Genomic DNA, 57,671 nt, shown 5'->3' with positions numbered 1-57,671 from the left:
GGTCGTGCGGTTTTGGTGAGAATCTCACCGCCGATGGTGGAAAGCACGGTGGCGCTGCCGCGCTGCCGGCGGGGATCGGGCCGCGCCGGGCGTGGCGGGCGGCGCGTGCAGGGAGGTGCGGGGCAGCGTGAGCGGCGCCGGGCGAGAGCAACCTGAGGAGCCGAGGGCCTCGCGTGGCTCCGGAGCGTCCGTGGCGGAGCGCCACAGCCACGGTCCCTGCGCCGTACGTTCAGTGAGGAGCAGACGCTTGTCCAGGTCAATACCATACCGTATGGTATGGTTTGAAAGTGAGGCCCCGATGGATCCACGTCTCTCGAGCGCGGCGGTCGTCGCCGCGCTCATCGTGCTGGTCGCCGGCGTGTCCCGGCTCGGAGCGCCGCGCGGGGTGTCTCCGTGGACGCTGCTTGGCCTGCTCGCGATCCTGTGCGCTGCAGGGGCGCTGGGCGTCGGGGTCCCACGGCGGGACGTGCTTGCCCTGGCATCGGGCGGCGCCCTCGGGGTGCTCGCGGCGATCCACGTCTACTGGGGCCTGGGAGGCGCGTGGCCCGGGGATGCTCGGCACGAGAAGGTGGAGATGGTGGTCGGCTTGCCGAAGGGGAGCCCCTTTCCTTCCCTGAGCGCGTGTCTCGTCGTGGCGTGTCTCCTCGCGTCGTCTGCCGCGCTGGTGCTGGCGCAGCGGTACGGCGGCGGCGGTTCGCCGGCCCTGCTCCGGCTCGGCGCGTGGGCTGTCGCGCTGGTGCTCGGGGCGCGGGGCGTCGGCGGCTACTTCGACGCTCGCCTGCGGCCCGGCACGCGCGCGCTGCCGTATCACCGGCTGAACCGCCTCGTGTACTCGCCGCTCTCGCTCACCCTCGCGGCCGCTGTCGCGGGCGCCACGCTCGACTGACCCGCATGGCGCGCACCTCGAGGAACGACTGGCTCGACCAGGGGCTCGACGCGCTCCGCGACGGCGGCGAGGGCGCGCTGACGATCGACGGGCTCTGCGCGAGGCTCGGGCGAACGAAGGGCTCGTTCTATCACCACTTCGAGGACATCGCGGCGTTCCTCGCGGCGCTCCTCGCTCGCTGGGAGGAGCGGCAGACGTCGGCGCCGATCCACCACGCCGAGGCCGGCGGGAGCCCTGAGCAGAAGCGGCAGCGGCTCTCCGCGGTCGTGCGCTCGCTCGACGGCCGCCTCGAGCTCGCCGTGCGGGCGTGGGCGCTCCGCGACGAGCGCGCCGCGGCCGTGCTCCGGCGGGTCGACGCGCGCCGCGTCGAGTACCTCGCGTCCCTGTACGCCTCCGAGGGGCGCGCGCGCGGCGCCGCCTTGCTGCTCGCGCGGCTGGAGTACGCGGCCTTCGTCGGCGCGCAGATGCTCTTCTCCGACCTCTCGGTCGAGGGCGCGCGCTCGCTGGGGGTCGCGCTCGATCGCGCGCTCGAGCTCCTGGCCAAGGACGAGCGTGTCACGCGTCCGCCGGGCGCGACACGGAGGCGGCGAGCGACGTGAGGCCTGGCGCGGGCGCGCCTATCGCTGCGACCGCTCGAACGCGTCCACGGCGTCGAGCTGGGGCCGGAGCTGGGCGCGCTCCTCGTCGGAGAGCGGCGCCTCGTCGATCTCCTCGCGCAGGGCGCTGGCGCGCGCCTGTTCGCCCAAGGCGACAGCGAGCTCTAGCCGGGCTGCGAGGGCGAGGGCGCGCTCGAACGGGTCGTCCGGCCCCTTCCGGGCGAGCGCCACGTCGAGGACCTTGGCGGCCGCGGCGTCGTCGTTCTTGAAGTCGCGCAGCCGCGCAGCCGCGCGCAGGGCCTTACCTAGCCTCGAGTCCGAACGCGATCCGGCGGCCCCGTCGTCGTCGTCCGGCGCGTCCCGCCGGATGAAGATCACCGAGTTGCCCGCGACATCGACCACCGTGAAGCGGCTCTGCCCCTTCTTCATGCGCGATATCCGGGGCAGGCCGGAGATCGGCAGCTTGCCGTACGCCCGCCGCAGCCCCTCCGCGAAGGTCTCGTGGAGCCGCTCGACCTCGGGGACGATCACCAGGCACGCGCTGTACGCTTGTCTGGGATCCAGCCCCTTGAGGCCCATGAAGTGCAGGTGGACCTCCCCGCGGCGCGTCGCCGCATACACGTTCGGCGCCGTCTGCTGGTGGGTCACCTCGAAGCCAAGGGCGCCGTAGAACGCCAGGGTCTCGGGCAGCGACACACACGGAAGCACGGGAATCGTCATCGCTCCGCTCATGGGATCACGCCTTTCGAGCGGGTCGCGCAGGCGACGCCGCGTCCTCTTCGAGCACACGTCGGGCCTGTCGCAGCACATCGATGGCCGCGTGCAGGCTCGACAGATCGAGCCGCTTGCCGATCCGGTCCGCCCACGCGGCGTGGCGCGCTTCTACCTGCCGCAGGGCCTCGCGCCCTGCCGCCGTCATCGCGATGAGCTTGGCCGTGCGGTGGTGCGGGTTCTCCACATACTCGACGAACCCCTCGCGCTCGAGGGCATCCGCTATCTGCTGCACGCCCTGGCGAGTCAGCCCCATCGTCCGAGCGACGTTCGAGACCGGCGCCGGGCCGTGGTCCACGACGCCGAGCACCTGCCAGCGCGCGCTCGTGAGCCCCGCCGGCCTGGCCAGGGCGTCCCCGGCCTCGAGCGCCAGACCATTCAAGCGGAACACCTCGACAACCAGCTCGCTGAGCGCGGTCGCCTCCGCGGTGAGCCTCGTCATTGGAAGTAACCTGTCACATTGACAATTACTTGTCAATATGAGCACCGTGCCGGCGTCTTCGGCCTGGCTCGCAACTCAGGGAGCTCGCGCGGCAGGGAGGCCTGGCGGGATGTTCCAAGGCGCGGATCTCATGCCAGGTTTGAAAGCAGAGATCTCAGAATCGAAAGGCGTCGGGGGTGCCCTTAAGGGTAACCCCAGGAACGTAGAGGGGAGGAGCCTTGGCCCGTGTCCTGCTAAACACGGACATCAGAGCGCCCGTGACGGCTTCCCCCCCGCCGTCGAATGGGCGCTCTGTTTTTTGTGCTCCCGGATCGGGGAAGGGGACGCGCCGCCGATCGTGGCTGGCGCCTGGTGAGCGCGGGGATGCGCGTCCAGGGCGCATCGGTGGTTGAGCGTCCATGGACTCCCTGGCTTCCGCCGAGCCGCTGGATTTGATAATCCCGGGGCGCCACGGGGGAGGTTCTCCCGGCTGCCCGGCGGCGCATTTACGACATTCGCGTGAGATCCCCAGGCGCACTCTTCTCCCTCGCGCTCGCCGCTGCCGCCACCTTGCATGCGGGCGAGGCGCGCCCTCAGCCGGCAGGTCGCCCGGCCGGTGAGCCGGCAGGAACCGAGGCGGCGCCGGCGCCCGGCGCACCCCCGGCCGAGCCGCCGGCTCCCGTGGTCCCCGACGGACCGGCCGCCGCGCCCGCCGGGATCGAGGTCACCGTCGAAGGCAACCGGGCTCCGCCGGGCTCCGTCTCGCTCACGCGGCGCGACGTCCGCGAGCTGCCCGGCGCCCTCGGCGACCCCTACCGCGCCATCGAGATCCAGCCCGGCGTGACCTCCATCGCGAGCGGCATGCCGTACTACTACATCCGCGGCGCGCCGCCGGGGAACATCGGCTACTTCTTCAACGGCATCCAGGTCCCGCTCCTCTTTCACGTGGGCGCCGGCCCCAGCGTCATCCCGGCCGCGATGGTCCAGCGCGTCGAGATGCACCTCGGCCCCTATCCCGCGGACATCGGGCGGCTCGCGGGCGCGGCGATCGAGGCCGAGAGCGCGCCGCCGTCCGACGTCTGGCGCGGGGAGGGGAGCCTCCGGTTCGTCGACCTCGGCGGCGTCGTGGAGGGGCCGATGGACAGGGACACCCACGTCCTCGTGGGAGGGCGCTACGCCGCCGGCGCGGCGCTCACCTCGGCGCTCGTCCCGAGCGTCGACGTGGGCTACGCCGACTACCAGGGCCGGATGACGTACCGGCTCGGGCCGGAGGAGCGCTTCACCGTGTTCGCCTTCGGCGCGTACGACTACCTCGCCAGCATCGGCGAGGAGGACGGCGCCGAGGAGACCGATGTCCTCCTCGACAGCGACTTCCACCGCCTGGACCTGCGCTACGACCGCGACGACGCCGCCTCGGGCGCGCGCGTCAGGTCGGCGCTCACCCTCGGGCTCGACCGGTCGCGCGGGGTCGGCGTGGAGAGCGCCGAGGCCTGGAAGCTCAACGCGCGGATGAGCCTGGCCCGGCCCCTCCTCGGGGGGCGCGCGCTCCTGCGGGTGGGCGTCGACGCCGCGGTCGACCGCTACGTGGTGACGCCGCGCCCCAGCGCATCGGACGGCGAGGCCGAAGGCGGCGCGTCCACCGAGGAGGACACGCCCGCCGAGGGGACGGCCCAGCTCGACGAGAGCTTCCCCGAGCTCTTCCGCAGCCGGCTCGACCTCGCGCTGGGCGCGTGGGCGGACGCCCTGCTCGTGCTCGACGAGCGGTCGACCCTCACGCCCGGCGTGCGCGTGGACCACTACACCTCGCTCGGCAAGAGCGCGCTCGCCGTCGATCCGAGGATCGTCGGCCGCTTCGGCGTCGGCGACCACGTGCGGCTCATCCCGGCGTTCGGCCTCGCCTCGCAGCTTCCCGGCCTCGCCCCGCTACCGGCGCTCCAGATCGGCGGCATCCCGGGGGGTCTGCAGCGCAGCCTGCAGTCGAGCTTCGGCGTCGAGGCCGACGCGGGCCCGGTCAACTTCAGCGCCACGGTGTTTCGACAGGCGACCTTCGGCCTGAGCGATCCGATCGGGACGGGCCGCGGCACGAACCTCAGCACGGAGCGCTTCCTCACGCGGAGCCTCGGCGACACGTACGGTCTGGAGCTCGGGGCGCGCGGGGCGCTCCGCCGCGACATGTTCTTCCTGGCGTCGTACACGCTGTCGCGCTCCACGCGCACGCGGGGCAGGTCGACGATCCCCTCCGCCTACGACCGGACGCACGTGGCGCACGTCGCGCTGCTCTACGACCTCGGCAGCGGCTGGCGCGGCGGGATCCGCCACGTCTTTTACACCGGCTTTCCCGCCGACGAGGCCGCCCCGGGCCGCCCCCCGCGCGAGCACCCGGATCGCATCGCGCCGTTCTACCGGCTCGACATGCGCCTGTCGAAGCGCTGGGCGCTGGGCACGCGGAGGTACCTCGGGCTCGTGCTCGACGTGCAGAACGCGACGCTGGCGAAGGAGGTGTTCGACGTGAGCTGCGATGACAGCGGGTGCACGCCGCGGAAGATCGGGCCTATCACGATGCCCGGGCTCGCGATCGAGGGCGGTTTCTGAGGGCAAAGCGGCCGGCGACTCCGTGGTAGACCGGCTGATCCGGCGGCTCGCAAGCTACCGGTGAAGCACCTCGAAGAGCTGCTTCAACATGAGGTACGTCAGCCCCCAGACGACCCGCTCGTCCACGAGCAGGCATGGGAGCTGGAGGACGTTGCCCTCGTGCGTGTACGCATAACGCGAGGTGCGCTCGCCGCGCGCGAGCGGCCCGAGCGGCGTCCAGACCGCCTCGGCCACCTCGCCGCTCAGGGTGAGCTCCGGCGTGGAGCGGAGCGCGAAGACGAACGGGGCGACGATCATCCCGGCGCGCCGCCCGCGCGCGACCGCCGGGACCTCGGGCAGGCGCGCGAGCAGGGTCCCGTGCGCCGCGAGGTCGATCCCCACCTCCTCCCGCGTCTCGCGGATCGCGGTGGCGAGCAGGCTCTCGTCCGCCGGTTCGCGCCGCCCGCCCGGGAGCGCCATGTGCCCCGACCAGGGATCGGCCGGGTGCTCGGCCCGGCGGATCAGGAGGAGCTCGGCCTCCCCGGGCTCCCGGCCCCCCGCAGGCTCGAGCGCCGTGCCCAGAGGCCCCGCCGGCGCCCGCAAGATCGCGGCGACCGCGGCCTGGCGCTCCTGCGTGAGCAGGTCGAGCGCGGCCTCGCGCCCGTCGAGGCGGGCCATGATGGCGGAGAGGTCGTAGGAGGAGAGCACCGTGATCAGGATAGCATAATATCTACCGGTATTTAGAGCGCAGCGGCCGGCGGCGCTCAGGGATCGCGCTCGCGGCGGGCCCGGATGCAAGGCGCGCAGGCCGCTCGTCGGGCCTCGGCCATGGCGCGGCGCACCGCGGCCCGCCGTGCGAGCACCGTCAGGGAGCCGCCGTGGCGAAGGTGTCCCACGCGTCGCAGAGCTCTCCCTTCAGGCCGGCCTGCGGAGCGAACTCGAGATCGAGGGCGAGGCTCTCGTCCCCCTCCGCTTCATACCTCGGCCACGCGACGGCGCCCTCGCCGTTGGGGTCCCCGCTCGCCGCGTGGCGCGACCAGTACCCCATGATTTCCTGCGACATTCCGAGCTCGTCCTCGGTCAGCGGTTCCGGCAACACCAAGGTCGGGTTGCCGAACACGAACTTGATCTCGGACGAATGGAAGGAGCCGAGATCGCCGAGCAGCGAGCTCTCGGGCGCATAGGTGAAATGATAGAGATACGTCGCTGCGCCGCCGCCCGCGATCGCGCGCGCCGCCCGCCGCGTCGGGCACACGAACATCGAATCGCCCAGCGCCGCGATCGCCGCCGCCTGCGCCGAGCCGTAGGTCTCGCTCGGGTAGAGCGCCACCACCTCCTCGCCATGGCCTGGGGCGAGCGTCTCGGCGAACGCCTCGAACGCGGCGTCGTCGGCGACCGTCGCGGACTCGCCCCAGAGCGTGACGAAGAGCGTGCCCTCATCCGCGTTGCTGCCGAGGATCGTCGGCACCTTCTCGAAGCTCCCGGCCTCGAGGAGCTTGCCCGGCGCGTCGGGGAGGTTCCATCCGTCGACGACCGGGAACCACGTCGGGCCGGCGCCCTCGAGGAAGGCCGCGCCCCGCGGCAGCGCGCTCATGATCTCCTCGGCCGACTTGCCGCGAAGGCACTCGAGGACGGAAGGCGCGTCGGTGCAGCCCAGCGCCTCGACGAACTCTTGCCCCTGCGCGCTGGCCGTCGCCTCGTCCGCGGCGGAGTCGCACGGTCCGCTCTCGATGATGGCGCGCTGGAACAGGCCTTTGCTCCTGGGCGACACCAGGTGCATGCAGACGCTGATGCCGCCCGCGGACTCGCCGAACAGGGTGACCCCGCCCGGATCCCCGCCGAACGCGGCGATGTTGGCCTTGACCCACTCGAGCGCGGCGCGCTGGTCCTCGAGGCCGTACCCGCCCGTCGAGGGGTGATCGGGATCCTCCGACTTGAGCTCCGGGAGGGCGAGGAACCCGAGCGGGCCGAGGCGGTAGTTGAAGGTGACCACCACCGAGCCGGTCGCTTCGGAGAGCGCCCGGCCGTCGTAATCGGCCTCTCCGCCGCTGCCGAGCTCGAAGCCGCCGCCGTGAATCCAGACGAGGACGGGCAGCGGCGAGGACGCCGGGCGCTCGGGCGTCCAGACGTTGAGGGTGAGGCAGTCCTCTCCCGAGCTCTCATTGAAGCCCGGGGTGAGCAGGTTCAGCTGCGAGCAGGGGATACCCACCTCGACGGCAGCCCGCGGCTCGGTCCACGGCTCGTGCGGCGCGGGCGATCTCCAGCGCAGGTCCCCGACCGGCGGCGCGGCGTACGGGATGCCCAGGAAGGTGCGCGTCGCGCCGACGCGCGCGCCCTCCACCGGACCCGCCTCCGTCTCGACGAGCAGCGCAGCCTCCTCGCCGCCGCCGGACCCACCGGCGCCGCCCGAGCCACCTGCGCCGCCCGAGCCGCCGGTGCCGCCCGAGCCGCCGGCGCCCTCCAGAGCCGGTTCGCTCGAGCTGCAGGCGGCAGCGAGCAAGCCAAGAAGAATGGTGTGCGACAATGAAGGTCGAATGGGCATGATCTTCTCCGTCATGAGCAAACCCTGAACGCAGAACCGTGGGAAGAGGAGAGCGCGGCGCCGAGGACGCAGGGGGCGATGAAGGCCGCCAGTCGGCGGAGCAACGTTCTGTGCACGCGGAATTCAACCATGAAGCGCGAGCGGTGGTACTGGAATTTGACGCCGTTGCCTGAGGAGCTCCCCCTGTGACAGCTTCGTGCAGCGGGGCAGGGCAGTCTTGACATGGCGGATGGCGCGAACTCCTTCTGTGCGCATGGCAACTCATCGGAAAGACGGGATCGAGGGCGGCGCCGGGCGTCGAGGGGCTCCGGCGCATAGGTACCAGGGCCGCGCGGCCCGCATCGGGAGATCAGGCTGGTCCGGGCTGCTGACGTGCATGGTCATGGCCGGCGCCCTGGCCGAGAGCGCGTGCGGCTCGGATCCGGACCCCGGGGGGGCCGGAGGAACCGGCGGCATGGCCGCGTCCAGCGGGAGCGCGGGCGGCGAGGGCGCGACCACGGCGACGGGCGCGGGGGGAGAGGGGGGTGGAGGCGAGATCACGCCGGTCATGCCCGATATCCACCCCGAGGTGTTCGGCACGTTCGACACGTCGGAGCTGACGGTGTTCGCGTTCAGCCAGGTCGAGGTACACGAGGCGGATCCCCAGGTGATCGAGCTCGCCCCGGACATGGTGCCAAGAGCGTGGCAGCGCTGGCGCGACACCGGGATCCAGGCCGACGATTATGACGCCGAGTACCTGGCGAGCTGCCGCGAGCGTGGAATCCGTTTTGTCGCGGGCAGCACCGCATCCATCGTCTTCGACGACGAGGTCGACAGCGAGGAGCAGTTTCTGGAGCAGACAACGCGCAACGCCGCGGGCGAGCTCGTCGCCCACGACCAGATCGTGCCAGGCGCCCACCGGTCGAGCATGGCGTCCCCGAGCTACCGGGCGCGGCTCGTCGAGATCGGCAAGCTCCAGATCGACCTCGGCGTCGACGGGCTGAACTTCGACGAGATCAACGGCGGCTACGGGGGCGCGGAGTACGACGGCAACGAGGGGTTCGACGATCACCATGTCGCGGACTTCGGCAACTACCTCTGTCGCAAGCACGGCCGCCGTCCGGACGGCTGGCAGCAGGGGTTCGATCTCCTCCCGGAGGACGGGCTCGACTGCGGAGGAGCGCCCGAGACCGCCGGGAGAGGCTTCGATTTCCGCGGCTACCTCCAGCGCGTGAACGCCACGGTGAAGCCCTTCGACAGCGGGAACAAGCTGCTCGTCGAGGAGTGGGGCCGGACCGTGGGAAACCGGCCAGACCCGCAGCTCGGGACCTTCGTCGAGGTCTATCCGGCGCTCGTCTACTGGCAGGAGGTCGTGCTCGAGCTCCGCCGCTACGCGCGCGAGCAGCACGGCCGCGAGATCTTCATCTCGTCGAACGGCATCGTGCCGTTCGTCGACCTGCAGAGCGTGGGTCTGTACGACTGGAACATCGACGGCGATGGCCCGCGCGGCATGAACTGGGTGCCTGTCGTGGAGGGACACCTCGACGGGACCGTGTCATTCCAGGCAGCCCTGCGGGGGCTCAAGGCGCGCTCGAAGCGCGTTCAGGAGCTCGTCGGCGGCAAGGAAGTCCCGCTGATGCTGTTCCTGGACTGGCCCAACGACATGATGAACCGCTACTACGGGCTCCCGCTGGAGGAGCGGAAGGACTACTTCCGCATCTTCGCCGCAGAGGTCTATGCGAACGGCCTGTACTTCGCCCTGCCGCTGCACACGACAACGGACGAGAGCACGGCGACCGCGCTCGAGATGATGGAGTTCTTCGCGCGCTTCCGCGACTTCTACAAGTCCCACGAGGATCTGTACCACGGAGCGACCGACCTCCCAGGGCCGGCGACCCTCTCCTTCGAGGAGTGCGCGTCCGCCGAGCAGCCCGAGACCTGCGCGGGCGAGAAGAAGATGAGCCACAACCTCGTGCGGCTCGCGGACGGCCGCACGGTGCTCCACGTGATCAACCACGAGTACAGCGCAGGCGTGGTGGAGCAGGAGGGGGTGACGGTGAGCTTCCCCGCCGACGCGAGCCCGACGCAGGTCACTGTCGCGTCGATCGACTTCGAGGAAGATCGCGTGGTGCCCTTCTCGTACGAGGACGGCGTGGTCACGGCGGAGATCGGGGCGCTCCCGGCCTCCGTCGCGATCGTCGCCGAGTGAGCTGGGCAGCGCCGCAAGCTCAGCTGTCCACCCGGGGCGCATCGCCGACCTTCTCCGGGCCAGGCCCGCAGCCCAGCGCGACGAGCCTGAGGTGGGTCTGGCCGCGCGCCATGCCGCTCAGCAGCGCTATGGCGCAAGCGGCGGCGCGTGCTCGCCTGTGCGGGTGGCACCGGAGCGCGGCTCGACCGACATCTCGCCGGTGAGCACCGTCAGCGCGACCTTGATGGCGATCGTGAGCACCATGAAACCGACGGCCCAGATGCCTGCCGTGATCTTCCACTCGGCCATCGAGGGCACGTACTCGACGAGCTCGTGAAGGGTGCTCGGCACGAAGCCGGGGATGATGAGGCCCATGCCCTTCTCGATCCAGACGCCAGTGAAGGCGGCGACGCAGGCCGCGTTGAGGTAGGCACGGCTCCCGCGGCTCGCCGGCAGGTGCAGGAGCGCCGCGGAGGTCATGTTCAGCGCGACGGCCGACCAGATCCACGGCACGAGCGCGCTCTTGCCGTGCAGGCCGAAGAACAGGTAGGTCACCGCAGTGCTGTGCGTGCCCCCGGTGTAGAGCGACGTGAAGAGCTCCGAGCCCAGCATGAACAGGTTGAGCAGGACGGTCACGCGGAGCACGGAGGTGAGCGTGCGGATCGGCCCGTCGCCCACGTGCAGCCGGGTCAGCCGGGCGACGAGCTGCAGCAGCAGGATCACGAAGGCCGGGCCCGTGATGAAGGCAGAGGCGATGAAGCGGGGGGCGAGCAGCGCCGAGTTCCAGAAGGGGCGCCCGCCGAGGCCCGAGTAGAGGAACGCCGTCACCGTGTGGATCGAGACCGCCCAGCCGATGGACAGGAACACGAACGGCAGATACCACTTTCTGTCCGGCTTCCTGCCCAGGTACCTCGTGTAGATGAGGTAACCCGAGATGTGCAGGTTGATGAACAGATAGCCGTTCAGGACGATGACGTCCCAGGTCAGCATCGAGATTGGCCAGTTGAACCGCCCGAGCCCGGGCAAGATGTGCCAGAACCTGTCGGGGCGCCCCATGTCGGCGACGATGAACAGGAGGCACACGACGATGGCGGCGATCGCGAGGAGCTCGCCGAGGATCACGACGTCGTGCATCTCGTGGTCGTCGTAGAGATACGCCGGGATCACCATCATCACGGCGCCCGCCGCGAGCCCCACGCCGAAGGTGAAGTTCGCGATGTAAAGGCCCCACGAGACATGGTCGCTCATGCCGGTGACCCGCATGCCCTCGACGAGCTGGTGGGCCCAGGCGTTCGCCCCGACGAGGGCGATCGCCGTGAGCACGGTCATCCAGAGGTAGAAGCGCCACGAGCCCTCGAAGCTCTGGCCGATCACCCGGAGGAGGAAGCGCGGGTAGGTGATGGCGTGTGTGTCCTTGCCCATCGTGGCTCCGCTCGCTCAGACGTCGAAGAAGTAGAAGAACCGCGGCCGCGTGCCGAGCTCCTCCTTGAGGACGAAGATCCGCTTGTTCTCGAGCACCCAGCGGATCTCGCTCTTCGGATCCAGGAGGTTGCCGAAGACGCGCGCGCCCGTGGGACAGGCCTCGAGGCACGCCGGCATCCGGCCCTCGCGCGTCCGATGCAGGCAGAAGGTGCACTTCTCCACCACGCCCTGAGGCCGGATGCGGTTCGACAGGTAGCCCTGGTCCGGGTTGATCTCGTCCGCGGGCACCTCGGGCTTCGTCCAGTTGAAGCGCCGCGCGTGGTAGGGGCAGGCGGCCTCGCAGTAGCGGCAGCCGATGCACCAGTTGTAATCGACCGCGACGATGCCGTCGGGCTCCTTCCAGGTCGCCTGGACGGGGCAGACCTTGACGCAAGGCGCGTTGTCGCACTGCTGGCACTGCACCGGCAGGTAGTACTTGCCCTTCGCGGGCACGGCGTGCTCGTACGTCGCGTCGCCCTTCTCCATGTCGAAGCTGCCCTGATCCATCTCGAGCACGCGAATGTAAGAGTTGTTCGTGCGCCGATCGTGGTTGTTCTCCAGGTGGCACGCCTCGGCGCACTTGCGGCAGCCGATGCACACGCTCAAGCTGAGCGCGTAGCCGAACTGCACCCCTTCCTGCGGGCGAATGTCGCGGATCGTGACCTCGCGGCCGTACTCCTCGCGCGTCTCTCGCTCGAGGCGGCGGATGACCTCCGCGAGCTCATCGCTCGTGAGCTCCTTGTAGTGGCGCTGCAGGAACTGATCGAGCGAGAGGTCCTTGCTCCACGCGCGGAGCGGCTCCATTGCGTGGGCGAACGCGGAGGCGCCGAGCGTGGCTCCGAGCACCTTGAGCGCGACGCGCCTTGTGGTCTGGGTCATCGGTGGGCTCCTTCTCCTGTGCCGCGCGCCTCCACGAAGCGGTCGCGCGGGGGCAGGACGGGCATCGACGGCTGGAACGCCGGCACGTGCGGATCGTGGCAGTCGACGCAGTGGTTGCGCACCCGCGCCCCGCCCGCGTAACTGCCGTTCATCCCGCCGTGCGCCCCGTTCGCGTAGTCGCGGAGCTGGGGGCCGTGGCATTGGGCGCAGAGCTGCATGGCGTCGCGCATCGGGAGGAGCGTGCCATCGGCCTTGCGCAGCGTGTCCTGCTCGCCGATCACATGGCACGAGGCGCAGCTCAGCCCGCCGTGCTCGAACCTCAGCCCTACGTGGAACTCGTCGAGCTCCGCCGTCGAGGTCGGCAGCGCATCGGGCCTGCGGAGCGAATGGCACGTCACGCACGCCGCGCGGATCGGCCGGCCCAGGGAGTCCCGTTTGTCCGTCGAGACACCGGAGAGCTTGTCAGGGCGGTGGATGCTCGCGGAGGCGATCGGCGTCGCGTCGAGCGCGGGGCGCAGCCCGGGCGGCTGGTCGCGACCCTGGCAGCCTGCCGTGTGCGCCACGCACAGGAATCCCAGGATCGCGGCGGCCCCGGGAAGAGGAAGAGAGGAGTGCACGGCTCGATCCACATCGCACGCCACGTGCCATCGCGCGCGTCCGGGGCGGCGCCGCGGCCCGCGGCGGAGCACGGTGCAGGGCGCGCGTCGCGACGCACCGTTTGCGCATCACGGCGGTCCTCGTGCGCCGCGGATCTCCAATGGGGCGCAGGGACAGGCCGCGATGCGCAGGCGTTCCGGCGACGACCTCGCGTGGCCCGGACGTTGCGAAGCTGCGATGCGACGCTCGACCCGCTCGACCGCATCCACCCGAACAACCCCAACCAGGCGTGCCGATGCCCATCAGTGCTCTTGTCATCACGCTCTCCGATGAGCCCAGCGCGCGAGCGCGCGCGTGTCGCTCGCTCGCCGCAGAGGCGGCGCTCTCGCTCGGTCCTCCGTCGGGTTCGAGGCTACCCGCGATCGCCGAGACAGCGACGCTGGTCGCCGGGGAAGAGCTCGTGGAGCGGGTGCTCTGCACCGACGGGGTGGACTTCGTCGACGTGGTCTCGGTCGACTTCTCGGACCTGGAGCCATGATGGATCGCCGCGAATTCCTGAGGTGCTCCGCGATGGGCGCGGCGACCGTGGCCGCCAGTCGGCTCGCGCTGGGCAAGGACGGGGTCGCCGCCGCCCAGGCGGCGCCCGCGGCGGGGATCACCTCCGATGTGGTCTGGAACAAGGCGCCGTGCAGGTTCTGCGGCACCGGCTGCCACGTGCAGGTGGGCGTGAGAGGGGGCCGCGTGGTCGCGGTCGCGGGCGATCAGAGCGCAGACGTCAACAAGGGCCTGCTCTGCGTGAAGGGGTATCACGTCGGCCTCGCCCTCTACGGCAGAGACCGGCTCACGAGGCCGCTGCTCCGCAGGAACGGCAAGCTCGAGCCCATCGGCTGGGACGAGGCCATCGCGATCGTCGCGCGGCGCGCGATGCAGAACCCGGCGGGGTTCGCGCTCTACGGCAGCGGCCAGTGGACGATCCCCGAGGGGTACGCGGCGAACAAGCTCGTGAAGGCGGGGCTCGGGAACAACCAGATCGACCCGAACGCGCGCCTCTGCATGGCATCGGCGGTGACAGGCTTCCTCTCCACCTACGGCGTGGACGAGCCGGCCGGCTGCTACGAGGATCTCGACAGGTGTGATGTCCTCCTCATGTGGGGGAACAACCCGGCCGAGATGCACCCCGTGCTCTTCTCGCGCGTCGTCGACCGGCGATCGAGGGGCGAGCAGGTGCTCCTCATCGATCTCACGACGCGGCGCACGCGCACCTCGGGCTTCTGCCAGCACACGCTGTATTTCAAGCCGAACACCGATCTTGCGATCGCGAACGGCATCGCGCACTTGCTCGTCGAGCGCGGGACGTTCGACCGGGCGTTCGTCGACCGGTTCTGCAACTTCCGGAAGCGGACCGAGCACCCGACCCTCGAGGGGCAGCCGATGAGCTTCGAGGAGTACAAGATGGCGCTGGCCGAGTACACGCCGGAGCGGGTGGAGGCGATCTCGGGCGTCGCCGCGAAGGACATCCGGATGCTGGCGGATCTCTTCGGTCGCCGCGATCTGCGGATCACGAGCCTCTGGTGCATGGGGATGAACCAGCACACCCGCGGCACCGCGATCAACGATCTGGTGCACGGCGTGCACCTGCTCAGCGGCCATTTCGGCAAGCCCGGCGACGCTCCGACCAGCCTGACGGGCCAGCCGTCGGCCTGCGGCACGGTGCGTGAGGTGGGCACGCTCGCCCACGGGCTCCCCGGCGGCCTCGTCGTCACGAACGCCGAGCACCGGAAGGAGGCCGAGCACCTCTGGAACCTGCCCGAGGGGCGGATCAACCCGAAGCCCGGCTACCACACGGTCGACCTCTGGAAGCGCTTCTCGACCCCGAAGGAGCAGGGGGGCGACATCGACACCATCTGGGTGATGGTGACCAATCCAGGCCAGTCGTTGCCGAACACGAACGAGCTCTTCGACGCGAGCCGCAAGATCCCGGGCAAGTTCCTGATCGTGTCCGACGTCTACCCGACGGCCACGGTGCGCGCCGCGGATCTTGTCCTGCCCTCGGCCATGTGGGTCGAAAAGAACGGGATGTTCGGCAACTCCGAGCGCCGCACGCAGCAGTGGTTCAAGATGGTCGAGCCGCCCGGCGAGGCGCGGGACGATGCATGGCAGATCCTCGCCGTGGCGCGCAAGCTCCACGACATGGGCTTCGCCGGGATGAAGGACAAGGACGGCCGTTTCCTGTTCGACATCCGGAAGAACGGCAAGGAAGTGCCAGTCTGGGACTACAAGCATTACCACGACGTCAACGTCGACGAGCAGCTCTTCGAGGAGTACCGCGAGTTTACCCGGTTCAAGCACAAGGACCTGGCGCCGTACCGCGAGTACGTCAAGGCGCGGGGCCTGCGCTGGCCCGTGGTCGAGCAGCCCGACGGCTCGTGGCGGGAGACGCGGTTCCGCTTCGCGAGGTTCGACGACCCTTATGCCACGAAGGACGAGATCCAGTTTTACCATTCGGTGACCAAGGACGACCGGGCGCTCATCTGGTTTCACCCCTACGAGCCGCCGCCCGAGTCGCCCGACGCGGAGTATCCGTTCTGGCTGTGCACGGGCCGCGTCCTCGAACACTGGCACACGGGGTCGCTCACCATGAGGATACCCCAGCTACAGCGGGCGATGCCGCAGTCGTACCTGGAGATGAACCGCGAGGACGCGCGGAGGCTCGGTGTCGGCGACGGCGAGGTCGTCCTCCTGGAGAGCCGGCGCGGCGCGCTCGAGCTGCCTGTCTGGATCGAGGGCCGCGGCGCGCCGCCGCCTGGCACGGTGTTCGTGCCGTTCTTCGATGAGACCGTGATGGTGAACCGCGCGACGCTCGAGGCGTATGATCCGCTCTCGAAGCAGCCGGACTACAAGAAGTGCGCGGTCAGGATCCGGCGCAGGCCGCAGGGCAAGCGGGGAGAGGCGCGATGAAGGACGCTCGCGGCCTTCACGTCGGCCTCGCCGCGATCGTCGCCGTCGCGGCGGCGGGCTACTTCTCGGGGGTCCGCGGCACGGAGCAGGGGGTGGCGGTGCTGCGCGGCGACGCCCCGCTGCCCTCCGCGAGCGTCGAGGCGCGCAGCTACGCCGACATGCGCGAGCGCGCGCACGGCCCGAACGCGAGCATGTACGAGGGCGCATTCGCCCGGCTCGAGGCGGCGCACGCCGATCTCTACGCGCCTGTCGAGCCGTCGGAGGCCGATCGAGAGGCGGCGCTCGAGCGGCGCGCTTCCCGCCGCGCCTATGACGGCGCGCCGCCCACGATCCCGCATCGCATCGAGCAGCTCGGCGTCCCGGATTGCCTCTCGTGCCACGAGCGCGGGCTGCGCGTCGCGAACCTCACCGCGCCCATGATGAGCCACCGTCGCTATGAGAGCTGCACGCAGTGCCATGTCGTCGGCGCCGACCCGAGGCCGCTCGCGGAGACGCCGCCTCCGCCCGACAACACCTTTGCGGGCATGGCGTCGCCGCGGCGAGGCGCCCGCGCCTACGAGGCCGCGCCGCCCACGATCCCGCACCCGACGCTGATGCGCTCGGAGTGCGCGAGCTGCCATGGCGTCCATGGCGCCCTCGGCATTCGCTCGACCCACCCTTACCGGCAGAGCTGCACCCAGTGCCACGCGCCTTCGGCAGAGCTGGATCAACGCGCGCCCAGGCCTCTCCCCGCGTGGCCACCGCCGAGCATGGGAGCGGACAGGCCATGAAGCTCCCCTCCATGAAGGAGACAAATAACGATCCCGAGATCGCGCTGCCGCCCTTGCAGGAGGCGGTGCTCGACGAGGAGACCCTCGATCAGCTCTTCTTCGACATCGCCGAGGCAGCGGAGCTCGTCTCGGTGTCGTTCAAGGCCGGTGCGACCGCCCGCGCAGGGGACCTCCCGCGGGCCGGAAGCGGAAGTGGCGAGCTCGCCCTCGCCCGCCGCGCGCTCCGCGATGGGACGGCGCTCGGCGTGCAGATCCGTTATCGCTTCGCGGGCTCGGAGTGGTGGGACACGCTGCTCCGGATCCCCTCCGGCGTGCGCCTCGTGCGCGTCCGGATCGAAGACGCCCTCGGATAGCGCATCGCGCCCGCGCGGCGCCGTCAGTCGGTGACCAGAGAGCGCCTCAGAGGCCGACGGTCGCCCGGAAGAACTGGCCGTGTCCCTCGATGGCGTAGGTCCCCGACGAGAACGGGACGAAGATCGAGCCACCCTGGCGGAGATCGCGGGCAGCGCCGCGCGCGTCGACCAGCGAGGCCTGTCCCCGGGTGCAGAGGACGATCTCGGGGCCTCGGCGGTCATCGGTCCTCCAGGGGGCCGCGGCGTCGAGGTCGATGCGGGAGAGCCGGAACTCCGGCGCTGGGGTGTCATAGAAGGACTCCACGCCCACCGGGCGCGGCACGATGGGCTCGACACGCCACGGCGCGAAATCGAGGACGCGAATGAGCTCGTCGACGTTGACGCGCTTCGGCGTGAGCCCGCCGCGCAGCACGTTGTCGGAGCTCGCCATGATCTCGATCCCGACCCCTTGCACATAGGCGTGCAGCCGGCGCGGCGGGAGGTACAGCGCCTCGCCCGGCTCGAGGTGCACGTCGTTGAGCAGGAGCGCGATCACGACGCCGACGTCGCCCGGGTAGAGCTCGTGCAGGCGGAGCGCCCAGCCAGCGGCCCGCGCGAGCCATCCGCCCGCCTGGGCGCGCGCCCTGCACGCCTCGACCACCGAGGACACGAGCTCGCGCCGGGCTGCCGGTTCGAGCGCGAGCAGGCCCTGGACGAGCCGCGCGACCGCGGCCGCGTCGATCGCATCGCCGCTGCGCGGGACGAGCGCGTCCCCTGGCCCTCCGGCGAGGAGCTCGAAGACCTCCGGCAAGGCCGTGGCCGGCCGGAAACCGCAGAGGGCGTCGAACGGGGTGAGCGCGCAGATGAGCTCGGGTTTGTGGTGCGGGTCCCGGTAGGTGCGCTCCGGGGCGTCGATCGGGACGCCGGCAGCGTTCTCCGCGTCGAACCCACGCCGCGCCTGCGCCTCGTCCGGGTGTGCCTGGAGCGACAGCGGCTGGTCGGCCGCGAGCACCTTGAGCAGAAAGGGGAGCCGAGCGCCAAAGCGATCGCGCGTCGGTCCGCCGAGGAATGCGTCCGCACGCTTGGAGATCGCGTCGATCAGGCGCTCGCGGCCCCCGTCGAGCTCGATGCACGAGGAGGCCGCCGGGTGGGCGCCCATCCAGAGCTCGGCCTGCGGTTTGTCGGAGGGGCGCTGTCCGAGCAGCGTCGCGATGGCGTCCCGGGAGCCCCAGGCGTACTCCTGAACACGGTTCTCGAGCGAAAACATTGGGATAGCGTGCTCCTGCAAGGCGCCACCCTACCTCATGGCACCGGAGAAATCAGCTCTTGAGCGGGCTTTGAGCAGGCGCCGTTCCGGCTTTACGGGGTCGTGCGAGCGCTCTACGCTCGCCGGATGACGATGCGCCAGGACGACGCGAGGTTCACGCCCATCCTTGCGAGGCTGCGCGACGCCGCGCTGGCCTATCCCGAGGCCGTGGAGGAGTTCCCCTGGGGCGACCGTGTCGCCAAGGTGCGCGGGAAGATCTTCGTCTTCCTCAATACCCATGAAGGGAAGCTCCATGTCACGGCCAAGCTCCCGCAATCGGGCGAGGCCGCGCTCATGCTGCCGTTCGCGGAGCCGACGGGGTACAACCTCGGCAAGAGCGGCTGGGTGACGGCGCGCTTCGGGCCGAAGGACCGCGTGCCCGAGGCGATGCTGCTCGAGTGGATCGAGGAGAGCTATCGCGCGGTGGCGCCGAAGCGGGCTTTGCAGTCGCTGGATGGCGCGGCGCCGGGGAGGCCAGGGAAGCCAGTGAAGACGAGCGCTCCCGGAGAGCGTGCGGCGGCGAGCCAGCGAGGGGCGCAGGCGACCGCCGCTGCAACGGGGAAGGCCTTGGCGAAGAAGGGGATTCCCGTCAAGAAGGCGGCGGCGGAGAAGGGAACTCCGGCGCAGCCGGCGGCGAAGAAGGGGACTCCTGCCAAAAAGGTGGCGGCGAAGAAGGGGACTCCGGGGAAGGAAGCGGCGGCGAAGAAGGGGGCGCCTGCCAAGAAGGCGGCGGAGAGAGCGGCTTTCATCAAGAAGGCGGCGGAGAAGGAGAGCCGGCGAAGCCCATAACGCTTGTGCACGAGGCGGCGCCAGCGGAGGCGGCCAGCGCGCCCGGCCGGTGAGGCTGAGTGTGTTCGTTGCCGCCCCCGCGCGTCGAGACGGGCTCTACACGCCGACGGAGGAACATCGATGCGCCACCGCGAGCCATCCAGGGATGCGTCGTCCGAGCCGCAACCGCATTCCGCCAGGCGTCCTTCGTCCCCACCACGGTGGCGCCGGGTCCGGTCCGTCGTGCTCGCCCTCGCCGTGCTCTACCTCCTCGCGGTGGCGTCGATCTGGCTCGCACTGCCCATCCTGGGCGACCGGTGGTGGCCAGGGACGCTCTTTCTCTTCGGCCCGCGCAAGATCGTCGCCCTTCCTCTCCTCGTGATCGTGCCCGCCGCGCTCCTCGTGCAGCGCCGCGCTCTCCTCCCGGCGGCGCTGGCGTCCGCGATCGTGGCCGGGCCGATCCTCGGTTTCACGTTCTCGCTCCGGGCCCTTTCCGGAGACGCCGATGACGCCGATCTGCGCGTCGCCTCCTTCAACACGGGGAGCCGCGCCATGAACATCGATCGACTCAAGGGCTTCGTGGCCGAGACTCGGCCCGACGTGCTCGCTCTGCAGGAGTGTTCGGCGCCGGAGTCGGAGCTGAGCGCCGCATTTCCGGGATGGTCCGTCCACGTTGATACCGGGATGTGCCTTGTGAGCCGGCACCCTCTCCTCAAGGTCGAGTCCAGGGATCGCCGCGACGTCTGGGATAAAGGCGGCCACGGCGCGATCCTCCGCTACGCCATCGCGCTGCCGGACGCGCTACGGCCGAGCTCAGAGGAGCCGCGCGGGACCCGTGTCTTCAGTTTCCTCAACCTGCACCTGGAGACGCCCCGCGAGGCGATCGAGGCGCTGATGCACGGCCTGTGGAAGCAGGCGGAGGAGCACGACCGCGTCATCGCATTGCGTGCCTGGGAGTCCGAGCTGGCGCGGCAGTGGGTCGACGAGGCGCCCTATCCGGTCGTCATCGCCGGCGACTTCAACATGCCGGTCGACAGCGCCATCTACCGGCGCTTCTGGGCAGGCTTCGAGAACGCGTTCTCGCGCGCCGGCCTGGGGTTCGGCGCGACGAAGCGCACGCGCTGGTTTGGCGTCCGCATCGACCACGTGCTCGCCGGGCCTGGCTGGACGACCGAGCGCGCATGGATCGGCCCGGATCTCGGCTCGGATCATCTCCCCATCGTCGCCGACCTGCGCTGGAGCGGTACCCCGCTTTAGCGCGGCGTCGCCGCGACAACGAGCGGGGGAAGTTCGAGCCAGCCCGTCATGCGTGCGCGGGGCGCGGGCCGCACAGCGGGCGCAGCGCCTCGCGCTCGGCCGCGGACAGCACCGTGATGGGGTACTTCGGATTGCCGCTCGCGCGATCGAAGAACGGATGCGGCCACGCCTTGCCGCGGAGCGTCCAGCCAAGCAGCTTCCGGGCCGCGTGCGCGAGGAAGCGCACGCTCGGCCTCACCGACCCGGGCGGCGGCTCGCCGATCGCGAACTTGCCCATGATCGCGCCACGCGGCGCGCCGAAGACCTCGTCGCACGGGCGCGCGCTCGGGGCTTGCTGGAACAGCTCGGTGACGATGCCGACGAACGGCAGTCGCGGCGTCAACGTGTTGCCGAGCGGCGTCTTGCAGCAGCTCGCATACCAGCGATAGAGGCCCTTCGGCGTCAGGCGCGCCGCGGCGACGAGCTCGCCGCCGCGGTCGAAGGAGATCGCCGAAGGAGCCACCTGCACGATGTCCGTGCCGCCGTGCTCATCGAGCAGGTCGGCGCGGCCGAGATGGTGCAAGAACGCCTGACAGTCGTCGCAGTAGCAGACGGCGCGGTTCACCGCGTCCGGCGATGCATCGCGCAGCCATCCATGGACCTTTCCGCATCGACACTGGAGCTCGACGTCTCTGGACATTCGGCTCGCATAGCACGGCTTGACGCGCGCCGCGCGCACTTCTGGTCGTCAGCGGTCGAGGAAGTCCATCAGCCAGGTCATGGCCGGCCGCATCGTGCCGTTCGGCTGCTGGAGGCCCGTGTTGGCCCTCCAGGTGGAGCCGACGATGTAGCCCCACAGCGTGATGCCAGGGACGGAAGGGTGATTCCAGAACATCGTGAACTGTTCCTGCATCACCCGGCGCTGATCCTCGTCGTTCGCGATGCCGATGTCGTACTCGGTGATGTACACGGGCTTGCCCAGGGACGCGAGCTTGTCGATGTACCCCTTCACCGTGTTGGTGTTGAGCTTGTATGCGTCGTGGGCCTGCGCGCCGAGCGCGTCGACCGGGGCGCCCGCGTTGATCACCGCCCTCGCGATCCGCATGAAGTTCTGGTGCTCGCCCTCGTACTCGATGTTGTTGTAGTCGTTGAGGATGAGCTTCGCGTTCGGGCAGAACTCGCGAGCCCACTTGAAGGAGTTGACGATCCAGTCATAGCCGCTGGCGCCGTCGCCGCCGATGCCGTTCTTGTAAGAGGGCGTCGTGTGCGGCGGCGGCTCGTTGACGACGTCGATGTACTTCGTGTCGGGGTAGCGCGTGCAGAACGACCGCATCCAGTCCCTCACGGCCGCTTGCTGCTCCGACGCGGAGAGGCTCGCGATCCAGTCGGGCTGCTGGCTTCCCCAAACGAACGTATGCTGTTTGAACGGGATGCCGTTGTCCTTCGCGTACTTGTAGATCGCGTCGAGCTTGCTCCAGTCCTTCTGGCCGCGGGCCCTCTCGACGGAGCCCCACTTGCCCTCGTTCTCGGGGGTGATCTGGTTCCAGTAGTTCGCGAAGCCGGTGCGCACGGCGCCATTCGTCGTGATGTTGCCGACGAACTTCGCGCCGGTCGGGGTGCCGCCGCCAGAGCCGCCCGAACCGCCGGAGCCACCCGCGCCGCCCCCGCCGCCGGAGCCGCCTGCCCCGCTGCTCGTCGAGGAGCTCGAGGACGAGCTCGAGCTGCTGCTGCTCGATGAGGAGCTCGAGGACGAGCTCGAACTGCTGCTACTCGATGAGGAAGTGCTCGAGCCTCCATTGCCCTTGACCGAGACGATCGTGGGGCTCCCGGTGCCGTTCGCGCAGAACCCCCATGCCGTGGAACGGCCCGCGGCCAGCGAGCCATTGTAGGTCTCGTTGGTGACGTTCAGCTGCCCGCCCGACGTCGTGGCGCGCGCGTTCCACAGGTTGGCCAGCGTGGCGCCGTTGAGCCCGATGACCAGACCCCAGGATGTTGCCGGGCTGTTGCTCGTATTCGTCACGGTCACGTTCGCGCAGTAGCCACCGGTCCATTGCGACTGGAACGTGAGCTCGGCTTTCATCGTGTTGTCCGGGCTGCTCAACCCCGACTCGAGGGTGTCGCTGTCCTCCAGGTCAGCAGGTTCGATGGCACAGGCGACCAGGCAGCACGCGAACGAAAAGGAGATAGAGCCAAGTAAGCGATCGATACGCATAAGGTTCTCCATGATCCGGCCGGCGGAGCCGCAGGATTGCGTCCAAAGCGAATAAGTAAAACAGAGCTACGTCTGCGAGCCCTGCCGCCCATCGGGTCGAATTTGTAAGATTGCGGCCAGAGCGATATGCAATCGACAATGGCCGTTGCACGATCACACCGTGACTGTCGAAGCAAGAATTACACACGCCATGCCCGGCGCGAGACGAGGCCGAGCATGGCATGTGACTTAAGCATGCAGATGGGATCCGATGTCAAGCGCTTCGCGCGATCGGTTTCCTGATACAGTCACGTTGCATTCACTGGCCCGCGACGGAACGACGTGCGCGCCGTACGCGCCGTCCGCCCTCGTGCAGCAGCAACGATGGCTCGATGGCCGAGCTGTGTAGTCAGGAGGATACCGTTGCTTCCGCCGTCTGCGGGCGCGAGGTCAGAAGCCTGGGTGGATGTGTGGCGCGCGGGCCGCGCTCACCCCGCGGGGTGTGTCTCGGCGTCCGCGCAGCAGCGGAAGCCGACCTCGTAGCCGTAGTCGTCTTCCTTGTGAAAGGTCGTCATCGGGCGGCACTGGCTCCGGATCGGACCCCACCATCCGCCCTTGAGCCCGCTTCGGTAAGGGGCCTTCTGGTCGGTGCGCACAACCCACTCGTTGACGTTGCCGTTCAGGTCGAAGACGCCCGCCCACGAGGCGCACTCCGCGCGCCCGCCGGCCGGCTCGCGGCCGTCCAGGCGCGCGAGCTCGGCGGCGCATCGCGCGTTCTGCTGGCACGCTGCGTAGTGGAGCAGCCGCTGCGAGTGATCCGGAAAGCGGTAGTCCCGGTCCTGGTTGCACGTCTCGGCATTCCGCTCGTAGCCGTAGACATAAGGCAGCGATTCGGGACCTTCGCAGGCGAAATTGAACTCGGCCTCGGTGCAGAGCCGCTTGCCCTCCGCCGCGCAAAGCCCGGCGGCTTGCTCCCACGAGGTCAGCGTGCGCGGCAGCGCGCCCGGGACGTTCGGGTACTCGTACCGATCCATGCAGAATGAGAGATGCTCGGTCTTCTCAGCGACGCACCGCGACGGCTCGCGGAATCGCAAGCATCGGGCGGCAACCCCCGGCTCGCCGTGGCGCTTTGTCCATTCGGGATGGTACTCGAGGCATTCCTGCACCACGGCGCTGCAATACTCGCCCTCCACCCGCACCATCCCGTCGGGGCAACCCTGGGTCGAGCCGGGCAGCGCGATCGGCACCTCGATCATCGTCGGCTGGTCCAGCGGCTCGTCATTCTCTGCGGCCGCAGGCTCGACCGCCAGCGGGTCGGACATCTCTGCCTCCGTCGCCGGCGTCTCGACCGGCAGCGGGTCGGACATCTCCGCCGACTGCTCGGGAATCTCGACGTGCCGGGCGTCGCCTCCACCTCCGCCCCCGCTCCCGTCGCTGTACGAGGGGCCGCTGCAGCTCAAGGTCGCAACGCCAAGCAGTGTCATTACCGTGAAACCCAGGATACGCACGTTAACCTCTTCCCACGTTTGGCTACATCAGCCTACAGGCGTGGGCCAAAATTGATGCTGACCCGGGCTCGCCTCGATTTCTCGCGAGCGTCGGGAGCCACGGGGAGGCATTGCAAGATCTCGGCCTGCTGCCGTACCCCGGAAAAGCCCTGCTACGGGGCTGTTGGCCGTGGCTTTGTCCCGTGGCGTGGCCGCCCGGTGGTCCAGGCTGGCCGGCCAGCGCGGCCACCCCGGCCCACCGGCCCACGCGCGACCTGCGCGCCCTGCGTCCTCATTGCGCGGCTGGCTGACCGCCGGCTGTTGTGGGCGCTCCGCGGGAGTCCGCTTGAATCCTGGTGGAAGAGGTCAGAGCGCGTCCAGTATCCGCGGAACTGCATGGCCAGTTGCAGGTCTGGAAGTCTCGGTGTGCGCCGCGATCGCTGGCGCTGGCGCCGGCCTCCGGCGGCCGAGCGATGCGAACGGGCACCGAGGCGCCACGGCCCTCGACGGGGGATGCGACGATGGATCGAGCTCGGAACCAATTCGCCAAGCCCGCTTCATCGAGCTTTGCAGAGGAGCGGGCGCGAGCGCAAGAATGGGTAGGGTTATGTTACGTTATGGTGAATTGCACGAGGTAATGAGTTGACCCTTGGCGGGCATCGGGGTCAGGGCCGCCGCTTCTACACGGGGTTCCCCTCGTCGTCCCACGTGGAGAAGCCGGGCGCGTCCGGGTGATGGGTCCTCACCACGCAGAAGCGCTGGCCGGTCGGCGCTTCGAGCACCCACCATGTCGATGCCTGCGTGACCCGCTTGGCGCCGACCCGCTCGAGACGGCGCACCTCGGCTTCGACATCGTCGGTCTCGATATCGAGGTGAACGCGGCTCCCGTGCTTCACGCTCTGCACCTCGACCGAAAGATCGCGCGCAGACGCGTCCAGGCGGACGTAGGCCTCGCCGTCTTGGCCGCGCGATCGCATCCCGAGCGCCGCGCTCCAGAAGCGCGCGGCGCCGTCGAGATCGTCGGTTCGGCAGTCGATGATGAACCCAGCCAGGCGACTCTTGTGCATGCGGTCTGTTAGCACGGCTACCACGGTGCGGCCGTGACGTGACGCGCCCAGGTGAGATTGCTGCCTACGCACCAGCGGATGGGGTGCGTCGCCGTGGTCAGAGGTCCAGCGTCGGCTCCTGGAGCATCAGGCTCACGTCCGCCACGCCGGGCAACGCCTGCAGGCTCGTCACGAGGCCGGCCCGCATGTCGGGGTGGCGAACGCGGATCTGGTAAGCGTGCTCCATGACGGCGCCCTGCGCCGCCTCGCGCAGGGTGACGAGCGAGAAGGTGCCGCAGTGCTCGCGGAGGATGCCCGCGATCGGGCCGGCGATCTCCGCGCCGGCCTGGCCAGCCGGCGCCACGAACCGGAGCAGCCCGTCCGGCTGCCGGCGCGACCCATAGCCGGTGACGTGGAGCAAGAGCGTCGCGACGCCGAACATCGCCGCCCCCGCGATCGCCGCGCCGTAGGCCCGCGCGCCGCTCGCCATGCCGATGGTGAGCGACGCGAAGACGAACACGACATCGCGCGGATCGCGCATCGTGGTGCGGAACCGGATCGCGGAGACGCCCCCCGCGATCCCGATGCCAGCCGCGATGTTGTTGCCGACGGCGAGCATGAGCGTGCACGTGATGATGCTGCCCAGCGCCATGCTCTGCACGACCGTCCGGGAGTACGAGAGGCCGCGGAACGTGAGCATGTAGACGCCGGCGATGCCCTGCGTGAGCCCGAAGGCGACGAGCAGGGCGATGAGCGCGTCGCGCCACTCGACGGCCTGGCCGTGCGAGAGCGCCGCCAGCCAGTCCATCATCGCCACCCTGCGACCCGGGTCGCCCGCGCCTCCGGGAGCGTCAGCTGCGCGGTGACGCCGTAGCAGTACTTGGAGAACGAGTGCCGGACGAGGTCGAGGCGCCGCACGAGCGCCACCATCCACGCAGGCGGCCTGCGCTCGAACTTGAGCTCGAGGACGCAGACGGGCTCCGGCGTCTGCGTCTGGACGGGGTGGTCGACCGGGCGCCAGCCCCCCTCGGAGGCGTCGAGATCCATCGTCTCCCTGCGCTGACAGACGATCTTCCGGTCAAACGTCAGGCGCGCGTAGGTGTCGAGGGTGCTCTCGTACGCCTCGCGCTCGTAGTCGACAAGGAGCGTCGGCCTGAGGTCGTGGCGGTGGAACGCGCCGATGAACTTCTCCGCGGCCTTCCGCGCGCCCGGCGAGAGCCGATCGAGCGAGGCGGGGCGGCCGGGCGCGAGCAGATCGCGCCACTCGCTCGCTGGCGCCGCCGCGCGCGACTTGATGATCACATCCTGGACGCGCCGCTTCACCTCCAGGAAGGCCGGGCTGGTCTTCCCGGGATAGGTGCGCACCCGCAGCTTGAAGCGGTCGCGTTGCTCGCGGGCGTTGGCCCAGTAGAGGTCGAACCCGCGGGTGTCGAGGTAGAGCGACCGGATGCGGTATACACCGTCCGGGCCGGCGTACCGGTCGAGCCGGCCGATCGAGCAGGCCGTGGCCCGGATCGCCGGGACCAGACGCTCCGGCACCAGGTACTTGAACTCATATCGTTCGATGACGTCCAGGACTCTCGCCTCCTCGGTCGTCAAGGGCAAGCGCGTCGCGCTGCGGCGCGTCGCGAAGTTGTTACGGTAACCACGCAATAATGACACAAATTTCGCCGGCGTCCGCAAGCGGAATCATGGCCGGCTCCCCGAGATCTTTGTGCTTTCCCTGCAACCTGCGCGCCTGCGGCAGCGCTGCTGGGGGAGCGCCCGGCGCGGCTCGGGGCTCGCGCTGGCCCTGTGCCTCGCCCTGGGCTGACATCGGCCAGGGGTCGGTGCCGGCGGGGTAGACAACCGGCTGCCGAGGTGACAGGGCGCGGGCGGAGGTCGCTGCCTGTCTGTGCCACGAGCGCCCAGCTCATGATCGCGTCGTCATGAGTCGAAGTCGAGTTCGTGAGCGGTTCCTCGCGGGCGGCGACGCCGTCGCGACGCACCACGCTTGCGCTGATCGACGCGTGGTGTCGGCGCATGTGCCCGGTAGTCAGCGCGTCGATGTCGCTCTCGGCTCGGGTGGCGCGAGCGAGCGGTTCGGCTCGGCTGTATCGTCGTAACCGGCGCGCGCTGCGCCGCCTCTCGGCTGCGCAGTCTCTCCGACCTCCGATTGACCCGATCGACTGACTACGCGCGAATTTGTTGAAGGCCGCCTGGATCCAGGCGAGATCGTCGAACGACCCGCATGCGTCAGGTACCCGATCTCCTCGCCGTCCTCCAGCAGATCGTGCGGCGGGCCATGGCCGTCCTCCCACATGCGCCGCGCGGTAGCCTGCTGCTCCGCGAGGGCGACCGCTTCGTGGCCCGAGCGCTGGTCGGGTTCGACGCGCCACCTGGGTTTTCCTCGCGCGCTCCGGTCGGCGCGGAGCTCGAGGGGGGCGCGCTCGGCACGGCGGCGCCTTCTGATGACGGCGCGCACGCGAGCCGCATCGTCGATGCGCGGGCCTGGTACCGGACGTACCTGCCTTTCGCGCTCGAGGCGGGCTGCGGCGTCCCCGAAGGCGCCGGGGTGCTGGTCGCGCCCATCCAGCTGTGCGGCGAGCCGGCCGGCTATCTCGCCATCGAGCTGGCCACCCTGGAGTCTCCGGGCGAGGAGCGCTGCGCCACGATCGAGGTCCTGGCGGGCACGGCCGGAGATGCGCTGGAGCGGCACAGGCTCTATGACGACAAGGCGAGCGCGGCGCAGGAGATCCGCCTGTTCGAGCGGCTGCTCCACGCGGTGGGCACGACGCTCGCGCTGCACGACCTCATCGAGACCATCGCGCACGGCATCAAGAGCGTGCAGCTCGATCCGAGCTGGAACACGGTGGAGATCTGGCTGCTCGAGGAGGACCACGTCGGGGACGGCCCTGGGCACGCGCGGGGCGACCTGTGCGCCCGCGTCTACCGCGCCCCGGCGTCGGAGCCGACGACGTACTTCCAGAACATCCGCGCCGGCGCGGACAGCGCCGCGCGGCCCCTCGGCGTCTCCATCGACTGGCGGACCGGCGACGGCGGCGACGGCGAGGGCTCTCAGCGCGCCCTTCTCGACGAGGCGATCCGCCGGCGCATGTCCGGCATCATCATCGCGCCCAGCAACCCCGAGAGCGCGGAGGAGGCGTTCCGGCAGGCGGCCGAGGTAGACATCCCGGTCGTCGTGATCGACACGCCTCCGATCCAGGGCAGCCGGGCGCCGCTCTACATCGGGACGGACAACGTGGCGTCGGGCAGGTTGGCGGCCGAGGTGATGAAGCGCCTGCTCCCGGGCGGCGGCGTCGTCGCGTCCCTCGGCGCCGTGGGGCTCGCGCTGAACATCCGCGAGCGCGTCGAGGGCTTCCGCGTCGCGGCGCTCGGGTCGAACCTCACGGTGCTGCCGACGATCCCGTGCGACTGGGATCAGGAGGCCGGGACGAGGCTCGCCACGGCGGCGCTCGAGGGGCGGTCCGACGTCGCGGGCGCCTTCGGCGCCGCGGCGGACAACGGGCCGTCCTGGGGCCGCGCGGCGCGAGCCCTCGGCCGGGCGGGAGATCTCAAGATCGTCGGCTTCGATCTCGTCGCCCGCACGGTCGCCCTCCTCCGGCAGGGGGCGATCCACGCGACGATCGTCCAGCGGGAGGACGACATGGGCTTCCGCGCCGTCGAGACGATCCACCGGATGATCACGCGCGGCGTCGGGCCGACGCTCGCCGAGCTGCCGCCTTCCCGTGTCCTCCACACCCGCGTCGATTGCGTCACCCTCGAGCAGACGCCGTGGTCCACGACGCTCAGCGATTACCTGTCTCTCGAGGCCGCCCGCCGGGCCGCGGCCGGGAACGGCGGTCGGAGCGCGCCCGTCGCCTCTGCGATCGAGGTCATGATGATCGGGCTCCTGCCGCCCTCGAGCTCCGTCGTCGAGGACCAGGTCTCGATCCCGGCGCGCTCGCTCGTGCGCCGCGCGATCGAGTCGGGCCGCCCGGTCGTGATCGACCCCGCCGAGGGGGGAGCGGACGCCGCACTGCCTGCCGCGCACGACGGCGCGCGCACGGCCGTCGCCGTGCCGCTGCAAGGCCGGGGCAACGTCCTCGGCGCCCTGGTCCTGAGCAGCGCTCGCAGGGAGGCGTGCGGCGCGGGCGACGTGGCGTTCCTGGTCCGCGTCGCCGGCACGGTGGCGATCGGCGTCGAGAACGCCCGGCTGCTCCGCCGCATCTCCGCGCGGAGCGAGGAGCTCGAGCGCGCCAACCTGCAGCAAGCGGCGATGCTCCAGACGATCCGCGAGCTCTCGAGCCCCGTGGTGCCCATCGCGGACGGCATCCTCGTGATGCCCGTCGTGGGCGTCATGGATGCCCAGCGCTCCGGCGACTTCATCGCGTCGATGCTCCGCGAGATCGACACGAAGCGCGCGCACGTCGTGCTGATCGACGTCACCGGCATGGCGTTCGTCGACGTGACGGCGGCGTCCCGGCTCGTCGAGGCGGCGCAGGCGGCCGCGCTGCTCGGCGCCGAGGCGGTGCTCGTCGGCATCCGGCCGGAGGCCGCGCAGATGATGGTCCGGCAAGGCCTGGACGTCGGCTCGATGGCGACGCACTCCAACCTGGCGAGCGGCTTCCGCTATGCGCTCGCGAGGGTACGCCGCCGCGAGGCGAAGCGCGGCTGACCGCGCGGCGGCTACTCCGCCCCGGCGGGCGGCGCCTCGATGGGGTGCGGCTCCGCGGGCTTCGCCTCGCCGGCGCGCGAGGCGCGCCGCTGCGCCTGGGCGACGTGCACCACCTGGTCGAAGACGACGGCCACGAGGATGACGGCGCCGATGATGATGAACGTCCAGTTCGGATCGAGGCGCCAGATGCGCGGCACGCCGTCGTCGTTGTGACGGATCTGGAACATGTTGATGCCGTTATCGATGACCCGCATGAGGGCAGAGCCGATGAGGATCCCGAGCGCGCTGCCCTCGCCGCCGCGCAGCGAGCAGCCTCCGAGCACGGCGCCTGCGATCGCGTAGAGCTCGTAGCCCATCCCGACCTGCTGCGACATCTGGCCGATGTAGGACGCGTAGCAGATGCCCGCGATCCCGCCCGTTGCCGACGAGATGACGTACGTCGAGACCTCCACCCGGCGCACGTCGATGCCCGAGTATTCGGCGGCCTCGCGGTTGCCCCCGAGCGCGTACATGTAGCGCCCGAGCACGGTGAAGTGCAGCACGTACGCGCCGGCGGCGAGGACCACGAGGAAGATGACGAGCGGGTAGGGGATGAGCGCGTCGCCGGAGACGCGCAGGAGACCGCCGTTGGCGAGCCCGAGGAACGGCGAGTCGCCGAAGCTCAGCGTGCCGCCCTCCGCCACCGTCTGCGAGACGCCGCGCACGAGGAGCATGCCGCCGAGCGTGACGACGAACGGCTGCAGCTTGAGCCGCGTGATGAGGAGCCCCTGCGCGAGCCCCACCAGCACCGCGGCGGCGAGCGCCGCCGGGATGCCGACCCAGAGCGGGTAGCCCAGGCACCCCATCCCCGAGGACGAGATCTTGGCGAGCAGGACGCCGGTGAGGCCGATCACCGAGCCGATCGAGAGGTCGATGCCGCCGGTGATGATGACGAGCCCCATGCCCATCGCGTAGATGCCGAGCATCGCGATCTGGCGCGTGGTGTTGACGACGTTCGATTGCCCGAGGAAGTCGGGGTTGGAGATCCAGAGCCCCGCGCACATCAGGACGAGCACGAGGCTCATGCCCAGCTCACGTCTCATGCGGTCACCGCGCCTTCTACGTCCCCTTCCACGCCCCTCGCGCTCCCTGTCATCAGCGCGGCGATGCGCTGCTGCGTCAGCCCTTCGCGCGGGAGCACGCCCGTGATCCGCCGCTCGTGCATGACGACCACGCGATCGCTCATGCCGAGCACCTCCTCCATGTCCGAGCTGACCATCAAGAGCGTGATCCCTTCCGCGGCGAGCGCGGCCATGTGCCTGTAGATCTCGGCCTTGGTGCCGACGTCGATGCCGCGCGTCGGCTCGTCCAGGAGCAGGACGCGGGGGCTCATCGACAGCCATTTCCCGAGGACGACCTTCTGCTGGTTGCCGCCGGAGAGGTTCACCGATCGCTGATCGAGCGTCGGCGTCTTGATGCGGAGCCGGTCGACCTCGGCGCGCGCGGCGCGGCGCTCGGCGGCGCGGTCGAGCCAGAAGGCGCGGGCGAAGCGGGCGAGGCCCGGCAGCGAGGCGTTCTCGACGACGGTCATGGGGAGCACGAGCCCGTGCCGCTTGCGATCCTCCGGCGCGAGGCACACGCCGCGGTCGATCGCGTCGCGCGTCGTCCGCGGCGCATAAGGCTCTCCTGCGAGCGTCATCGCGCCGCCGAGCGCCCGGGTCGCCCCGAAGATCGCCTCCATCAGCTCGGTGCGCCCCGAGCCGACCAGGCCCGCGAAGCCGAGGATCTCCCCGCGCAGCGCGGTGAAGCTCACGCCCGCGGGCGCGCCGGGGACGACGAGGTCGCGGACCTCGAGCACGGGCTCCTGCCGCGGGCGCGCGCTCCTCTCCGGGAAGTAGCGGCCGCTGAGCTCCCGCCCGACCATCATGGAGACGATCCTGTCGTGCGTCGCCTCGGTCCGCGCGAGCTCGCCGACGTGCCGGCCGTCGCGCAGCACGGCGACGCGATCGGCCAGGCTCAGCACGTCGTCCATGCGGTGAGAGATGTAGATGACGCCGATCCCGTCGGCGCGGAGCCGCTCCACGATCGCGAAGAGCTCCCTCGACTCGCCGGCGGTGAGCGACGAGGTCGGCTCGTCCATGACGAGGATGCGCGCGCTGGCCGAGAGGGCCTTGGCGATCTCGACCATCTGCCGCTGCCCCGCGGTGAGCGCCGACACGGGCGTCGTCGGAGGCAGCGGGAGGCCGACGCGCGCGAGGAGCGCCGCCGCCCTCGCGTTCAGCTCACCGCGCCGGAGCGGGGCCAGCAGGCGGGGGGTCAGCGCCTCGCACCCCTCGCGCCCCTCGCTCCCGAGGAAGACGTTCGCGGCGATGTCGAGGTTCGGCGCGAGCATCAGCTCCTGATGGATCAGCGCGATGCCGAGTCGCTTGGCCGCGCGCACGCCGCTCAGCGACACGGGCGCCCCGTCGATGAAGATCTGCCCCTCATCGGGCGGGCACGCGCCGCCGAGGATCTTCATGAGCGTGCTCTTGCCGGCGCCGTTCTCCCCCACGAGCGCGAGCACCTCGCCGGCGCGGAGCGAGAGCGACACCCCTGAGAGCGCGGTGACGCCCGGGAACCGCTTGACGATCCCGCGCATCGCGAGCAGGGGTGGGAGATCGGGAGTCGACGTCATGGGCCGAGACCGCGGGGCTCGATCGAGGGGGCGCCCCCGATCGAGCCGCCGGAGAGCAGGCTATTTCTTCAGCTCCACGAGCTTGGCCTTGAACTCCGCCACGTTCTCCTTGCGGATCACGTCGACGCCGGTGTCGACCATCTTGTCCTTGGGGATGGCGGCCATGGCCGCGTCGCCCTTCGTCGCGAGCTCGTGCATCCACTTGCTCGACAGGTAGCCGAACTGGAACGGCTTCTGCACGACGGTGCACGCCACGGTGCCGTTCTCGATGCCGCTGAGCGTCGCGTCTTCCTCGTCGAACACGGCCGGGATGACCTTGCCCTTCTTCCCGAGCGCCTCGACGGCCGCGATGATGGCCGGCCCGTTGTACGACCAGAGGCCGGTCGCGACGTTGAGGTCCGGGTGGGCGTTGATGATGTCTTCGACGTTCGAGCGCGCCTTGGCGCGATCGGCGTTGTCCTCGCGCTTGTCGACGATCTGGATGTTGTGCGCGGTGACCACGTCCGAGATGCCCTTGAGGCGCTGGGTCGCGTTGTCGACCGCGAACATGCCGACGAAGACGGCCATCTTCCCGCCGCTCGGCAGGATCTTCACGATCTCGTTGCCGAGCGCCTTGCCGGCCTCGTAGTTGTTCGTGCCGATGTAGAGCAGCCGGTTCGACTTCGGGGCGTCGGAGTCGAACGTGATCAGCTTGACCTTCTCGGCGACCCTGTTGAGCACAGCGACCTGATCGTTCGGCGCCAGGACGGTCACGGCGACGGCGTCGTATCCCTGGCTGGCGAGGCTCTCCAGGATCTGGTTCTGCTCCTCGGGCGTGCCGTTCGGCGGCGCCTTGATGTCGACTTGAATCTTCGCCTCTTGCTCGTACTTGTGGACTCCGGCCCCCGCGATCCGCCAGAACTCGCTCGTCCCGCTCGTCACGAAGGCGAGCTTGACGACCTTGGCCGTCGTCGGGGCGCTCTTGCCGTCGCCGTCGTGGCCCTTGGCCGCCTCGTCTCCGCCCCCCTGAGCGCAGCCGGCGATCCATGTCATGGACAGCACGGCGAACGCTGCAAACGCTAGCTTCCAGAAACGATTCTTGTCTTTCACGGCAGTTCTCCCCGCCTTGCCTGCGAAAGGCGTGTCGATGTCGATGTCGCTGAAACGCGACACAGAAATTCCCCGAAGCGAGGTTAGCGGACGTACCCGGACCATGTCGCGCCTCGCGTGAACGACCCAAACGGAAAAATCAGGGGTAACGTGTCGGATTTTTGGATACCGCAGGGCTTCAGGTCGTCTGTAAACCCACCTGTTCCAGGGAGCGATGGCTACAAGAGTTCATGATGTGGGGTGGGGTGTGGCCATTGATCCACGGTGGCTCAGCCTGGGGAACCGCGGCCCGGGGTGACCTGACGGAGGGCCCTGTTGGAGATGGGCTCCCGGAGGCCGAGACGCCTCAGGGACATCGCGGAGCGACGGCTATTGCGAGCAGCGCTGAGGATCCGACTGGCATTGGCACTGATTCCTGCGCTCGGTGTCATTCCATTCGCAGTAGCCGCACAATGCGTGCCTCTGGCTCTTGCAGTACTGGTCGCACGCCGCGCCCCCGAGGAAGCCGAAGTCGCAGACGTGAGGAGCGTCAGACCAGGACACTGGCCTGGCGAGGTTCTCCAGCGGCGCGTGGCTGAGGGCGCTCTGGGCCGGCGTGGTCTCTGACGGATCTTCGTCCTGCGGTGTCTCGTGGTAGGCTGAGCTGTCGACGACACAACCGATGAGCGATCGCGCGCCAAGAGCGATGCATGCCCACAGCGCGGCATGCTTGAAGATGATCTTGCTCGTCATTTTTGGCCCTGTCCTCCCCTGATACTTCGTTGATTCCGTGTTTCCACACGAACGCCGTCATCGCCTGCACGACGTGCTTGCGCGGGCGTTGGCCGTGTCCATGCGGCGCCGTGGCCGCGAGAGGCAAGCGGGAGCGCCCTGATCGACGGCAGCGCGCTCGTGGAGGTTGACGGGCGTCTGGCTCTGACGAGGGGGACGGTGGCGTCTCTGGTGAGCTCGTGTCGCCTGAGCTTTTGTGCTTGGCGAACGGTACGGCGGTGGAGGCGCCCGTGGGATCCCGAGGGGCTCAGGGATCCACGACGGTCACGGAGAACGCGAGATGCCCTGGTTACGTTGATTGGGTTCGTGGAGGGATGTATCGGATGCCGCCACCAGGCGCGTCCGAGGCCGGCACACTCAGTCCGGGCACGCGGCGGCGCACTCCTCGCCGCCGCAGTCGACGCCGGCCTCGTCGCCGTTCTTCACGCCGTCGGTGCAGGTGGGCGCCTCGCAAGTGCCGCTCCAGCACACGCCGCTCAGGCAGTCCGCGCCGGTCTCGCAGCCCCTGCCCGGCGGGCAGCGCGGGCAATATTGCTTGCCGCAGTCGACGCCGGCCTCACGGCCGTTCTTCACGCCATCACTGCACGTCGGGATCATGCAGCTTCCGTTCGTGCACACGCCGCTCTCGCAGTCCGTGGCGGCCTCGCAGCGCTCGCTCGATGGGCAGGGACGGCATGAACCGCCGCAGTCCAATCCTGTTTCGCGGAGCCCCTCATCTCGCGCACCGTTCACGCAGTGCTCCGGCACGCACCAGAAACCATCACACGCGAGCCCGCCAGGGCACAGCGGCGTCGGGTCTGTGTCCACGCACTGCACGCACGCGCCCTCATGGCATCGTCCGGCGCCCGAGGCGGGACATGCGACACCATCCAACAGGAAATGTCGCGGCTCGTCGATCTCGCAGGCGTCGAGGGTGCACTGGTTGCCGTCGTCGTAGGGGTCGACGGCCGCCACGCTGACCACGTGGCCGTCGGCCGTGCACTCCTCGACCTTGCAGTCGCCGCGGATCTGCGAGGTGATCGGGCCCCGCTCGATCTCCACGACGCACGCGCCGTCCACGCACCTCCCGACGCCGCACCGCGGGTCCGGCGGGCCGGGGCACTCCGCGTCGCCCTCGCAGCCTCCGGGCGGAACCTGCACCCCCGAGCACTCCTCCGTGCCCTCGGCGCACTCGTCGCAGGTCCGGCACTCCTCGAAGCAGTTCGGCGTGTCGTCACCGCGCGCGCAGCAGATGACCTTCCCCGGCTCGCCACACTCGCAGTGCTCATCGACGCAGATCGTGCCCGGCACATTCTGCTGGTCCGACTGGCAGTGGTCCGTGGTCGCGCACCTTCCACCCACGTAGGGCCCATCGCCGCACGCAAAGAAGGTCGCCGAGGTGATGAGAAAAAAGAGCAGAGCAGCAGCACAACGCGCGATGGGTCTACCCATGCGTCCAGTCCTCCGGCACGAGGCTGTGGGCGCCGGCACCCAGGCGGCCCCAATCCGCCGGGGTGTCGTTTGCCAGGTCGTCTCGGGGCGCAGTATGCCGCGGTCAGGCGGCCGCCGTCACGCAAGTTTTCGCAAGATCGCGCAGCGTGCGAAGCGTCCTTCGCTCAGAGCAGGCGCACGGTCGAAGTGCACATCAAAACGTGCTCGTCAATGTAAGCCCCTTGGCCGACACCGTGATCTCTGCCGGCCCGCGCGGATAGAACGTGTAGCCGAGCGTGGCGGCCAGGACGGCCCCTCCCGCGATGAGGCCGGCGATGCCCACGCCCCTGTAGGCGATCGCGTCGTCGTAGGCCGACGCCGACTGCTGGCAAATCGGCTGGGTCAGCCGGAAGCAACGGTTCGGACCTGCGGAGAGCGCGGCGGTGTCGCCCGCGTCGTCTTTCTTCGCCGCGCCGACGAGCATCACGCCGCCGATCGCCGCGAGGGTGGCGGAGAGCCCGAAGCCGCCGGCGACGAGCTCCGGCCGCGGCCCGGGCCGGGGAGGCGGGGGGGCGAGGGGAGAGGCGCGGGGGCCGGGAGGCGGCGCCGGCGCGCCTGCGGGCGCGGCCGGGGGGCCTGGCAGCGGCGCAGGGACGCCGGCGGGCCGGGCAGCGAAGGTGAGCACGACTTCCCGCGTCTCGCCGCGCGGCACGTCGATCTCGGCCGTCGCGACGTTGCCGTCCAGCATGGCGCGCACCACGTGGTGGCCGGGGGCGACGGGGACGGGCTTGTCGCCCTCGATCTCGGCGGGCGCGCCGTCGATCGTGACCTTCGAGCCTGCGGGGGCGACCACGTGGAGCTCGCCGGCGAGCTGCCGCGCGCGGGCCAGGTCGCTGAGCCGCGACGCGACGAGCGCGCGCTCCGCGGGCGTCCTGGGCGCGCGCATGATCTCCTGGCAGAGCGACAGCCAGCGCACGGCGGCCGGCGCGTCGCCGAGCCGGAGCGACAGCGCCCCGATGTTGCACGCGGCGACCTGGGCGCGCTCCAGCCGCCAGACCGCCATCCACAGGTCGCGCGAGTCGGCGAGCCGATCCTCGCGAGCGGCCGCGTTCGCCTGCGCCATGAGCCGGGCGACCGCCTCCGAAGGGGCCTCGGCGCGACCCTCCGCCGCGCCGGCCAGCAGGGCGATGCACAGCGGGAGCGCGGCGACGCGGCGTGTGTTCCTTAGCACGGGTGCGGATCTCCTTGGCCGAGCCTCGGTCTGAAGGGCCGCTCCGGAGCCAGGGCTCCGGGCGACGGCCCCACGTACCAGAAGGAGGCTGTCGGTGGAAGCCCTGGAAGCCGCCAGGATGCAGGGGGGCCAGGCGAGGGAGGTTGACCAGGCGCGATCTCGCGCGCTGTGGCGGGGCGCGCCAGATCTCCAGGCGCCGTCGAGGGCTGATCAACGGCGATTCTTTACAATGTTCGTCTCGGTGCCTGGCGCGAGGTGGGATATCGGTCGCTCTCAGGGGCCGTGGGCGAGGCGGGCGAGTGGGCGAGGCGGCGCCCGGCGCAAGTCACCAGGCGGTCTGGTTCGCGCGCTTGCCGGGCGACGTGTTGCCCGTGCCCACGGTGTTGTGGTTCGCGAACGACCCAGCGGCTGAACCGTCGGGACTGCGGTTCTTCGACAGCCCGTCCGTGGGGGTCGAGCTCCAGCTGTGCGTGCCCTTCACCGCGCCGCTTCCATCCTTCACGGTGACCGAGTCACTCCCATTGGCGAGGCTGAGCGTGCCCGTCGAGGCCGCCGCGGCGTTGGTCAGGCCGCCCGGGATCGCCGAGGCGCCGCCGAACACCACGATGGCCTTCCCCGCGAGGAGCGTCGTGCCCGCCGGGAAGGTGTGGCGCACCTGCGAGCCGTCGGAGATCGTCCAGCCGGCGATGTTCGCGGAGGAGCCGCCGACGTTGACGAGCTCCACGAACTCGCCGGCGGTGTCGCTGCCAGCCTCGTTGGCGAGCACTTCATTCAGGATCACGTTCGCCGGCCCCCCGCCGGCGGTGATGGTGAACGCGGCGTTGCTGAGGTCGAAGATCGCGGCGTTCGCGGCGTCGCTCGCTCTCACGAAGGCGTTCGTCGAGGCGCTGTTCGGCACCGTCCAGGCCAATGTGCCTGCGGACGCCGGCGTGCTGGCGGTGATCAGCGACCAGCCGGCGCCCCCGTTGAGGGAGTACTCCAGCTTGACGTTCGTGAACCCCGACGAGGTCCAGGTGATGTTGGTCGAGCTCCCGCCCACGAAAGACTCACCGCCGTTCGGCGCGGCGACGGTCACGGTCGGGCTGCCGCCGCCGCTCCAGGTATAGCGGCTCAGGACGGGGAAGTGATCCGTGGTGGTCGTGCTATAACTCGGGATGTAGCTGTCGACCCGATAAGCCTCGACGGAGCCGGCGACGTAGGTCGCGTACGCCTCGTTGGTCGTGAGGTGGTGGTCGATCGCATCCGGGTAGCCGGCGGTCGTGGAGATCCCGGCGTCCGTCAGCACCTTGCTCGGGAAGGTATAATCGGCGCTATCCGCGACGAAGTTGGCATACGGCGAGGGGGAACCCGGTGTGATCGAGGTGTCGAGGTCGTCGTTGAAATCGCCGAGCACCCAGACCTTCTGCGTCGGGTACGTGGCGTCGAGGTACGCCTTCAGGGCGTTCGACGCGTTGGTGCGCCGCTGGTGGCTGGTGCTGTCGCTGCAGCACTTCGCGTGCTGCACGATCACGATGATGCTCTGGGTGGATCCGTTCAGCGTGACATTCATACCGACCTCGAGGGGAGGGCGGCCGCCGAAGTCGTAGTCGTTCGCGGTGAGGATCACCTTCCTGCTGGTGATCGTCACCATCGAGCTCTTGTAGATGAGGCCCACCTTCTGCTCGGCGTTGCTGAAGTCGCTGTAGTAGGCGGGCCCGTTGACCACGCTCGGGTCGTTGGCCAGGAAGCCGGTGTAGCCGGAGAGCTGCGCCAGGAGGCTATTGAACTGGGTGGCGCTGACGACCTCCTCGACACCCCAGATGTCCATGTCCGCGCCGCTGATCACATCGCGGACGTTGTTGAGCTGTTGCGTCTCGTTCGACGGCCCGTTGGCGGCATCGCCGAACCACTCGATGTTCCAGCTGCAGATGTCGAGCGTCGTCGCGGTCCCCTTCGCAGGGATCACGATCGCCTCGCTGTCTTCGTCGACCGCCTCGATCTCGTCCCAGTCAGACCCGTATCCGATGCAGCCGGTGGCGCCGATGAGGCCCGCGGCGGCGAGGTACGAGAGGTGGGGTACGAGCTTCCATGTGGCTGACCTGTTCATATGATCTCCGAAAGAGGGCGATGACTCACCGCTCAGCCTTGGGGCCTATGCCCAGGCTCCCCGTCCCAGAGGCTCGGCCGGCTCTGCCTACATCGACAGGTGAGCGACGACAGGATCGCGCGATGGGACGACGCGCTCTTGTATACGAATGCTCGAACAATGGATGTGAAGATTCGATTGCGGCGGGGTACCGCGGAGATGGCGTCCGCCTGAGGTGCGTGGGTACAGCGCCGGGTGTCACGAAGGGCTTCGTCCGTGGTCACGGCGGCTCCCGCTGTGGGGAATGGTGACGTGGGCACCAGAACATGGCCGACGCCGTCTGGCTTGGCCATATCGGCGCCGCCACGTCGGTCGGGTCGTCTGACCGTCTCTCACGCGAGACTTGACACATCCGAGGAGCCATCGGGCCCGATAATTCGCCCGCCTCGGCTTCTATCTCCACGAGAGCCGAGCTCACGTTCGCGCTGGTGCAGCGCGCAGGCGCGGCAGCCTACTCGACAGGCGTCGCGACGGGCTCGTCGAGCCACTCGCGCGCCAGCTCGAAGGTGCGGATGTTCTCGGGGACATTGGCGAGAAAGCGTTCTCTGCACGCCGGGTCAGGGATCTTGCGGGCGGTGGTGAGCAGGCGCTCGCGTGCCTCGGCGATGGCGGTGCGCGCGGCTCCGCGAGCACCGCTGGCGCGAAGCGCTTCGGCATGTACGAGGCGCATGAACGCGCCACGAAACATGCCGCACGCACCCGCCATGGCTTCGGAGCAGGACCGCGCCTCCTCGGCGGCGGCGAGCGCGCTGGCTGCGTCTCCCTGGGCGAGGCGCAGCGCGGCCAGCGTCGCCAGGACACCGGGGTAGTCGAGGGGCGAGGCCGCCGCTAGCAACGTGAGCGCCATCTGGATCTCACGCTCCGCGCCGGTCATATCGCCGGCGCGGCGCAGGACCTCCGCGAGCACCCAGCAGCCTCGGCCCTCGTCCAGAGGGAGATGATGCTCGATCCCGAAATCTCGGAGCTCTGTCGCGGGAAGACGGGCCTCGTCGAGCGCACCCAGATCGGCGCGCACCCAGGCAGTACTGAACCGGCGAAATGCACAATGCACCGCCAGGCCCGTGTCGACGAACTCCGCCAGCCCCGAGAGGAGCCGCTCTGCTTCCTGGGATGCACCGAGGAACCAAAGATTCAACCCCTGCACCACCTGGCTGGATCCGACGAGGAGCTCGTGGCTCACCGATTTCGCGAGCGACAAGCTGAGGTTGGCATGCTCGAGCGCCGCCCAAGGGTCCTCGCGCGCCACCGCGGTCCTCAGGGCCGACATCGTATTCCACCAGATCCAGGCCAGAGATGACTTGTCCCCGAACGAATCGACGATGTCCGCGAGCCGAGCCATGCACGCGCTTCCCTGGCGAATCTGCCCGCGGATGTCGAGCGCTGACGTGACGCTGAGGAGCGTCAGCGCGATCGGGCTCAGCGCTTCCTTGTACGGGTCGGTCTCTTGTAGCACCTGACCCATGGCCAGGACCTCGTCGAAGCGGTCTCCTATGAACGCGGCGCCCATCTTCGCGAACGCGCCCTGCGCCCAGGGGACGGAGCCTCGCGGTGAGATGCGCATCACTTCTTCGGCGTGAGGAATGGTGGTATTCCACATATGCGGAGTCCAGGTGAGCGCTTCACACAGGATGCCCAGCAGCGCGGCCCGGATCCCCTGCGGCCCCGAACAGGCGAGCCCAAGGCGCGCACGATCGGCTGCCGAGCCTGCGTCGCCGATACTGTTCGCCTGCTCTGCCGCGCGCAGGTAAAATTCCGCGGCCCGCGTGAGCTCGCCGCCCCGCTCGAAATGCCCTGCCAGTACCATGGGATCCGTCTCGCCGTGCTCATGGAGCCACTCGCCCGCGATCCGGTGGCCGAGCTTCTTGTCTTTCTCGGTGAGCATCGCATACGCGCCTTCTCGTAGCAGCGCATGGCGCGACGCGAACTCTCGCTCGTGAGGGAATCGGCTGTTCGTTCGAGCGACCAGCACCTCCTCCTCCACGAGCTTCGTGAGCCAGTCGCGCACGAACCACGAACGCTCTCCCCCGCCGAGCAACGCGGCGACGCTGGTTTCCCAGCACACCTCACCGAATACGCTGGCCGCGCGCAGCACCCGCCGCGCCTCGGCGTCGAGCCGTGACAGGCGCGCCTCTACCATCGCGATCACCGTCTCTGGCAGGAGCTCGCCTCTGCGTTCGGCGGCCGCGCGGATCAGCTCTTCGAGATAAAATGCATTCCCATCCGCCTGTTTGATCAGGCGCTCCACCAGCTCGGCGCCTGCCCGCTCTCCGAGCACCTGCTGCACCAGCCGTTCGCTCGCTTTGCGTGAGAGCTCCTTCAGGCGAATCTCCTGGACGTTTCGTTCGACCCAGAGCTTCGGGAAGACATCGTGGACCTCGGGGCGAGCCATGGCGAGCACCATCAAGGGCTGGTCCCGCAGCTCGCGCAGCGCCGCATCGATGAACCGCACCGTGGACAGATCGCCCCAATGCAGGTCTTCCAGCACGAGGAGGACGGGGTGAGCTCCGGTCTCCGCTCTGAGAAAATCGAGCCACGCTCGGCGCAGCTGCTCGCTCATGAGCTGCGCGTCTTGTCGCGCTGCCAGGAGCGGCGGGTGCTCATCGTCGGGGAAGGGTATGCCGACGATCTCGCCCAGGAACTCCGCGACCCTCCGCTGCTCCGCCGCGGGTACGCGCTCGGCCACTCGGGATTGGATTTGTAGCCGGCGCTCGTCCATGGAGCCGAGGGACTGCACGTGGAGCATGCTCTCCAGCACCTGTCCCAGCAGGCTGAACGATGAACCTGCCCGGAGCGAATCGACCCGGCCGATCCAGATCTCGACGGTCATGGCTCGTTGTCGGATACGATCGGTGAACTCGTATGCGAGCCGTGATTTGCCCATTCCAGCGGGTGCCGTGACGACGACCGCGCGGGCCGCCGGTTCGTCGATCGACTCCGCCAGCACCGAATCGAGCATCGCGAGCTCCCGGTCGCGACCTACGCATGCCGTCGGCTTGCCAAGCAGCGTGCGCACGCCCTCCGCGATCTTGTGCTCCGAAAGGAGCTCAGGGCCCAGCTCGGTCTCGACCACCTCGAAGCGGGCGTCCAGCAAGGCGGCGGTCACCTCGTCGATCGCGACGGGGGCGATGGAGATCGCGACGGGAGTCACGGAGCTCACCTCCCCGGGCAGGAGCGTCGCATGATCGGCCGCGACCCGCTTCGCCATGATCTGGGCGGCTCGATCGATCGCCTCACCCACGGGAATGTCGTCTGTCACTTCAGCATGTCCAGTCGCGAGCACGACCGTGCGGTCGAGAACGAGGTCGCGCAGGGCAAGCGCGCAACGAGCCGCCTGTATGGCCTGGTCAGTCGCGGTCTGGCCTGTCCGTAAGAGCGTGACTATCGCCTCGCCGTCGGCCAGAAGTTCGAGGTTGCCGCCGTGCGCTTCGGCTTCCGCTCGCAAACGGTCCTGGCTGATCGAGGGGTGCGCCATGCAGAGCGTCGGTGCAGACCTGTCGATAGGCGGCTTCTGGCCGAGCACCACCACCGAAAGCACCCGGCGTTCGCTGGCCGTCAACGTCGAGGGCAGCGCGCCCGGGCTTGGCTGTGTTCCATTCACGGGAAATGCGTGTGCTGCGCTGACGGCCTCGACCACCGCAGATCCATCAGCAGGTCGTTGCTCCGGATCCTTGGCGACCATCCGGCTGATGAGGGCGTCCAGCGCCGCCGGGACGTCGCCGCGCAGCTCGCGCACGCGCGGAACCTCCTGAAAGATGATCTTGGCCAGGACGGCCATGAGATGATCTCCGCTGAATGCTGGAGTCCCGGTCAGGCACCTGAACAGCACGACGCCCAGCGAGAATACGTCGGCCTTCGCGTCCACACGGGACTGGCCGCGAGCCTGCTCCGGTGCCATGTATCCGGGGGTCCCCAGCACGGTCCCAGGCTGCGTCATCGTCGTCGCACCGCCGAGCCGCGCGATGCCGAAATCGAGGACCTTCACCCGCGCAACATCGCGACCGACCAAGAAGAGATTACTTGGCTTGAGATCGCGGTGGACGATCCCTCGCGCATGGGCCATCGCCAGCGCCTCGCCGACCTGTTTTGTAAGCGTCACCACCTCATCAACGCGGAGCACACCGCGCTTGAGTCTTTCAGAGAGCTCCTCGCCTTCGAGCCACTCCATCGCCAGGTAAGATTCGGCCGCATCGGTCTCGCCATGCGCGATGTACCGCACGATTCCCGGGTGGTTGAGCTCGGACAGCACCACGGCTTCCCGTGCAAATCGTTCGCTCGCGTCCGGGCCCGTAGTGTGCAGGATCTTCAACGCGACAGGCTCTCCCGAGCCCTGATCGTGTGCCCGGTAGACCTTCCCCATTCCGCCCGAGCCCACCAGGCGCTCGATCGCGAACCGCCCTGCAATGACGTTCCCCCGGCGCATCGCGCCCCAGTATCGCACAAGGTCTGTGCGGCTAGCCACATATTCCGGGGAAGCAGGGTCGTCGGAACGTGGCGATATCGACGAGGCGGCCGCGCGCGTGCATCAGGGATCGCGCTGTCAGGTCGCGCTCGGATCGGCCAAGCTGAATCGGGCTTGGACTGCGGGCGCGGATCTCCGCTCTGGGCGGTTCGAACGAGAGCCGATGCCGTGGCCATGCATGCCGATTCCACCTGCGCAAATGGCAGAGCGGACGGATCTGGGAGCCGTCACGCCGGCGCGCTTGGTCGAAGGCCGCGTGCTCTACCGCCTGGCGGGACCATCGAGTAGCCGGAAGCCGCGTAATGCGGCGGCCCGGGAGACCATCGGGAAGCCGTGTGCAGGAAGCCCGCGCGCACGGTTTGGAAGGGGGTCTTGCCCTTCATCGATCGGCTTCACGACCCGGCAGGAGAACGTAGGATCCAGCAATGCCTGGTCTTGCGCTACGTGGCCGCTTCTGAGGGGCAGCCCGAAGCGAAAGGCGACGTCGAAGACTGGCCAGTACTCCGACTAGGGCGCAGCCCGTCTTCTCCCTGCCGACCCACCTCCCGAAATTCTCGGCGCATCGGCGTACGACCTGCCTGCCCGGTCTCGCCCGCGCTCAGCCGACCGCCGGCCCGGCCTTCCGCTGCGCGCTGTCGCAGACCCACCGGACCACCCCAGGAATGACCCCCTGCGCGATCGCGCTCACGCGCGAGCCCACGTCGGGGTAGATCTCGAACCGGCCGCGCGCCATGCCGTCGGCCATGCTGCGCGCCACGGCGTCCGGCTCGAGCGTCTTCACGTTGCCCGCGATGGCCTTCGTCTCCGCCGGCTTGTACTGGTTCTCGAACGCCAGCTGCGGTGTGTCGGTGTCGGGCGGCATGCACACGCTCACCTGCACGCCGTGCGGCCACATCTCCGCGCGCAGCGCCTGGGAGAAGCCGATCAGCGCGAACTTGCTCGCCGCGTACGGCGTGTAACCGTAGATGCCGATCACGCCCGCGAGCGACGAGACGTTGAGCACATGGCCGCTGCCGCGCGCCGCCATCGCCGGGAGCACCGCCTTGCACAGGTGCACGGCGCCAAAGAAGTTCACGTCCATCATGCTCCGGAACTGATCCATCGGCAGCTCGAGGAAGCGCCCCGGCATCACCACGCCCGCGTTGTTCACGAGGTGATCGATCGGCCGCTCGGCGAGCCGCGACTCCATCGCCCGCGCGACGTCGTCCGCCCGGCTGATGTCGAGCTCCAGGACGTCGACCCGCGCGGACGGGTGCTCGCGCCGGATGCCCACGGCGGCCTCGTCGAGGAGGGCCCGGCGGCGCGCCACCAGCGTCACCGCGGCGCCGTACCCCGCGACGAGCCTCGCGAACGACAGCCCGATGCCGCTCGAACCGCCGGTGATGAGAACGCTCTTGCCCTGGAAATAAGTTCGGGTGTCCATCGGCGGCCGAACCTACCCCAGGACCGCCCGAGGCGCGAGGCGCTCGTGCAGGCCCGCGGCGGCGCGCCTCAGCGGTCGCGCCGCCGCTTCTTCAGCGCGTCCTTCAGCAGGCCGCCCGCGGCGGAGCCGATCGTCTCGACCGCGAGCATCGCGGCCGCCGCCGACACCGCCTTGACCGCCTTCCGGAGGGCACGGCGGGTCTTCTTCTTCATCGGCTTCATGACGGCTGCGCCAGCTCGACGTCGGGGTGAGCTCTCCCCGATACGCCATTGGCCAGCTTCAAACCGCCCAGCGCGCTCGCCAACGCCCTCACCTTCCGGCTCACGGCGGTCCTCGCGCTGTTCAGATAGCTTCTCGCCTCACCGCTGTACAGGCCCGCCGCGAACACCGCTGCGACGCTCGCCGCCGTGGCCACCGGCCGGAGGGCCCTCCGGCCGAGCTTGTTGAGCTTCCTCTTTTGCTTCTTGGAGAGCTTCGTCTTCATGATCCCATCAGCTCAGCAGGGGTCGTGCCACGGCGTCTGAAGCCGAAAGGCGGTGACGAGCGCAATGCGCTCCCGTGACGCGAGCCACGCAAACAGGACGTTTTGCCTCGGTGGGGTGAAATGCGCCTCCCCACGCCGGCGCTCAGGCGCGCAAGGCGGTTGGGGGCGCGAGCCCCAGCCAGGGTTGTCAGGCCTCTCTGTTTCCCACGCTACCCGACGCCCGGTGCTTCCGCTGCGCTGGCATGGGATCACGGCCGCCCGCCGCACAGGGCACACGGGGCACGCCGCCCGCGCCCCGATGAATGATGTTGGGCAGCTCACAGCCAGGGCGGGGGCACGGCCGCCGGCGGACCGCCGCGCCCGGCCGCTATGGGCGGAGTCGCTGGCGATCGGAGCCGAGTTCGTTTACTCCGTTGTAAGCAGGCTCATGCGAGGTCTCAGGTAAGGCGGGGACGAGATGCGCGTGGGAGACGTCATCGACCGTCGCTTCCTGATCGAGCGCCTCGCCAGCTCGGGCGGGATGGGGGACGTCTATCGCGCCAGCGATCTGGTCACGAACGAGCCGGTGGCGCTGAAGGTCCTGCAGCGGCGAGGGCTCCAGGAGGCGATCCGGTTCGCGCGCGAGGTCGAGGCGCTCGAGGCGCTCACCGCGCTGCGGCACCCGGGCATCGTGCGCTACATCGCACACGGCGCGACCGAGGCGGGGCAGCCCTACCTCGCGATGGAGTGGCTCGCCGGCGAGACGCTGACCGAGCGGCTCACCCGCAGGTCGCTCACGATCGCCGAGAGCGTCGCGCTCGCGTCGCGCATCGCGTCGACGCTCGGCGTGGTGCACCGCGCCGGCATCGTCCACCGCGACCTCAAGCCGAGCAACCTGCTCCTCGTGGGCGGCGCGATCGAGGGGGTCACGCTCATCGACTTCGGCGTGGTGCGCCTCGGCGCGATGGACCGGCACCTCACCATGCCCGGCACGATGCTCGGCACCCCGGGCTACATGGCGCCGGAGCAGGCCCGCAGCGAGCCGAACATCGACCCCCGCGCCGACGTCTTCTCGCTCGGCTGCGTGCTCTTCAAGTGCCTCACCGGGCGCTCGGCGTTCCAGGGCGCAGACGGGCTCTCGGTGCTCATCAAGGTCATCCTCGAGGAGCCGCCGCGGCTCCGGGAGCTGCGCGGGGACGTCCCCGAGGCGCTCGACGACCTCGTCGCGCGCATGCTCGCGAAGCCGCCGAAGGACCGGCCCCGCGACGGCGATGAGGTCGCGGCGGAGCTCCTCGCGCTCGACGACACGGGCGTCGGCGCCGCGAGCAGCCGCCCGTCGAACACCCTGCGCGGGGGCGAGATCACCACGAACGAGCGCAAGATGATGTGCCTCGTGCTCGCGCGCGACGCGACCGGCGACGCCGAGGCGACGCGCTCCCAGGAGGAGGACCTGGAGCGCAGCAAGGCGCTCATCGCCGTCGCCGAGCGCTACCAGGGCGAGCTCGAGATCCTGGAGTCCCGCTCGCCGCTCATCGTGCTCACCGCCGGCGGCGCCCCGACCGACCTCGCGGCGCAGTCCGCGCGCTGCGCGCTCGCGCTGAACGCGCTGCTCGGCAGCGTGCCGGTCGCGCTCGTGACGGGCCGCGCCGAGATGTCCGCGCGGTTGCCGGTCGGCGAGCTCATCGACCGCGCGGTCCACCTGCTGCCGCCCGCGCACGCGCCGGCCGGCGCGGACGCCGTCCGCATGGACGAGGTGACCGCGGGGCTGCTCGGCGCCCGGTTCGACGTGACCCGCGACGCGGGCGCCCTCCGCCTGCACGGCGAGCGCGAGGAGCTCGCCTCCACGCCGCCCCTGCTCGGCAAGCCGACGCCGTGCGTCGGGCGCGACCGCGAGCTCGCGCTCCTGGAGGCGGCGTTCTCGCACTGCGTCGAGGAGTCGACGCCGAGCGCCGTGCTCGTGACCGCGCCCGCGGGCGCAGGGAAATCCCGCCTGCGCTCCGAGCTGATCCGGCGGCTCCGCGACCGCGGCGAGGACCTGGAGGTGTGGATCGGGCGCGGCGACCCGATGAGCGCCGGCTCGGCCTTCGCGCTGCTCGCCCCGGCGCTGCGGCGCGCGATCGGCCTCTTCGAGGGCGAGCCCATCGAGGCGCGGCAGCGCAAGCTCCGCGCGCGCGTAGCGCGGTACGGCCACGCCGAAGCCGCGCGCACCGCGGCGTTCCTCGGGGAGCTCGTCGGCGTGCCGTTCCCCGACGGTGACAGCGTGCAGCTGATGGCAGCGCGGCGCAGCCCCGTGCTGATGAGCGACCAGATCCGCGTCGCCTGGGAGGAGCTCCTCCGGGCCGAGTGCTCGGCGAGGCCCGTGCTCCTCGTGCTGGAGGACCTGCACTGGGGCGATCTGCCGAGCGTCTTGCTCGTCGACTCGGCGCTCCGCAACCTCGGCGATCAGCGGCTGATGGTGCTCGCGCTCGGCCGGCCAGAGGTGCGGGAGCTCTTCCCGAAGCTCTGGGCGGGGCGCGGCGTCCACGAGGTGCAGCTGTCGGGCCTGCCGCGGCGCGCGAGCGAGCGGCTGGTGCGCCAGGTGCTCGGGGAGGACGTCGCGCCGGAGCTCCTCGCGATGATCGTCGACCGCGCCGACGGCAACGCGTTCTACCTGGAGGAGCAGCTCCGCGCGGTGGCCGACGGCAAGGGCGCCGACCTGCCCGAGACGGTCGTGGCGATGGTGCAGGCGCGCATCGAGGCGCTCGACATCGAGGCGCGGCGCGCGCTGCGGGCGGCGAGCGTCTTCGGGCAGACGTTCTGGCAGGGCGGGGTGTCGGCGCTCGTGGGCGGGGCGCAGGTCGCGCCGAAGCTGGTCGAGCTGGAGCAGCGCGAGGTGATCTCCCGGCGCGGCGAGGGCAGCCTCCCCGGCGAGGTGGAGTACAGCTTCCAGCACGCGATCGTGCGGGAGGCGGCGTACGGGATGCTGACGGAGGGCGATCGGCGGCTCGGGCACCGGCTCGCGGGCGAGTGGCTGTCGCGCGCGGGCGCAGGCGCGGTGGACGCGATGGCGCTCGGCGAGCACTTCGAGCGCGGCGGAGAGCTCTCGCGGGCCGCGGCCGCGTACTGCCGCGCGGCGGAGCAGGCGCTGCGGGCGCAGGACCTCGCCGCCGCGATCGAGCGCGCCGAGCGCGGCGTCGCGTGCGGCCCGAACGCGCAGGCGCTGGGCGCGCTGCGCCTCGTGGAGGCCGAGGCGCACGTCTGGCGGGGGGAGCTCGCGCTCGCGGAGCAGCGCGGGAGCGAGGCCGTGGACCGGCTGCCCGTCGGCTCCGCGGCGTGGTTCTCGGCGATCAAGCAGGTCGCCATGGCCGCGGGCAAGCTGGGCGGCTTCGAGCGGGTGGAGCGCTGGATGAGCGCGGCGCAGGCCGCCGCGGCGGAGGCGGAGGGCGCGCTGGTGGCGAAGCACATGTGCCTCGGCGAGGGGGCGCTGCTGCTCGTGTTCGGGGGGCGCTACGCGTTCGCGGACGCGCTGATCGAGGCGATCGAGGGCGACGGGACGGATCTCGCGGAGCGGGAGGTCGAGGTGGTGGCGCGGCTGCACGCGGCCCGGTCGGCCCGGGCGCTCGGGAACGGCGACCCCAGCGCGTGCCTCGCGGGGCTGTCCGCGGCGCTCGCGGCGTTCGAGCGCGCGGGTGACCGCGGCAACGCGTGCGCGTTCCGCATGAACGTCGGGTACATGCACGCGGAGCTCGGGGACTTCGCGGGCGCGGAGGAGGTGCTGCGCAGCGCGTTGTCGGGCGCGGAGCGGATGGGGCTGCATGATCTCGTGGTGGCCACGCTCAGCAACCTGGGGCATGTCCTCGGCTACCGGGGGCGGCTCGAGGAGGCGGAGCGGACAGAGCGCGAGGCGATCGCGGCGTCGCAGCGGCTCGGGGATCCGCGCACGGAGGGGAGCGCGCGGACGTACCTCGCGCGGATCGCGCTGCTCGCGCGGGACTTCGAGGGGGCGGAGCAGGAGGCGAGGGCGGCGGCGGAGATCCTGCAAAGCGCGCCGCCGCTGCGCGCGGCGGCGGTGGCGGCGAGGGCGAGGGCGCTGCTCGGGCTGGGGAGGTTCGACGAGGCGCTGTCGGCGGCGGGGGAGGCGTTCTCGATGCTGAACGCGATCGGGGCGATCGAGGAGGGGGAGTCCGCGGTGAGGAACGTCTACGCGGAGGCGCTGGCGGCGAACGGGATGGAGGCCGACTGCGCGGCGGCGATCGCGGCGGCGAGGGAGCGGTTGATGGAGAGGGCGGGGAAGATCAGCGATCCGGTGTGGAGGGAGCGGTTCCTCACGATACCGGAGAACCAGCGGACGCTGGAGATGGCAGCGAGGTGGGCGGGATAGAGAGAAGAAGCCCGCCCCCCTCCACCATCGGTCACCAACGTGGACGTGAACGTTTACGTGGACGTGGTCGTGGTCGTCAACGGTAGGCCGTGAACGACCACGACCACGACCACGACCACGTCCACGTAAACGTCCACGTCCACGTCCACGTAAACGTCCACGTAAACGTCCACGTAAACGTTAGGATGTAGGAGAACGCGACGCGAAGCGTTGGTTAACGCCTACGGGGACGGGGGGCTCAGCCCTCGCGCGGCTCGGCCGGCAGGCCGGCATTCTTTCGGAGGGTGGCGATCAGGCGGTCCATCGCCTCGCGGTAGCTCTTCTGGGCCGCGGCGATGCGCTCCTCCATCGTCTCGTCGATCTGCTTCGCCTGGGTCGCGGACGAGTCGAGCAGCGCCTTGCTGCGCCCGAGCTCCTCGATGCGCGCCTCCGACGCCTTCTTCTCCTCGTCGGTGCGTTTGCCAGAGGACTGGAATGCTCGCTCCGCCTCGACCGCCTCGTCGATCGACTTCTTGATGGTCTCGATCTCCTCGAGCATCCGGCGGAGCCGGAGCTTGTGCTCGACCATGTCGATGTGGACGACGTAGCTCACGAAGCTCACGGCGTCGGCCTGCTTCTCGAGCGTCGCGGCGTTCTCCTTGCCGAGCGAGGCGCGGTAGCGCTCGATGCGGCGGTGCGCCTCGCTGCGCTCGCGGACGTACTTCTCGAGCTGGCGCTCGACGCCCTCCTCGAGCGCGTGCGCCGTGGCGCCCGTGACGTCGACGTCGCACCCCTTCTGCTTGACGACGTACTGCGCGGCTCCGCTCACCTTGCGGGTGAGGTCCTCCTTGTTGTCGTTGAAGAACGCCGCCGCGCCGTCGACGGCGCGCACGCGCTCCACGTAGTCGTAGCTCCGGCCCGCCGCGTCCGCCTGCTCGATGACGTCGAGGACCTGCTTCCAGTCCGGCTTCTTGAGCTGGTCGGGATAGCCCGCGAACTGCTCTGTGGCGCGCTTCGCGAGGTCGTCGCGCTCGCCGAACGACGTGGCCGTCGCCTGGAGCTCGGCCGGGTAGCGCTCCGCATAGCCGCTCTGCGAGGCCGAGGACGCGATCTCGGGCTCCGGCTTGGGGGCGCTGCAGCCGAGCGCGAAGAGCTGGCCGGCCAGGAAGAGCGCGCCGGCGACAAGGTACGGTCGGTTCATAAGCGCACGCCTATACCCCAACTCCGCCCCCGCCGGTCGCGCTCTGCAGCAGCCCCAGAACGGACCGAATATACGCGAGACGCGATGCGTTATGTGACGTGGATTACTTATGTGCAGGCGCCTTCGCGGAGGGCATGCTGCTAAGGTGGCTGTCTCGACGGTGCACACCGTGATTCGTCGTCCCGTGGTGCTGATGGTGGGACTCTGGCAGAGATTCATAGAGTGGCTTCAGCCGCTTCCCTCGTTCGAGGACATTCGCCAGATGAACCTCCAGGCGCCCTCGACGTTCACCCGCGAGCGCGTGATCGCGGAGCTCGAGCGATACCCGTTCTCGTGCGGCGAGGCGCGCGACGAGATACTCCTCCTCGCCCGCTCACGCCCGTTCGACGCCGCCTCCCGTGCTCGGTGCCGCGCGTTGGCCGGGCTCGACGGGCCGCGCTACGGCCGCCCGGGGACCATCGAGGAGACCTGGTATCTCGAGGGGCTGATCGAGAGGTTGCTCGAGGTCACGTGACCCACATCCGCGCAGCCCGGCGCAGCCAGGGCGACGCACGCGCGACACCACGGCACAAGGAGCCATGTTGCGCATTGTGTACGTATCGCGTGCGTATCGCGTGCGCGTCGTGTTGAAGCGCGGAGAACGCCGGAATCGCTTCCCTTTCTTACCCGCCCTTGGCATCGTCACAGGCCCGCTCTGCGCGTTCAGTTTGCGCTCCAGACGGTCGAAGGCGGTTGTTCCTTACTCGGCGTCTCACAAGCGCCGGCGCCTGTCACGGAGGCGCCGGCCACCTTTGGGAGGGATGGGAAGCATGGGAGCTCTGAAAGACAAGGTCGTCATCGTCACGGGCGCGAGCTCGGGCATCGGCAGGGCGACGGCCGTCGCGCTGGCCGCTGAGGGCGCCAAGGTCGTCGCGAGCGCGCGGCGCGAGGCGCAGGGGCGCGAGCTCGTCGCGGCCGTCAAGGATCGCGGCGGGGAGATCACCTGGGTCACCGCCGACATGCGGGTCGAGGGCGACGTCGAGGCGCTCGTGAAGGCCACGGTGTCCACCTACGGGCGCCTCGACTGCAGCTTCAACAACGCCGGAGCCGGCTTTCTGGTGCCGCTCGCTGACGTGTCCAACGCCGACTACGACCTGGTCATGGACACGAACCTCCGCGGCGTCTTCTGGTGCATGAAGTACCAGATCAACGCCATGCTCGCGAGCGGCGGGGGCTCGATCGTCAACTGCGCGTCGGTGGCCACGTCGCGCTTCTTCCCCGGGCTCGCGATCTACGCTGCCTCCAAGGCCGGCCTCGTCGCGCTCACGCGCACCGCCGCGGTCGAGTACGCGCAGAAGGGGATCCGCATCAACGCGGTGAGCCCCGGCGTCGTCGAGTCGGAGATGGCGACGGCCGGCTGGCGCCTCGACGATCCCCAGGGCCGCGCCTTCGCCGCGTCGCTCCACGCCATGAACCGCGTCGGCGGGCCCCACGAGGTCGCCGCGCTCGTCGCCTTCCTCTTCAGCGACAAGGCCTCGTTCATCACCGGCCAGGAGGTCGCCGTCGACGGGGGCCTCCTCTCGGCGGCGTGGCCCGCCAACTACGCCGGCGGGGGCTGAGCCGCGCGCCTCGGCGAAGCCCGGGGGAGCGCGCTGCGGCGGAGCCCGGCCGGAGGCCACGCGCCTGACCGTGCTGCGCTCGGATCCTTCGAATCCCGGGTTCCCGAGCCTCCGGCGCCCCATACTTCGACCATGGGTCAGCCTGAAGCGGAGCCGCCCCCCGCGGCGGGTCGTGGCGCGCGCCCGGCGGCCTCCCGCTCGTCGCTCGTGCGCGCGCTCCGCCACCGGAACTACCAGCTCTTCTTCGCCGGTCAGCTCGTCTCGCTGGTCGGCACCTGGATGCAGTCGGTCGCCCAGTCGTGGCTCGTTTACCGGCTGACGGGCTCGTCGCTGCTGCTCGGCACCGTCGGGTTCGCGACGCAGATCCCCGTCTTCCTGCTCGCCCCGATCGGCGGCGCCGTGGCCGACCGGCGGAGCCGCCACCGCATCCTGCTCGCCACGCAGTCCGCCGCGATGGCGCTCGCCTTCGGGCTCGGCGCGCTCACCCTGAGCGGGCGCGTCCAGGTCCCGCACATCCTCGGGTTCAGCGTGCTCCTCGGCGTCGTGAACGCGTTCGACATCCCGACGCGGCAGGCGTTCGTCGTCGAGATGGTGGGCAGGGAGGACCTCGCCAACGCCATCGCGCTCAACTCCTCGATGTTCAACGGCGCGCGGATCATCGGCCCGGCGGTGGCGGGCATCCTGGTCGGCGCGATCGGCGAGGGGTGGTGCTTCGTCGCGAACGGGGTGAGCTTCCTTGCCGTGCTCGGGAGCCTCCTGGCGATGCGCGTCGCGCCCCGCCCGGCCGCCGCCGGGCGCGGCTCCGCGTTCTCCCACACGGTCGAGGGCTTCCGGTTCGTCGCGCGCACCAGGGCCATCCGCGCGCTCCTCCTCCTGCTCGGGGTCGTGAGCGTCACGGCGATGCCGTACGCGGTGCTGATGCCGATCTTCGCCGATCGGATCCTGCGCGGCGGGGCGCAGGGGCTCGGCATCCTGATGGGCGCGTCGGGCGTCGGGGCGCTGCTTGGCGCGCTCGTCCTCGCCAGCCGGAGGCAGCTCCGGGGCCTCGGCCGCTGGGTCGCCGCGGCCTGCGCGGCGTTCGGGGTGGCGCTCGGGCTGTTCGCGCTGTCGCGGTCGTTCTGGCTCTCGGCGCTCCTGCTCGTGCCCGTCGGCTTCTCGATGATGGTGCAGATGGCGGGATCGAACACGCTCGTGCAGGCGATGGTGCCGGACGCGCTCCGCGGGCGCGTCATGGCGGTCTACGCGATGATGTTCATGGGGATGGCCCCGCTCGGCGCGCTGCTCGCCGGCTGGCTGGCGGGCAAGATCGGCGCGCCCGCGACCGTCGCCTCGGGCGGCGCGTGCTGCGTCGCCGCGGCGGCGGTGTTCGCCGTGAGGCTCCCCGGGCTGCGGCAGCAGGCGCGGGAGCTGATCATCGCCCAGCAGATGGCCGCCGGGACGCCCTCGGAGCAGCTCACGCAGCCGGTCGCGGTGGAGGCCGCCTCGGAGGAGCAGGGCGCGGCGCGGCCGGCGTGAGCGGGCGGGGCCGGCGCGCTCCGGCACCTCGCATGCACGCAGCGGGTCGCGGCGGGCGTGTGTGCGGTGGACGCACTGCGCGCCGGGCGAGGGAGGGGATCATGGGGCAAAAGGCCAAGCAGCGGTCCGAGGCGCAGGCGCAGGAGAACGGGCGTATCGACAAGGTCGATCAATCGAAGGGGATCTTCCGGCTCGACGGGCCGCACCCCAAGGACGCCGAGCTCCGCGCGCCGGGCTCGCTCGGCGGCGGGCCGTACGAGGAGTCGGGCCGCGGCGGTCCCGCGGGCTCGCTCGAGCTGCGGGAGACCGGCGCCGAAGCCACGGCCGCGGGCGCGGCGGCCCCGCCCGAGGAAGAGCCGCCGCCGGAGAGCGGCGCGATCGAACAGGCGCAGCCGAGAGGCGCGTTGCCCCAGCACGAGGAGCCGAGCGCGAAGGACCGCAAGGCCGCCGGGCAGAGGTAGCGGGGCGCGGCGCCACGGCGGCGCTCGCGCCAGCGGGAGGTGTCTCGCATCGTCCGCCGGCCTGTCACGCCTCCTCCAGCGTGCATGGGTCACCATGCGCTCATGCGGAGGTGCAGGGGGCCAATCGCTGTGTGGTCAGCGCTCGCGCTCGTCGCGGTGCCCGCGTGGGCGGATGCGCCCGTGCGCTTCGGCGCGTCCGACGTGCGCTCCGTCTTCTTCGTCGCGAAGAGCGAGAATCGGAATCAGGTGCACTACGCCGTGCGCCTCGACGCGAACTGCATGCCGTTCGGGGAGCGCCCTGTCTTTGCCTACTGGCGGGAGCTCGAGCACGGGCCCGACAGGACGTCGCTGCTCACCGCGTGGGAGGAGCCGGCGTACGGCGTCGCGAGCCAGGAGGTCGCGTCGCGGGAGGCGACAGGGGCCGTGCGCCTCGCGTTGCGGGCGCTGCCGTCGCGCCAGCTCGTGATCGAGACGACGAAGCGTGACGGCGGGTGCAAGGCCGTGGCGTCGCTCCGGATCGCGGGGGCGACCGCGCAGCTCAAGCGCGTGTTCGTGCAGCTGCGATGGCCGTTCGGGGTCGATCACGTCGTCCTCTCGGGCGTGGGCGCTGGCGGGCGCGCGGTGACCGAGAAGCTGACGCCGTGAGGGCGCGCCGCGCCAGCGCCTCGCGCGCTCACCGCGGGGCGACGGCGCTCGCGACGCCGAGGGCGACGTATTTGCCGACGGTGCCGGCCACGCCCATCGTGTCTCGGAGGCTCTTCATGAGCCGCTCGGGCAAGATCAGGTCGTCGAGCAGGAAGCCGCCGAGCGCCGACAGCGCGCCCGTGAGCGCGCCGCCGCGCCGCCCCGCCGCGTCGAGCGCCTTCTCGTAGCCGATGCCCCACACGAGCAGGCCCCCGGCCAGCGCCGCGACCCCTGCGGGCGTGGCGACCGGGTCGAACCGGTGCTTCGCGCGGCGACCCCCGAGGCCGACCGCCGCTGCCATGGCGTTCATGGCGGCCCAGGGCGAGCCGCGCTTGATGGTGGACGCTGCCATCATCGTGCACATCGTCGCTGCCGTCAGCACGGCCCCGGTCCGCAGCCCGCGCGTGACGATCTCGCTCATCGGGGTCGCCTGCTGAGGGCGCTGCGCCGTTGCGCGAGGCGTCGCCCAGGGAGACCAGGGCATCGCCGCGGGCGGCAGGACCGTCGCCTCGGGCGGCAGCACCGTCGCCTCGGGCGGCGCGGCGGCCGCCGAGGCGGCTTCGGGCGGCAGGGATGTCGCCTGGACAGGTGAAGTCACCTTCTCGGAAGGCGGGACCAGCGCCTCGGGCTGATCCGGCTCTGCGCCCTCCCGGCGACCGACATGGAGGTAATCCTCGCGACCGTCATGGTACGTGTAGGGGACCGGCCTGGGACCCTGGTGCTCCGGCTCGGCCGTTCCTGCGGCGCGTCCCCGGTTCATTCGATTGTCCATCTGGCACCTTTCAACGATTTCTGCGGATACGTGGGATCCTCTTCTCAACATGTGCCAACTCCATGCCAGGTCCGACCTGGCCAGCTCATGGAGTCGGGGTGCTGACAGATCGCGGCCGGCGAAGGCGCCGCGGTCCGACGGCGGCGAACCGGCCGCTCTGCCGGCCTGACTGATCCGTCCTCCGCCGCCCGACGGCTGTGGTTTGCCGCTCGCATGGGCGCGCTCAGGAGGATTTCATGAGCACAGCCCGCCCGTTCGAGATCACCACCGCAACGAGGACATCACGCGCCGTGAAGACGGCGGGGGTGATCTTCGGTATGGGCGCAGGTGGCCTGATCGACGGCATCCTGTTCCATCAGCTCCTGCAGTGGCATCACCTGATCTGCTTCAGCTGCCATCCAGGCGCGACCATCGACGATGTGAGGCGGAACATCTTCGCCGATGGTCTGTTCGGCGTTGTCGCATTGGGCCTCACCGTGGCAGGTGTCATCAAGCTCTGGAGCGCCCTGCGCGCGGGCGGAGCTGAGCTCCCCGGACGGATGCTCCCCGGCGCCGCAGCCATGGGCTGGGGGCTGTTCAACCTGGTCGAGGGGGTGATCGACCATCACCTTCTGCAGATCCACCATGTCCGTCCAGGTCCGGGTCAGCTCGGCTGGGACCTGGCCTTCCTTGCGTCCGGCGTCCTGCTGGTGCTGGGCGGCCGGCGCCTGACGCGCGAGGCGCGCCCGTCAGTGGCCGCGCCGGCTCGGATCTGACTCGCCCCCGCGCCAGGCCAGCTGAACCAGGCGGTGCAGCAGCGACAGCGAGGGCGCCTGAGGGCCCGCCTCGAGCGACGGAAAGGCGCTCGTCATCTGGGTCGCGGCGAACGGCGTCCGCCTGGCGATGAGCAGCTCGCAGCGCCCGTTGAACGCCGCGGAGTCCCGGGGCGAGGCGGGGGCGTCCAGCGAGAGCCCCTCCGGGAGCTCTGCGACGGCTCGCCTCAGGTCGTCGAGCTCCTCGAGCGCGAGGCGCCTCTCGTGTGGCGCTTCTGCGCCGTCGCCGCCCGCGCGCAGCAGCGCGTTCCCGCTGGCCTGCGAGCGGAACGGGCCGTCCGAGGAGGGGGACAGCGAGAGCTCGACCTTGACCCAGCGGCGCCCTCCGCCGGCCGGCGCGATGCCCTCGAGGACGAGCAGCCAGTCGGGCGCTGCGGGCCGGCGCGCCAGCGCGCGCCTGGCCCAGCGACGCTGCGCTGCTGGCCCGACCCACGGCGAGAGCCCCGCGTGCCACGCGCGGAACGCGAGCTCATCGCGGTATGCCGCACCCGGGAGCCACCCCCTGGCCACGCCGATCGACTCCCAGACCGCGAGCCCCGCCGCGAGCGCCGGACCCACGCCGATGCACTGGACCAGCCCCGGAATGCAGGCGCCGGCCGCCGCGAGCACGGCGCCTCCGGCCGCCGCCGAGGCGGCCAGCTGGACCGCGCCGAGCCCGAGCTCCCACGGCTTGCAGCCCCGGCACCGCTGCCGCAGCTCGGCGGTGCTCAGCTCGCTCGGATCGCGCACGTCGCAGGCCGCTCTGGTCATATCCCTCGTCGCCGCCCGGCGCCGGACCGGAGGCGAGCTCTGCCAGCATACCGCGGATCCGGCGCCGCGCGCGTTCAATCCGCGTCACCGCCAGGCGACGCGTTCAGTCCGCGTCGCCGCCAGGCGACGCGATGGCGCCGACCTTCGCCCTGGTCGCGCGCAGATAATCGCCGGGAGCGACGAGGATCTGCGTGCCGCGCACCCCGGCCGAGATGGAGACGACCTCGAAGAGCTCGATCGTCTCGTCCGCAAAGACGGGATAGGCCTTCTTCG

At 70.3% G+C, this 57,671-nt stretch carries 46 protein-coding genes (1 of these 46 only partly in view); 18 read left to right on the top strand and 28 right to left on the bottom strand.

What is annotated here, in order from left to right; translation table 11 throughout:
* The first annotated feature begins 298 nt into the window (after window positions 1-298).
* Window positions 299-886: a DUF3995 domain-containing protein gene (locus tag WME79_RS26515; protein WP_437520301.1), complete on the top strand. Its 588-nt coding sequence runs from the start codon at window positions 299-301 to the stop codon at window positions 884-886.
* 5 nt (window positions 887-891) lie between these two features.
* Window positions 892-1,485, top strand: a complete 594-nt coding sequence (locus WME79_RS26510; RefSeq protein WP_437520300.1) for a TetR/AcrR family transcriptional regulator — start codon at window positions 892-894, stop codon at window positions 1,483-1,485.
* An 18-nt stretch (window positions 1,486-1,503) separates the two neighbouring features.
* On the opposite strand, the gene WME79_RS26505 is transcribed toward WME79_RS26510, so the two are convergent.
* Both WME79_RS26505 and WME79_RS26500 read right to left on the bottom strand, forming a co-directional pair.
* Window positions 1,504-2,202: a hypothetical protein gene (locus tag WME79_RS26505; RefSeq protein ID WP_437520298.1), complete on the bottom strand. Its 699-nt coding sequence runs from the start codon at window positions 2,200-2,202 to the stop codon at window positions 1,504-1,506.
* A gap of 16 nt (window positions 2,203-2,218) precedes the next feature.
* A complete protein-coding gene (locus tag WME79_RS26500; RefSeq protein WP_437520296.1) occupies window positions 2,219-2,695 on the bottom strand; it encodes a MarR family winged helix-turn-helix transcriptional regulator in 477 nt (158 codons plus the stop codon).
* 498 nt (window positions 2,696-3,193) lie between these two features.
* Between WME79_RS26500 and WME79_RS26495 the strand changes: the two genes are divergently transcribed.
* Window positions 3,194-5,266 (top strand): TonB-dependent receptor plug domain-containing protein, encoded by a 2,073-nt coding sequence (locus tag WME79_RS26495; RefSeq protein ID WP_437520294.1) that lies wholly within the window; start codon window positions 3,194-3,196, stop codon window positions 5,264-5,266.
* A 54-nt stretch (window positions 5,267-5,320) separates the two neighbouring features.
* Here the strand turns inward: WME79_RS26495 and WME79_RS26490 are convergent, their stop codons facing one another.
* Both WME79_RS26490 and WME79_RS26485 read right to left on the bottom strand, forming a co-directional pair.
* Entirely contained in the window at window positions 5,321-5,953 is a 633-nt protein-coding gene (locus WME79_RS26490) for an NUDIX hydrolase (RefSeq protein WP_437520292.1), read from the bottom strand.
* Between the two features lie 157 nt (window positions 5,954-6,110).
* Entirely contained in the window at window positions 6,111-7,802 is a 1,692-nt protein-coding gene (locus WME79_RS26485; protein ID WP_437520291.1) for a carboxylesterase/lipase family protein, read from the bottom strand.
* A gap of 367 nt (window positions 7,803-8,169) precedes the next feature.
* Between WME79_RS26485 and WME79_RS26480 the strand changes: the two genes are divergently transcribed.
* A complete protein-coding gene (locus WME79_RS26480; RefSeq protein ID WP_437520290.1) occupies window positions 8,170-9,975 on the top strand; it encodes a hypothetical protein in 1,806 nt (601 codons plus the stop codon).
* Between the two features lie 126 nt (window positions 9,976-10,101).
* Here the strand turns inward: WME79_RS26480 and dsrP are convergent, their stop codons facing one another.
* From dsrP to WME79_RS26465, 3 genes are read right to left on the bottom strand one after another with little or no spacing between them, the layout of a single operon-like run.
* Complete coding sequence (dsrP, locus tag WME79_RS26475) at window positions 10,102-11,376, bottom strand: sulfate reduction electron transfer complex DsrMKJOP subunit DsrP (protein WP_437520288.1); 1,275 nt, start codon at window positions 11,374-11,376, stop codon at window positions 10,102-10,104.
* Window positions 11,377-11,391: 15 nt separating this feature from the next.
* Window positions 11,392-12,294, bottom strand: coding sequence for a 4Fe-4S dicluster domain-containing protein (locus WME79_RS26470; RefSeq protein ID WP_437520287.1), 903 nt, complete (start codon window positions 12,292-12,294; stop codon window positions 11,392-11,394).
* Window positions 12,291-12,911 carry a hypothetical protein gene (locus tag WME79_RS26465; protein ID WP_437520286.1) on the bottom strand — a complete coding sequence of 207 codons (621 nt, stop codon included), beginning with the start codon at window positions 12,909-12,911 and terminating at the stop codon, window positions 12,291-12,293. Before WME79_RS26465 ends, WME79_RS26470 begins: the two co-directional genes overlap by 4 nt.
* A gap of 275 nt (window positions 12,912-13,186) precedes the next feature.
* Here WME79_RS26465 and WME79_RS26460 point away from each other — a divergent pair, with 275 nt between their 5' ends.
* The 4 genes from WME79_RS26460 to WME79_RS26445 are packed head-to-tail and all read left to right on the top strand — an operon-like array spanning window position 13,187 to window position 16,972.
* Window positions 13,187-13,429, top strand: a complete 243-nt coding sequence (locus tag WME79_RS26460; protein ID WP_437520285.1) for a hypothetical protein — start codon at window positions 13,187-13,189, stop codon at window positions 13,427-13,429.
* A 32-nt stretch (window positions 13,430-13,461) separates the two neighbouring features.
* Window positions 13,462-15,849, top strand: a complete 2,388-nt coding sequence (locus WME79_RS26455) for a molybdopterin-dependent oxidoreductase (protein WP_437520283.1) — start codon at window positions 13,462-13,464, stop codon at window positions 15,847-15,849.
* Window positions 15,846-16,619 (top strand): nitrate reductase cytochrome c-type subunit, encoded by a 774-nt coding sequence (locus tag WME79_RS26450; protein WP_437520281.1) that lies wholly within the window; start codon window positions 15,846-15,848, stop codon window positions 16,617-16,619. The genes WME79_RS26455 and WME79_RS26450 overlap by 4 nt, the downstream gene beginning before the upstream one ends.
* Window positions 16,616-16,972 carry a hypothetical protein gene (locus tag WME79_RS26445; RefSeq protein WP_437520279.1) on the top strand — a complete coding sequence of 119 codons (357 nt, stop codon included), beginning with the start codon at window positions 16,616-16,618 and terminating at the stop codon, window positions 16,970-16,972. Before WME79_RS26450 ends, WME79_RS26445 begins: the two co-directional genes overlap by 4 nt.
* A gap of 46 nt (window positions 16,973-17,018) precedes the next feature.
* Here WME79_RS26445 and manA read toward each other — a convergent pair whose 3' ends face one another.
* Window positions 17,019-18,218, bottom strand: coding sequence for a mannose-6-phosphate isomerase, class I (manA, locus tag WME79_RS26440; RefSeq protein WP_437520278.1), 1,200 nt, complete (start codon window positions 18,216-18,218; stop codon window positions 17,019-17,021).
* Window positions 18,219-18,344: 126 nt separating this feature from the next.
* Here manA and WME79_RS26435 point away from each other — a divergent pair, with 126 nt between their 5' ends.
* Entirely contained in the window at window positions 18,345-19,046 is a 702-nt protein-coding gene (locus WME79_RS26435; RefSeq protein ID WP_437520276.1) for an MmcQ/YjbR family DNA-binding protein, read from the top strand.
* 222 nt (window positions 19,047-19,268) lie between these two features.
* Window positions 19,269-20,282, top strand: a complete 1,014-nt coding sequence (locus WME79_RS26430; protein WP_437520274.1) for an endonuclease/exonuclease/phosphatase family protein — start codon at window positions 19,269-19,271, stop codon at window positions 20,280-20,282.
* 46 nt (window positions 20,283-20,328) lie between these two features.
* On the opposite strand, the gene WME79_RS26425 is transcribed toward WME79_RS26430, so the two are convergent.
* The 6 genes from WME79_RS26425 to WME79_RS26400 all read right to left on the bottom strand — a co-directional run bounded on the left by WME79_RS26425 (window position 20,329) and on the right by WME79_RS26400 (window position 26,584).
* Complete coding sequence (locus WME79_RS26425; RefSeq protein ID WP_437520272.1) at window positions 20,329-20,961, bottom strand: DUF6151 family protein; 633 nt, start codon at window positions 20,959-20,961, stop codon at window positions 20,329-20,331.
* Window positions 20,962-21,009: 48 nt separating this feature from the next.
* Window positions 21,010-22,473 carry an endo-1,4-beta-xylanase gene (locus WME79_RS26420; RefSeq protein WP_437520271.1) on the bottom strand — a complete coding sequence of 488 codons (1,464 nt, stop codon included), beginning with the start codon at window positions 22,471-22,473 and terminating at the stop codon, window positions 21,010-21,012.
* 467 nt (window positions 22,474-22,940) lie between these two features.
* Window positions 22,941-23,912, bottom strand: a complete 972-nt coding sequence (locus tag WME79_RS26415) for an SUMF1/EgtB/PvdO family nonheme iron enzyme (RefSeq protein WP_437520269.1) — start codon at window positions 23,910-23,912, stop codon at window positions 22,941-22,943.
* Window positions 23,913-24,619: 707 nt separating this feature from the next.
* Entirely contained in the window at window positions 24,620-25,006 is a 387-nt protein-coding gene (locus WME79_RS26410; RefSeq protein WP_437520267.1) for a VOC family protein, read from the bottom strand.
* A gap of 97 nt (window positions 25,007-25,103) precedes the next feature.
* The gene (locus tag WME79_RS26405) at window positions 25,104-25,796 is read right to left on the bottom strand and encodes a DUF4956 domain-containing protein (RefSeq protein ID WP_437520265.1); all 693 of its coding nucleotides are present in this window, start codon (window positions 25,794-25,796) and stop codon (window positions 25,104-25,106) included.
* The gene (locus WME79_RS26400; protein WP_437520264.1) at window positions 25,793-26,584 is read right to left on the bottom strand and encodes a polyphosphate polymerase domain-containing protein; all 792 of its coding nucleotides are present in this window, start codon (window positions 26,582-26,584) and stop codon (window positions 25,793-25,795) included. Before WME79_RS26400 ends, WME79_RS26405 begins: the two co-directional genes overlap by 4 nt.
* A 631-nt stretch (window positions 26,585-27,215) precedes the next feature.
* On the opposite strand from WME79_RS26400, the gene WME79_RS26395 reads away from it, so the two are divergent.
* The gene (locus WME79_RS26395; protein WP_437520263.1) at window positions 27,216-29,642 is read left to right on the top strand and encodes a substrate-binding domain-containing protein; all 2,427 of its coding nucleotides are present in this window, start codon (window positions 27,216-27,218) and stop codon (window positions 29,640-29,642) included.
* An 11-nt stretch (window positions 29,643-29,653) separates the two neighbouring features.
* Here WME79_RS26395 and WME79_RS26390 read toward each other — a convergent pair whose 3' ends face one another.
* From WME79_RS26390 to WME79_RS26345, 10 genes are all read right to left on the bottom strand, one after another.
* Window positions 29,654-30,724 carry an ABC transporter permease gene (locus tag WME79_RS26390; protein WP_437520261.1) on the bottom strand — a complete coding sequence of 357 codons (1,071 nt, stop codon included), beginning with the start codon at window positions 30,722-30,724 and terminating at the stop codon, window positions 29,654-29,656.
* Window positions 30,721-32,295, bottom strand: coding sequence for a sugar ABC transporter ATP-binding protein (locus WME79_RS26385; protein WP_437520260.1), 1,575 nt, complete (start codon window positions 32,293-32,295; stop codon window positions 30,721-30,723). Before WME79_RS26385 ends, WME79_RS26390 begins: the two co-directional genes overlap by 4 nt.
* A gap of 60 nt (window positions 32,296-32,355) precedes the next feature.
* Window positions 32,356-33,384: a substrate-binding domain-containing protein gene (locus tag WME79_RS26380; RefSeq protein WP_437520259.1), complete on the bottom strand. Its 1,029-nt coding sequence runs from the start codon at window positions 33,382-33,384 to the stop codon at window positions 32,356-32,358.
* A gap of 1,128 nt (window positions 33,385-34,512) precedes the next feature.
* Window positions 34,513-35,586: a hypothetical protein gene (locus WME79_RS26375; protein WP_437520258.1), complete on the bottom strand. Its 1,074-nt coding sequence runs from the start codon at window positions 35,584-35,586 to the stop codon at window positions 34,513-34,515.
* 193 nt (window positions 35,587-35,779) lie between these two features.
* The gene (locus tag WME79_RS26370; protein WP_437520256.1) at window positions 35,780-36,796 is read right to left on the bottom strand and encodes a hypothetical protein; all 1,017 of its coding nucleotides are present in this window, start codon (window positions 36,794-36,796) and stop codon (window positions 35,780-35,782) included.
* Window positions 36,797-37,121: 325 nt separating this feature from the next.
* Complete coding sequence (locus tag WME79_RS26365) at window positions 37,122-38,882, bottom strand: lamin tail domain-containing protein (RefSeq protein ID WP_437520254.1); 1,761 nt, start codon at window positions 38,880-38,882, stop codon at window positions 37,122-37,124.
* Between the two features lie 490 nt (window positions 38,883-39,372).
* Window positions 39,373-43,341, bottom strand: coding sequence for a serine/threonine-protein kinase (locus WME79_RS26360; RefSeq protein WP_437520252.1), 3,969 nt, complete (start codon window positions 43,339-43,341; stop codon window positions 39,373-39,375).
* A 637-nt stretch (window positions 43,342-43,978) separates the two neighbouring features.
* Window positions 43,979-44,803, bottom strand: coding sequence for an SDR family oxidoreductase (locus WME79_RS26355; RefSeq protein ID WP_437520251.1), 825 nt, complete (start codon window positions 44,801-44,803; stop codon window positions 43,979-43,981).
* 68 nt (window positions 44,804-44,871) lie between these two features.
* The gene (locus tag WME79_RS26350) at window positions 44,872-45,024 is read right to left on the bottom strand and encodes a hypothetical protein (RefSeq protein WP_437520250.1); all 153 of its coding nucleotides are present in this window, start codon (window positions 45,022-45,024) and stop codon (window positions 44,872-44,874) included.
* Window positions 45,021-45,287 (bottom strand): hypothetical protein, encoded by a 267-nt coding sequence (locus WME79_RS26345; protein ID WP_437520248.1) that lies wholly within the window; start codon window positions 45,285-45,287, stop codon window positions 45,021-45,023. Before WME79_RS26345 ends, WME79_RS26350 begins: the two co-directional genes overlap by 4 nt.
* Window positions 45,288-45,744: 457 nt before the next feature.
* On the opposite strand from WME79_RS26345, the gene WME79_RS26340 reads away from it, so the two are divergent.
* Window positions 45,745-49,626: a serine/threonine-protein kinase gene (locus WME79_RS26340; protein WP_437520246.1), complete on the top strand. Its 3,882-nt coding sequence runs from the start codon at window positions 45,745-45,747 to the stop codon at window positions 49,624-49,626.
* A gap of 238 nt (window positions 49,627-49,864) precedes the next feature.
* Here the strand turns inward: WME79_RS26340 and WME79_RS26335 are convergent, their stop codons facing one another.
* A complete protein-coding gene (locus WME79_RS26335) occupies window positions 49,865-50,806 on the bottom strand; it encodes a hypothetical protein (protein WP_437520244.1) in 942 nt (313 codons plus the stop codon).
* Window positions 50,807-51,068: 262 nt separating this feature from the next.
* Between WME79_RS26335 and WME79_RS26330 the strand changes: the two genes are divergently transcribed.
* The 5 genes from WME79_RS26330 to WME79_RS26310 all read left to right on the top strand — a co-directional run bounded on the left by WME79_RS26330 (window position 51,069) and on the right by WME79_RS26310 (window position 55,025).
* Window positions 51,069-51,320 (top strand): hypothetical protein, encoded by a 252-nt coding sequence (locus WME79_RS26330; RefSeq protein WP_437520242.1) that lies wholly within the window; start codon window positions 51,069-51,071, stop codon window positions 51,318-51,320.
* A 295-nt stretch (window positions 51,321-51,615) separates the two neighbouring features.
* Window positions 51,616-52,404, top strand: coding sequence for an SDR family NAD(P)-dependent oxidoreductase (locus tag WME79_RS26325; RefSeq protein WP_437520240.1), 789 nt, complete (start codon window positions 51,616-51,618; stop codon window positions 52,402-52,404).
* A gap of 132 nt (window positions 52,405-52,536) precedes the next feature.
* Window positions 52,537-53,919, top strand: a complete 1,383-nt coding sequence (locus WME79_RS26320) for an MFS transporter (protein WP_437520239.1) — start codon at window positions 52,537-52,539, stop codon at window positions 53,917-53,919.
* 101 nt (window positions 53,920-54,020) lie between these two features.
* On the top strand, window positions 54,021-54,380 hold the full coding sequence (locus WME79_RS26315) for a hypothetical protein (RefSeq protein ID WP_437520238.1): 360 nt from the start codon (window positions 54,021-54,023) through the stop codon (window positions 54,378-54,380).
* A gap of 129 nt (window positions 54,381-54,509) precedes the next feature.
* Window positions 54,510-55,025: a DUF4833 domain-containing protein gene (locus tag WME79_RS26310; protein WP_437520237.1), complete on the top strand. Its 516-nt coding sequence runs from the start codon at window positions 54,510-54,512 to the stop codon at window positions 55,023-55,025.
* A gap of 28 nt (window positions 55,026-55,053) precedes the next feature.
* Here the strand turns inward: WME79_RS26310 and WME79_RS26305 are convergent, their stop codons facing one another.
* Window positions 55,054-55,824, bottom strand: coding sequence for a hypothetical protein (locus WME79_RS26305; RefSeq protein WP_437520236.1), 771 nt, complete (start codon window positions 55,822-55,824; stop codon window positions 55,054-55,056).
* 302 nt (window positions 55,825-56,126) lie between these two features.
* On the opposite strand from WME79_RS26305, the gene WME79_RS26300 reads away from it, so the two are divergent.
* Complete coding sequence (locus WME79_RS26300; protein ID WP_437520235.1) at window positions 56,127-56,591, top strand: DUF2243 domain-containing protein; 465 nt, start codon at window positions 56,127-56,129, stop codon at window positions 56,589-56,591.
* Here the strand turns inward: WME79_RS26300 and WME79_RS26295 are convergent.
* Entirely contained in the window at window positions 56,565-57,398 is an 834-nt protein-coding gene (locus tag WME79_RS26295; RefSeq protein WP_437520233.1) for a hypothetical protein, read from the bottom strand. The two genes, WME79_RS26300 and WME79_RS26295, sit on opposite strands and share 27 nt — an antisense overlap.
* A 103-nt stretch (window positions 57,399-57,501) precedes the next feature.
* A protein-coding gene (gene ybaK / locus WME79_RS26290) for a Cys-tRNA(Pro) deacylase (protein ID WP_437520231.1) crosses the window boundary here: on the bottom strand, window positions 57,502-57,671 show its end. Its footprint extends 316 nt past the window's final position; 170 of the gene's 486 nt are visible here — the last part of the coding sequence; its start codon lies off the right edge, out of view; the stop codon is at window positions 57,502-57,504.

It is taken from the genome of Sorangium sp. So ce726 (assembly GCF_051521405.1).
GTDB lineage: Bacteria > Myxococcota_A > Polyangia > Polyangiales > Polyangiaceae > Sorangium.
The sequence above is the reverse complement of the archived record's forward strand: the minus strand, read 5'-3'. Positions and strand labels throughout refer to the sequence as shown.

Bases quoted from the DNA above. Each gene is read 5' to 3' on its own strand.
- WME79_RS26325 (WP_437520240.1), top strand. From the start codon at position 51,616: ATGGGAGCTCTGAAAGACAAGGTCGTCATCGTCACGGGCGCGAGCTCG.
- WME79_RS26460 (WP_437520285.1), top strand. From the start codon at position 13,187: ATGCCCATCAGTGCTCTTGTCATCACGCTCTCCGATGAGCCCAGCGCG.
- WME79_RS26390 (WP_437520261.1), bottom strand. From the start codon at position 30,724: ATGAGACGTGAGCTGGGCATGAGCCTCGTGCTCGTCCTGATGTGCGCG.
- WME79_RS26425 (WP_437520272.1), bottom strand. From the start codon at position 20,961: ATGTCCAGAGACGTCGAGCTCCAGTGTCGATGCGGAAAGGTCCATGGA.
- WME79_RS26340 (WP_437520246.1), top strand. From the start codon at position 45,745: ATGCGCGTGGGAGACGTCATCGACCGTCGCTTCCTGATCGAGCGCCTC.
- WME79_RS26455 (WP_437520283.1), top strand. From the start codon at position 13,462: ATGGGCGCGGCGACCGTGGCCGCCAGTCGGCTCGCGCTGGGCAAGGAC.
- WME79_RS26365 (WP_437520254.1), bottom strand. From the start codon at position 38,882: ATGAACAGGTCAGCCACATGGAAGCTCGTACCCCACCTCTCGTACCTC.
- WME79_RS26515 (WP_437520301.1), top strand. From the start codon at position 299: ATGGATCCACGTCTCTCGAGCGCGGCGGTCGTCGCCGCGCTCATCGTG.
- WME79_RS26295 (WP_437520233.1), bottom strand. From the start codon at position 57,398: ATGACCAGAGCGGCCTGCGACGTGCGCGATCCGAGCGAGCTGAGCACC.
- WME79_RS26355 (WP_437520251.1), bottom strand. From the start codon at position 44,803: ATGGACACCCGAACTTATTTCCAGGGCAAGAGCGTTCTCATCACCGGC.
- WME79_RS26420 (WP_437520271.1), bottom strand. From the start codon at position 22,473: ATGCGTATCGATCGCTTACTTGGCTCTATCTCCTTTTCGTTCGCGTGC.
- WME79_RS26345 (WP_437520248.1), bottom strand. From the start codon at position 45,287: ATGAAGACGAAGCTCTCCAAGAAGCAAAAGAGGAAGCTCAACAAGCTC.
- WME79_RS26470 (WP_437520287.1), bottom strand. From the start codon at position 12,294: ATGACCCAGACCACAAGGCGCGTCGCGCTCAAGGTGCTCGGAGCCACG.
- WME79_RS26315 (WP_437520238.1), top strand. From the start codon at position 54,021: ATGGGGCAAAAGGCCAAGCAGCGGTCCGAGGCGCAGGCGCAGGAGAAC.
- WME79_RS26485 (WP_437520291.1), bottom strand. From the start codon at position 7,802: ATGACGGAGAAGATCATGCCCATTCGACCTTCATTGTCGCACACCATT.
- WME79_RS26360 (WP_437520252.1), bottom strand. From the start codon at position 43,341: ATGCGCCGGGGGAACGTCATTGCAGGGCGGTTCGCGATCGAGCGCCTG.
- WME79_RS26500 (WP_437520296.1), bottom strand. From the start codon at position 2,695: ATGACGAGGCTCACCGCGGAGGCGACCGCGCTCAGCGAGCTGGTTGTC.
- WME79_RS26375 (WP_437520258.1), bottom strand. From the start codon at position 35,586: ATGGGTAGACCCATCGCGCGTTGTGCTGCTGCTCTGCTCTTTTTTCTC.
- WME79_RS26480 (WP_437520290.1), top strand. From the start codon at position 8,170: ATGGCCGGCGCCCTGGCCGAGAGCGCGTGCGGCTCGGATCCGGACCCC.
- manA (WP_437520278.1), bottom strand. From the start codon at position 18,218: ATGTTTTCGCTCGAGAACCGTGTTCAGGAGTACGCCTGGGGCTCCCGG.
- WME79_RS26305 (WP_437520236.1), bottom strand. From the start codon at position 55,824: ATGAACCGGGGACGCGCCGCAGGAACGGCCGAGCCGGAGCACCAGGGT.
- WME79_RS26330 (WP_437520242.1), top strand. From the start codon at position 51,069: ATGAACCTCCAGGCGCCCTCGACGTTCACCCGCGAGCGCGTGATCGCG.
- WME79_RS26350 (WP_437520250.1), bottom strand. From the start codon at position 45,024: ATGAAGCCGATGAAGAAGAAGACCCGCCGTGCCCTCCGGAAGGCGGTC.
- WME79_RS26445 (WP_437520279.1), top strand. From the start codon at position 16,616: ATGAAGCTCCCCTCCATGAAGGAGACAAATAACGATCCCGAGATCGCG.
- WME79_RS26450 (WP_437520281.1), top strand. From the start codon at position 15,846: ATGAAGGACGCTCGCGGCCTTCACGTCGGCCTCGCCGCGATCGTCGCC.
- WME79_RS26410 (WP_437520267.1), bottom strand. From the start codon at position 25,006: ATGCACAAGAGTCGCCTGGCTGGGTTCATCATCGACTGCCGAACCGAC.
- WME79_RS26505 (WP_437520298.1), bottom strand. From the start codon at position 2,202: ATGACGATTCCCGTGCTTCCGTGTGTGTCGCTGCCCGAGACCCTGGCG.
- WME79_RS26320 (WP_437520239.1), top strand. From the start codon at position 52,537: ATGGGTCAGCCTGAAGCGGAGCCGCCCCCCGCGGCGGGTCGTGGCGCG.
- WME79_RS26395 (WP_437520263.1), top strand. From the start codon at position 27,216: ATGCGTCAGGTACCCGATCTCCTCGCCGTCCTCCAGCAGATCGTGCGG.
- dsrP (WP_437520288.1), bottom strand. From the start codon at position 11,376: ATGGGCAAGGACACACACGCCATCACCTACCCGCGCTTCCTCCTCCGG.
- WME79_RS26385 (WP_437520260.1), bottom strand. From the start codon at position 32,295: ATGACGTCGACTCCCGATCTCCCACCCCTGCTCGCGATGCGCGGGATC.
- WME79_RS26335 (WP_437520244.1), bottom strand. From the start codon at position 50,806: ATGAACCGACCGTACCTTGTCGCCGGCGCGCTCTTCCTGGCCGGCCAG.
- WME79_RS26435 (WP_437520276.1), top strand. From the start codon at position 18,345: ATGACGATGCGCCAGGACGACGCGAGGTTCACGCCCATCCTTGCGAGG.
- WME79_RS26405 (WP_437520265.1), bottom strand. From the start codon at position 25,796: ATGATGGACTGGCTGGCGGCGCTCTCGCACGGCCAGGCCGTCGAGTGG.
- WME79_RS26510 (WP_437520300.1), top strand. From the start codon at position 892: ATGGCGCGCACCTCGAGGAACGACTGGCTCGACCAGGGGCTCGACGCG.